Origin of the sequence: Lysobacter antibioticus (assembly GCF_000731095.1) — a bacterium.
Classification (GTDB): Bacteria; Pseudomonadota; Gammaproteobacteria; order Xanthomonadales; family Xanthomonadaceae; genus Lysobacter; species Lysobacter antibioticus_B.
Genome location: NZ_JMTZ01000032.1, coordinates 57,672 through 112,814, shown reverse-complemented (window position 1 = coordinate 112,814; position 55,143 = coordinate 57,672). Strand labels below are relative to the sequence as shown.

Sequence of the window (55,143 nt, the reverse complement as noted above, 5' to 3'; positions counted from 1 at the left end):
CTACGTCATGCCATCTCGCATGCCAATGACGGCGATGCCGTGACGCTGTCCGCCGCAAAGGACCATGCCGATTCTGGCGATGAAACGACCCTACGTCGTGCCATCTCGCATGCCAATGACGGCGATGCCAGCACCTTGCAGAGCGCTAACGCCTACACGGATGTCAAGTACGCCCAGGCCGTTGCAGTACCATTGGCTGCCGTAGATCGACTGCGAACGGATATGGACGTGCGCTTTCGTATGCAAGATCGACGCATCGATCAGATGGGGGCTATGACTGCGGCCATGGTTCACATGGCGGCTAGCGGCGCGGCCGGCCAGACACAGAACCGAATTGCCGTCGGTGTCGGCTTTCAAGGAGGGCAGGCGGCGACTTCTTTTGGATACCAGCGTGTCATCAATGCTAGGGCGACGATGTCAGTCGGGGTTGCGTTCAGCGCCTCCGAGAGGTCCGCTGGCGCCGGTTTCTCGCTGGGATGGTGAAGATAGCTGTCTGAGCAACGCACGACCTCTTATCCGCGGTCAGCAGGAGCCCTAGTCGTTCTGCGTCGATGAACTGGGTCGCGAGTGGTGCTGGCTCCTTCTAGATCAACAGCTTGCTGATCCCGCACCGATTCCTGGTGTCGGGGAGCTGTGGGACTCAAAAGTTAAAGACGCTCATCTAGAGATGGTCCCAATCCGGAACCCTGAGCGGGAAGTAGACATCATCGGCTGCCCTGAAGCCGAAGACGTCCAAAAGCCTACGGAAAAGTACTTCATTCGAAGGGGTTGTGCGTTCCGAGAGCCTAGGTATTACCCCCTATGTGGAAATGGATGCGAAGGCGCCGCGTAGAGGCAGCGCGAACTATCTCACGGGCAGATGTCCCTTAGTGTGGCCGGATGTTCCCTGCTGTGAAGAGGCTAATCAGAACTCAGCAGCCGAGGGTGCGCCAATTCCCCCACTTCGAAAGGTCTCTGCCGACTTCATCGGCAACAGCCCCCTTATTTCCGAGGGTTTTCGCGAGAGGCATTGGACCAAGGTCCGCGCGACACCGGCCTGCCTACGGTCGAATTCGGTCTCTCCTCTCCCTTTTTTTCTCCGCCCGCTGGTTTTTTAGCCCAATGGTCTGCCCTGCGCTTCCTTTGTTTTCAAAGGGCTTAGCGCTGGACCAAATAGAGCGGTTTGATGGCATAGATGACCTGCAGAATGGGCATCAAACCCGTGCGCCAAGCACGGCCACTCGATAGTCCTTCGCTAGCCGCTGCTAAGCGCAGGCGCGCGTGACCAAAACGTGAGGTCTGGTATCCACTCGCCCTCTCCCAGTACCGCTTCGACCAAGTGATGCACGGGATATCCGAGGTGCTCGGCCGCGGTTTGGCCAGAAACTACCCATCCGTCGCCGAGTAGCGATGCCGGCGTCACGTTGCGGGGCAATCCGGCCAGTCGATACCGGCCCATCCCTCTCCCCGGCTGCGCCACCTTGGTTCGGTCGGTATTGCGCCCGCCAGTCCGCAGTGGCCCTGCGTGTTGCCCGAGTGGCCTTCGGTCAGCCTTCGCTCCCGGTCAGTCCCGTCAGCAGAACGAGTTCACGGGCCCATCAGCTCTTGGTCCCGAATCCGTGTTCTTGAGCTAGCAAAATGAGCTCACGCTCATGACTGATACCCAACTTCTTGAACGCGCGACCGCGATGTGTCCAAACGGTCCCGATTTTGATGCCCAGGACCTCCGAAATCTTTCCGGGGCTGTAGCCGTGCACAATCAGCAGCGCTACATCGCGCTGAAGAGGACTCAGGCTGTCGAACGCCGAAGGCAGGGTGGTGAGCCTGTTCGTGAGGACGTCGTCGATATATCGCTCCCCCCTTGATACCGCCCGCACTCCGCGCACCAATGAAGCTCCATCGCTCGCCTTCGTCACGTATCCAAGGGCACCAGCCGCAAGTAGCTGGGCTGGTATAGACCCAGTATCAATTACGGAGACTACGAGCACTCGAATGGAAGGAGCCGCACGGATGATCTGTCGAACAACGGACAGGCCATCGCCACCTGGCAGGTGATAGTCACAAAGGACGACATCTGGGTTCGCGAGAAGTATCTCGCGTACTGCATCCGGCACAACCCAGGCTTCACCCACGACTTGGATATCAGGCTCGCTCTCTAGAACTGTTCGTAGTCCGATCCGAACAAGTTCATGATCGTCTACGATGAAAACGCGGATCATCGGCCCTCCTGGCAAAAGTATTTCCCGCGGGGGTGGGACTTAGCCGCATGAAGGGTAGAGTTATCAAGTCAATCATTCTGAATCTGCTGAACTGTCGTTCGTTTGTATTGCTGAGCATTACGCGCAGGCGCCAAAAGCACATTTGTATTGCCCACCAATACGCCATGTATTGGTGAGCAATACAAGAAAATCAGACTTTTTCTACATCTTCAGAAATTCGTGCCGAATAGACTTGTGAACTTCGCTTAGGCGAGGTATCAACACACGCCACGGAGGGCACTATGTACGTATGGACTTCACCAGTTGCAGAAGAAGCAGCACGGCCTCTTGAGGCTCGTTCAGTAAGCACATTTTCCGTCTACGACGGAGTGTTCGTCATCCGCGAGGGCGAGCTGACGATCGCTTATGTCGCCGAGACCACATTGCCCTCAGGTAAGCTGCTGAGTGAGAACCTTTCTGCTCGGACGCCGCAGTGCAGCCGCTGTTATGGCTCTGACTACTGCCAAGAAACGCCAGCAATTGTCCCGAGCCGATGTTGAGCTGGGTCGAGGACAGAACGGGGCCAAACCGAAACGTGCCGGGCGCGCACGCCCAAAGCCAAAGCTCAAGGCGATTGATCCCAAGCGCGAAGCTGCAATCGCAGCCGGGATCATGGCTTACGAAGTCGTCACCGGACGCGAGGACCGCATAGAAAGCATTCAGCGTCTTCGCGATGAGTTCGGCGTGGGCGGTTGGCGTGTCTGCAAGCTCCAAAGAGGGTGCCAAGTCCGCCGTATGTTCCTCGACACCGCCTTTGGCGGCGCAGCACCGGCGTACGCCCAAGCTCTCATTTTCAACGAAGGGCCGGGCGCACTAGGATCTTCAGTATCGCCGTAATCGTAGAAGCATCTCTGTGACCAAGGAGTGGGTAATGAAGCATCGCAGCAGAGTGAAGCGTCGCTCCGTCGGGGGGGCTGTGGGAACCGCCGTAATTGCACTGGGTCTAGTTGCAGGCCCAGCCAATGCGCAGCTCGTTGTTAACGATCCCGTCAACTACGGAGCGAAACTCCAGCAGATCGCAAAGGACGCAGCCGAGTTCGGAAAGAACGCGCAACGTTGGAAAGAGACAGCCACTCATTATCAGCAGCAAGTTATCAAACTGCAGCGACTCAACTTCGGACAGTTGAAGATGGAGGACTCGTTCCCACCGCGCGCGGCCGACTACGGCATGGAAGACATGTGCCCCGGCCCCAGCCGAGGCGTAAGGGATCAACTCACCAAGATGTTCCGTCAGGTAATGCCCCAAATGGATGGGAACGTTGTAGACGAGCAGCAGGCAATCTGCCAGCGCATGGTTTATGCCGAGAACGCGAAGTACAACGAGTCCGTAGCGATGTTGCGAACTCTGATGCAGCGCAGCCGCGAATTTGGTCAGATCGAGAATCAACGGGACAGCGTTAGTAGCAGCCAGGGAGCACTTGCCGCGAACGAGAACGAGGCGAGTCGCTTCGTCGCGAGGAATCAGCTCGAGCTCGACTACTGGCAGGCACGCATGAAGGCTTACGACGGCTACATCGCTGCACTCAAGTGGGACCACACTCGTCTAGCCAAACGCGCTCTGCGCGGCAAGAAGGGTGCGCTAGACGGCATCGTCCCGACCGATGTCATCAAGTCGGCATTGGGCAACTGAGCCATTTTTCTTCAAATTGACGGAAACTTTCGCAATGGATCTGTTGACCGCCCATTTTGACCTTCTGACATGGCTTTCTCCCTCCGTTCAAGGTGGTCTTGCCGATTACGCGCTCTTTCGCCTTATCAGCGGGTGGATCACGTCCAGAGTCGAGGATTTCGGTCTTGCCCTGATGGGTCGCTCGATGACATTCGTTGGCGGCATCGGCCTCAGCGTCGTGACACTTTGGCTCCTGTTTCAGGGCTACCGCATAGTTAGTGGCGCTCGGGAGTCGATGATGGGACTGGTAACTCAGGGCGTGAAGACTGCACTCATCTTCGGAATCGCAACGACCATGGCTGTCGGGAACATCGCTCTCTATTCATTCCTTACCGAGGATATGGACAGAACGATTCACCAGATCGTAACCGGAAAGGACGACGAGTCGACTTCGCATAGCATCGATAAGGCTCTTGCCATCGTGCAAGTAGCAATGACTGCAATAGACGGAATTCAGCTCCTTGAGCCAGATCCGGAGCTTCTAGAAGAGAAGCGAATTGCGAAGTCCTGGGCCATGGTCGGCTCGGCAGCACCGGCGATCGCAGCGGGCACTATGCTACTGCTCTTCAAGATCATCATCGCGCTATGGATCGGTCTAGGGCCAATTTTCATCTTTGCTCTCGCCTTTCCCCAGACCAAGGGAATGTTCACGAAGTGGTTACAGTATGGCTTGGGCACTCTGTTCTCCATGGCAGTTCTGAGTTTCGTAGCCAATCTTCTGCTAGACCTGACCGTCCGCATAGCCACTTTCATGTGGCTAACCAAGCTCGTAAATGTGCCAGGAATCAGCACCGAGGGCATCACTAATCAAGCGATGCAACAAGGGAGCGTCGGAATGATCATGACTATGCTGATCATCTCGACCCCGCCGATTGCCGCTCACTTCTTCCAGGGGCAGATCGGCAGCTTCCTAGCAAACCCGTCATTCGGCAGATCGGGAGCAGCCAGCTCGCCAGGTCAGCCTTCCGGACAGATACCACCCCCCAGAGCGATCGACGCCCCCCAAGCCCCACCTATGCGCGAAACTCAGGCGCCACATTCGACATACATGAACATGGCCCGGACGCCTGATAGCTCAACCATAACCAACGACAATAGAGTGAAGTCCGCCGACGAGGTGCGAAGGGAATGAACATGAAGATCTACATTTGCGCACTCATCCCCCTAATAACCTTCCCGTTCCTTGCGCGAGCCGAGGGCGGCTGCCCCCCGGGTCAGATGCCTAACAGCGTCTGGTCCCAGACGGGCTCTAATGAGTCGTTGGCGAGTTGCATACCTATTCCGGAGAACGGGTCGGACAAACCTCAGTGGGAAACTCGATGGGGTGCAATTGCCTCCGGCGGGGCGTTCGGGATCGTTACAGGGATGCGTAGCGAACGTGTCGCAAAGAAGGCAGCGATCGCCGAGTGCCAGAAGCGTGGAGGCACGAAATGCAAGGAAATGCTTGTTTTCCGTAACCAGTGCGCAGCAGTCGTTAGCTCCACATCGGAGTCATTCGCACAAGGGGCGCCTTACGAAGATCAGGCTATCGCAGCCGGCCAAAAGCGCTGTGTAGCGTCGAATACCGGATCATGCTGGGTCTACTTCAGCGGTTGTAGCCTGCCCGTCCGGATTCGTTAATGAACGATAGAAAGGACGCTACGTCAATGGGCACTGAACAATCTCTTGATAGTCGTGTAGGTCGAAGCGTGGCCATAGCCGCAACATGCTCGATGGCTGCGCTCCTAAGTTTTATCGGAACCATTTTCGTTCTATCGATCGGCTGGCTGCTCAAGTCAACTGATCTAACTAGCATAGGAATCTGGACTGCAATTTCCTCAATAGCAGTTCATTTTTGTGCTGCGCTGGCGCACTCCTGGAGCTTCCTCTTGTCAATATTCGCGCGCCACAGGCGCCGGGAGTCGCCAGGGACATCATTGTTTGATGATCGCTTCTTCGTTGGAGCGCTGATCGCCTGGGTGGCGTTTGGTATGGTCAAGACCGCAATCCCATCGATTCCGTATGTGTACGTGTCGTCCTCGATGTGGGGCTTTCTCGTGGGCATGGCAGCAGGCTTGTGCATTGCGATGCGCTTCCACAAGGAGTCGGTTGCACGGCTCAAGGCCATCGACGTCACCAACAAGTCACAATCCTCGCTCTCAGCCTGAAGGATCACCAGGTGAAACACAGTCATCTAGCTGTCGCGGCTCTAGCCTCCCTTTCTGCTTTGGCCGGCCTGATTGGTTGCTCTAACGCCGTTATGGACCCGAAGTACGAGCGCAACACGAATCCACGCCAGAAAGTAGTAGTCACAGCGAAGATTACTGGGTCGCCGGGGCCGTTCAAGGCCGCCTCTGTCAACGTCCGCTACAAGATTGGCCCGACCCAAGAATGCATGCCGGATGCCGAACCGTTCTCCGGTCACTTTCCAACGCCGGACAGCTTCGATATCACGCCATCGCTGAATAAGGTTTCTGAGACCGAATATCGGTTCGATATATACCTTGACGCTATGGCCAACAAGGACTACTTCGGGAAAGGGACCTGTGGTTGGGTGATCGACTACGCCGCCTTAACGCTGCGGCCTACAGGGTCGCCCGCTGAAGTTTCGCTCGCAGCCTTTATGAGCCACGCGGAAGTTGAGGCAGAGCTGCCTATGACGCTGTACTGGCAGCGCGCGCTGTACGGAACACTGCGGCGACAGTCTCAACCAGTTTCTGAGAGCGCGCTCAAGCAAGAAGAGTATGAAAAGTACCGAAGCCCTGATCTGTCGGACACGATCTCAGTGACACTGCAAGCCAAGGAGCTCGGCAATGACAATTAGCAGTCAGCACTATGCGGACTTATCTGAAGCCGCTTACAACCTCCCGCCGCCAGACAGAGACGGCAATCGCGTGATTAGTCTCAACGGGGTGAAATACCACGTATTGGAAGTTGCAGATAACCAGTCATCTGGCTATCAGGGCGTGATGTTTCAACGCGAAGACAGCAGGGAGATCGTTGTTGCTCATCGCGGCACCGAGTTCAAGACCGAGCTCATTGATGATGTCCTTCGAGCGGATGCTGGCATGGTGGCGCGGCGCGCCAATCAACAGGCCAAAGATGCTATCGAGTTCACTCAGCAGGCCAAAGCGATGGCTGAAGCGCAGGGCGCTCCTCTTACCGTGACCGGGCATTCGCTTGGTGGAACTTTGGCGCAGATCACTGCCGCAAAGCTCGGCCTCCAAGGCGAGACCTTTAACGCCTACGGCGCGGTCGGCCTGAACATGCGCATTCCTGAAGGTGGCCACCAAGTACTGAACCACGTCATGGCGGCGGACTTTGTGAGCTCTGGAAGCCACCATTTCGGCAATGTACGGGTCTATGCCAGCCGGCACGACGTCAACACGTTATCGGTTGCTGGATACGCCAACAACGAGGCTCGAATCACCGACCAGCGCAACCTGCCGGTCGCCCTTGCCTCTGGTGCGTTCTCGCACAGCCTGCACAACTTTCGCGACGAAGGGCCGGGAGGCATGAAGGATATATCAGTGCTACGCGACCCCGAAACCCGCATCAATGCTCATCGATTTGAAGCGATGATCGACAAGTTCAGAGAAGACATCTGGGCACTGCGGGAGGGCGCGTCGATTGGGGCGGCAGTACTTAGGGGACCGATGGGCATCGCCGACGAAATAGGGAGGCGGCTGCCTGAAAAGGCACCCGAGAGCCCGTTCAAAGATGCACATGGAGCGTTACCGGCATCGGATTCTCGCGCGCCAGATCCGCGCAATCCTGAGCATCCCAGCCATTCGATGCATATCGCCCTACACGTAGGCGTCAAGCAGGTCTACACCCAACAAGGACTCCCATTGGGCGACGAGGTCGAGCGTACGACGGCAGCGCTGCTGGTGAACTCAAGGCAAGCAGGACTAGAAGAAGTCAATCACGTGGTTCCTGGCCGGAGCACAGGTACCGGTACCGATGTATTCGCCGTTCAGGGTGAGCTACATGACCCGTCGCATAAGCGCGCTCAAGTGAATACAGAGCTAGCCGCACAGATTCCTGTGGAGGCGTCATTTCAGAAATTGGCTGCGGCCGAGCAGCAACAGGCCGCCAGTGAAGAGCAGAAGAGTCAAGACCAGACGCGGGGCTCAACCGCTCGCACCGTTTAGTACCCGGTAGCTTTCCACCAATTCTCCCTCAGCCGCACCGCTCCTCTGGGAGCGGTCAGGAGGGCTTTGTGTCCCAATTTCAAACACCTATGTACATGCCCTGCTCATTGCCGCTATGGCTAGGTCGACTATTAGGACGAGGCAACCGAGGTGCGGCTCACACCAAAGGAGTCTATGAGACCAAGTTCGAGGCTGCGCGTGCGCGCACCATCCTTTGGGGCCTGCAGCCACCACGCTTCGAACCTCTCCCGATGCGGTTTGCATCGGCCGAGGCCATTGCTACCACTCAACGCTTACTCGACTACGGTCTAGGAAGGCTACGGGAAGACGTCGTCGCGGCGCAGCGGTTCGGATTGACTGCCATGGTGCGAGGGATACTGGAAGCCCAGTTGCGCGTGCGCGTCGCCTACACCCTGGGCTACGTCTATCAGAACGGGCAGCGCCTCTGCCACACCCCCATTGAGGGATTGGAGCAAATGCTGCGCACCGGCATTGCGCCTGGTGCGCGGATCAGCCTGCACTCCTGGCTCACCCTGCCGAGCCACGAAATCGTCGATCCCACGTTTTGGGCGGTGTTTCCGGCGTTGAGTAGCCCAGGCGAGCGAGAAGCTCGGAGTCTCTTTATGCACCCCGACCAGATGTCCGATCGCACCTATCACCCCCAATGGGTCGGTGACGGCTTCGTTAGACGTATCGGAACACTCAAGGAGTACGAGGGATGGTGAAACCCAAGATCATCAACTTCGACGTGGTTTGCCGCGGGACATTGAACTGGTGCTTATCGATCGATGGCGACGACGAGCCTACGCCATTTGTGAGCCGCAGTACTTGCGCGGCGGCAGCACGGGTTCGGGCGCGGCGACATCATCAGGATTACGGCATCTCTACGCAGGTCCGATTGCCCACATTGGACGGGTCCATGGAGATTGAGATCCGCTATCTGACGCCACTCGAACTGGAGCAGTCCTGCCATCGTTCCTCATCAAGCCGCGAGCTCCGCCAGGCATGCGAGCACTACGGCGGCCGAGCGAGCTCATCATGAAAATGCACGAGTGCTTCTGTCCCGAAACATTCTGAACCTGTTGGCCGTCGAAATCCTTTCAATTTCCGCCGCAAGAGTTTGAAGCGGGTGCTCAGCGCCCAAGCACCCGTCACCATATCCAAGGGGCCGCGCTCACTTCAACCCCCTCCGCCGCACTGGACTTGTCACAGGAGTTGCCTATTGAGTCCCTAAAAGGGTATGACTGAAAGATCTAATGAACTTCCAAATCTATGAACTACCCGAAGTGTCGGTAGTTGGACGCAAGGAGAGCCAGAATGAAGAAGTGGATCGTGATTGTAGGAAGCATGCTGCTCGCAACCTCGTTGCAGGCACAAGCCCTAACCAAGCTGTGCTTCAGTTGCTCTGCCACAGAGATGAACCAAATGGCGTGGGATAGCGTTACGGAGATGGCAAGCGGTGGACCGCTCTACACCGTCGATCTCCGCAATGGGATCGTGCGCAAGTACGAGTATCGAAACAATGTGACGGGAGACTGGAACCCGGAGTTCGACCCATTTGAGCAGTGGGCTGAAGAAGTAGCTGTCGAGCCAAATATCTCTGCAGGAGTATCAGAGGTCGGCGGCTACATGCGCGCGGCTTCGACGGAAAACATCATTCTTCCGGATGGCACTCCCGGAATGCCGGGTGACGTTTTCGATGCGGTACAGCATTCTTCGTTCGATGACGACGTCGCGTACTTTATCGACACGACCTCTGCGCGCAGCTGGTTCAACCGCGCCTCGGACGCTCTTCAAATAATTCAAGGCACCTTCTTTAATCCTAACGCGATCAAAGTATACGTAAAGATCTCGTGGCAAGATGGCACGAATGCAATGTACGGATGGGACCCGATACAGAAAACATGGGTACGCATTCCGAACACAGCGCGCGATGGCCGCGGAAATCTAATACCAGAGTTGCCAGAGCAAGTCGCGGGCAAGAAGTACACCTTCCCGAACGCTGTTATGCCGGGAAGTGATGCGGCTGACGATTACCGCGACATGTGGGAACATATTAAGAACCTCGGAGTTCCGATGTTTGACGCCTCCGGAGGACTTGGCGGCTGCGGTTATAAGATGACCTGCACTCCCGATGGGTGCAACGTATATATTCAGGCTTGCTGAACCAACGAGGTGGCGCGGCACTGCCGCGCCACCTACAGGAATCTAATCCATGCATAAGGCAATATTGTCAGGCGCCCTCCTTCTTCTGGCTGCGTGTTCACGCGCAGACCAGGCACCGAATATGGCGTTGCCGCCTGCTGCGACTAACGAACCACCTCAAGCTAGGCTTAGCTCGAATGCGAGCACGCAGCCGGATAATGGTGGGCTGCCCCAGCGCGGCGCCAGGCTTCAACAGATGATTCCTGCGCTTAGGGAGAGGATCGCTAAAGGTGACGCGGTTGCATCTTGTCAGCTCGCCCGCGAGTTTGACTTTTGCGAGGGAGCTGAAGACAAGGCGGAGTACCTTAGCCGCATTGATACGCATCGTAAGACTCCGCCGTCGCCAGATAGGACTGATCCGGCCTCGACACTTACGGATCTTGCGAAAATACGTGCCGAGTATTGCGTTGGGGTTTCTACCATCTCACCCGCAGAGCGCATTGGGCTCTGGCGCCAGGCGGCGTTGAAGGGGCATGTTTCATCGATGCTTCAGTACGGCTCTGGCTTGGCGTTTGGCTACAACCAGACCCTCGCCACCGTGGACGAACTGCGCACTTACAAAAGCGAAGGACCCGAGCTTGTGGAACGGGTAGCTCAGAAGGGCGGATTTCAGGCTAACTTGATGCTCGCCCGAGCGTATGCACCGCATTTGACCGCGCCCGATAGAATGCCGCTGCTTCGGCAGGCCGTCGCAAAGAGCGCCTCAACATCCCTCGCGTACTACAAGATCGCGAAGGAACTTCGGTCTACGACAACTGAAACTGCTCCCACGGACCTTGCCCTCGAAACAGAGATGAAGCCGCTGCTTTGGTCGATGTCGCCTCAAGAATTGGCCGAATCAGAGCAGAAATTTCGTTTTCTGCGGGGCAAAATTGAGAGAGGCGATAGGGCTATCGTCGACATCGACGCGCTTAATAATGCCGACGTGAACCAGCCGGTTCCTGGGATGGAACTTTGCGGAAGTGGCGGGGTTCTTCGCTGATCGATGCGGCGTATGGCTTGGAGCTTCGATGAGTTACAGATTGCAGGGAGGCCATCATCATGGTTGAACTTTGATCCGAAATTGTTTCTATTCTTGCCGGAGCGGCGTCCTGGAAGAACACCGCGTCCATAGCTTCTAGCTGCGAACCTATGCCTCGATTATTGTCTGCACTAAGAACAGCATCGTCGGCGATCGATGAATATAGTTGTGAATTGGTCTACGAGCGAGCTCTAACCGACGGTGGCGAGATAGAGCTGTGAATGGATCGGGATTCACCCAATCAATGAAGTGCGCGTTCAAGAGCACGCCGGTCGCGGACTGCTAAAGTCCACGTCGCGATTCGTTTACCTCGCCATGCGTGCTACCGATGCTTCGGCGTAGCATCTGTCGCGACGCTCAGACAGCTGTAGAAGTTAGCTTTCGGCACGCAGCATAGGAGTCCTACATGGCCCACGTCCCACCGGCACCAAATGGATTTGAATGGAGGCAGTTCAGCGATGTTTTCGCTCTGAAGCCACTAGGCTGGCACGAGCGGAGCAAAGTCGTCACGACGACGGCGCCCCCAACGGACCTCCATGCGACCAGTCCCGAGACATTCTCCGAAACTGAGTTATTCGAGACGGGATTTACGCTCCAGGTCATTCGCAATGCCAACACGCTCTATGGTGTGAACGCGGAGGCCGTCGCAGCCGCACATCTCGTTTCCTTTCTGCAGGTGCGAGCAAAGGAAGACATATTGCTACTCAATGAGAAGGTGCAAGGCGAAATCGTCCGCACGATTGCACGCTATGTCGACCGCTCTCCTGGGCTCAGGCCAGTCATGGTCCACAAGTTCTTAGCTGCCAACAATTCGGCCGACTGTGTCCATATCTTCACCTTCGAGAGTCCGGTAGACACATGGGACGAGAACTGGGCCATGTACGGCGAGACGATCTTGGGCAACCTCTGCATGAGGCAAGACACGGCAGCGAACGAACCGATCTATTGAGCCGAGCATTTGGCGGCGAGTTTGCACGCTTCGCTTTTCATGACTTGGGTAGCTCGGATTCTCTGAGCCTGACTCGATAGATGGCGTCGAGACCAGCTTTTGGCCAACAGTCGCTATGGGTCCGTAAAGAACGCAACCCCGTCCAGGGAAAGCCAGCCGAGCACACCGGTCCCGGGCTGCGAAACCAACACGTCCCCATTCGCTTTTACGTCGACGCGTGCCGGGGTGCTCGAATCACTGACTGCCGTGAAGATTTGTTGTGCTGGCGGCCTGAACCCAACAGGTAGGACGAAGATTGCGGTTCCACCGGCACCGGCTTTCACCAGCCCGCGGAGCTGCACTCGCCCGCCATCACGCCGGTAGCCAGCGGCGGCGAAGACGTCCCCATAGTTCGCCCACGGCGCGTTGAGCGTCGGCGCCTGCCACACACCTTTGCGTAGATCGGCAATCGCGGCTGCGCTCGTGCTTCGGGTCTGCCCGCCTTGCACAACGGGCACGATCTCGGTTCCGGCCAGTGCGCTGGCGGCCGGCAATTGGGAGAGTTTCTGATTCGCCATGATTTACTCGATGAGCAGGTAGTCGCCCGCTTCAGTGACCAGCTCATCGCCGGTCTCCGTGCGTAGCAGTCCGTTCTTGAAGTCGAAGGTGTGGCTCGCCTTTTGCCAGCTGGCTAGGCCATCCCGTGTCGCACCGATTTCTGCACGCACGCGATACACCCCACGCAATGGCGATGTATAGGTCGCGCCGTTCAGAGCGGCCGGGCTATCGAGGGCCTGACCCGATATCGCTTCTAGCAGCCGCAGGACATAGGCCGTTCCGGCCTCCGGGCCGATCGACCCTTGGCCGTGGTCGACCAGTTGATCCATCTGCAGACGCCGATCACGGTGCGCCCAAGACACGACCAGGTCGCCCTCGACCGACGCCGGGTATCGCTGGCCATTGAGCTTCAGATCCCCCGGCGGGTAAGGCCGGGCCTGCCGCTGGATCAGCTTGATGCCATCGATCGGCGCCAGTGCCGGATCGAGAACCGCGCTGGATGTCCGCGTCAGCAGTTTCGCCTGCACGGTCTCGCCGACGCTGTAGTCGGTCGGATCGCTGGCCGCATAGTCGTCGTAGAACCAGATGCGTGCGCCGGCCGCGTGCGGCACAGGCACTGTGTCGGCGCACCCCCGCGCCAACGTGGCGGACTGCGCCTGTGGATCGATGGCGACGACACGGACGACCTCATCCTCGATCAGCGCGGCGGTACCGGCTGTGACCTGATCCAAGCCGCGACCCGACGCCAGTTGCACCGTCGCGGTGGTCGCCAGCATCGGATCAGCCAGCACGGCGGTCGGACACCAATTCCCAACACCGGCCTCTTGGAACTCGCCGTTGCCCACACGGGTGGTCAATAGGTAGTTCAATGCCAAACCGCTCGCCTGTTCGGCGACGGCCAGGACCGCACCGGCGTCGACCGGTACCGCCGCGAGCGCCGAGCCATTGAGCGTGGTGGCCAAATCCCGATAGCTGGCCTCCATCAACCGACGGTTCGGCGACGGCTGCGGATTCCGATCCGGCGGCATCCAGACCGGCGGCTGCGGTTCCACGTAGGTCGTCGCAGGCAGTCCGAACACATCCTGCACTGCAGACACGGTGATCGCGCCTTCGGCGAGTTTGCCGTCATCGTAGGTGCCGGCGCGGAGGACCAGGTTGTCCAGGCCTCGGAACGGATCGCGGATGCGGAACACGCTACCGGGCGCCAGCACACCGCCGCGGCGGTCGAAGCGCAGCTTCAAACGCTTCAGCCCGGAACACGCCACCGTCAGGTCACGCATGCCGACCCGGGCCGCGAGATCGGCCGTCGGTAGCCCCTTGTAGTCCGTAGTGCTGGAGGCGACGCCGCCGGTCGCTTGGATGCCGGCCAGGTCCTGCACGCGGACTTGCCGCTCTTCGTCGGTGGTCGGGTCGTACCAGCCGATGATCAGCTGATTGATCGCGCCGTCCTGCGCTGATCCTTCGTCTTCTTCGATCGCCAACAGGCCGGACTCGTAGTCGAACACCGGCAGGTCGTCGACCCGATAGTCGTCCCGCAGCAACTTCAGCGTCGACCGCCCGGTCGAACGATCGGTGTATTGCGCCGCCCCGATGTGGTCGATGACGACCTGCATGAACTCGCTGATCGAGGACTGGCGGCTCCAACGCAGGCACAGCCCGAACCCCTCGGCATGCAGGGTGTCGGCCGCCTGGCGATAGCTGGCTTCGTCTAGCACGCCGCGATCCAGGCCCCGTCCCCAGTCGCGGTTGGTCAGGCATTCGACCAGGATGTGCGCCGGATTCATGGCCCGGATCGCGCCGTTGGCTAGCCAAATGACCGCCTTCTCTGGATACCACGGCGCCCCATCCCAGCCGGCCAGGGCGCGACGCGTGCGCATCTTCCACGGCTTCGGGTACGGGTTGTTGGCCGTGATCTGGCCGTCGAAGTATTGGGTGGTGACGTTGCGGAACGCAGGTGTGGGAACGCCGTGCAACGCGCCCAGCGCCGGCAGCACCGCCTGGGCGGCCTCGCCCATCAGCACATCGAGCCAGCCCTTGATGCCGCCTTCGCCCTTGTCGCCACCGAACAGGTCGGGCTTGTTGATGAAGATCCGGCCGCTCTTAGTGATCGAGCCTTTCCAGGCCTCGCGGTCGCCGACCCGGATCTCCACCAACTCGTCCAGCGGTCCGCGGGACAACCCCATGTGCAGGCCGAACAGGTAGCGATGACCAACGGTCTGCTTCTTACTGCTGCCCATGCTCAGCCTCCGAGCGCGCGAATGCGACCAGGTTCAAGCCCAGCGCGTCGCCAGTGGCTTCGATAACTTCGGCCTCAATGCCATCGCGTACAAACGCGCTCCAGTCCAAACAGTAGCAGGCGAACCACTCGCGTGCGCCTTGTGCGCAAAAGCCCGGCCGGGCTCCGAAGGCAGGAACGCGGCGTAGATGATCCAGAGTGACTCTCATGGTGCCCCCACCTTGCGGAACACGCGTGGAGGAAGCTCGTTGCGGATCGAGGTTCGCCGGTAGAGAGTGGCATAGGGGATTTGCAACTCTCTTGCCCAATCAGCGATGGTCTGGGTTCGTCCTTCGTAAGTGATGGTCACGTTACGACGCTGGTTATTGCACTGTTGCTGTTGATTCGCCCACCGACAATTGCGCGGCTCATAGCCATGTTCGTTGTCAATTCGGTCCAGCGAATAGCCGAAGGGACAAGCCCCCATGTCACTCAAGAAGGCCTGGAAGCTCGACGCCCATCGATTGCATACCACAATTCCCCGGCCACCCCATAGGTGATATCCAGCAGTTTTTGTATTCGTACACCGCTCTTTCATCTTGCACCAGGCCCGAAATTCGCGCGTGTTCGTAGCGCCATGCTGTATGCGGCGTGCGCTCAACTGTTCGGCACGTAGACACCCGCAGGAGCGACTGCGCCCGCTCTTTAGATGGCCCGCCTGCACGTCCTTGATCGCTCCGCATTGACATTGCGCACGCACATAGTTGCCCGAGCGTTCGCGGACAATCAGCCAGCGCCCGTACCGATCACCCGGAGTCATTTGCCCTTGCCGCCCTTTTGCTTGATCGCCTGGGTGCGGTACTGGCCGACACCGAGCACCATCCAGTCGCTCGTCCAGATGTCACCGAAGACCACCGCCTGCGGCGTGCCCTCAATGCTTTGCGGGAACTGGAAGTCGCCGAATGCGGCCGGCTTGGGCTGCGGCGGTTTCGGCCGTGCGGCCGCCGAAACGAAATAGCTCACGACCCAGATCGCGAGTTGCACCCAGATGTTCATGCGTGAATCCGAAGTTCAGAAAAGAAGCGTGCCGTCGAGTCGCGATTTCCCAGGCAGACCGGTGGACCACCGGAACTCGAGGTATTGATGAATTTGTTGCGGCAGATCGCCATGGCTCGGCCGCGGGGTGGCAACTCCGTATCGGTTGTGGATTACTGACCATCTCGCATCCTGCTGCTCTTATGCTTGATCGCTTTCGTGCGGTACTGACCGTGCCCAAGCGCCATCCTGTCGCTAATTCACACATCACCGACAGTCATTCCCAGAGGCGCCTTCCATGCCTTGCGGGAACGAGAATGGCAGAACCCCGCCGGATTGACCTGCGGGGTTTCGGCCATGCCGCCGCCCACGTGGATTCGAAGATCAGAAGATTGGCGTGCCGTCGAACGGCGACTTGCCGGGCAATCCGGGCGCGCCGCCGTAGTTCGGGGCGTTGTTGAACTTGGTGTCGCAAATCGCGATCGACCGGCCGCAGCCGGGATAGGCCCAAACCGCCTGGCCGCTGCGTAGACCGTCACCGGCCCCGAGCAAGGTCAGTCGCTCGCCTTGCTGCGATCGGATACCGCGCCGCTCCAGACCCGCCTCGCCGAGGTCCCAAGCCAGGAAGCCGCCCGCGAACCAGCCGTCCGGGTATTGGCCAAACTCACCGGCGGTGACCAAGTTGCCGGCGACGCTGGTCAACACGGCAGCGACCCGATGCATCTCTGGATTCACGCGACAATTGCGGTCATACAGCGTGTACGGGCAGCCGCGTGTCCAAGCCAGGCGTAACCCCGGCTGCCCGAGCGCGGCATCGAGCGATTGGCACCGGACTTCGGTGCTTTCCAGCGAAGGGCGATTGATACCCGCCACCCGGCCCATCCAGACGACGCGTGCATCGCTGTCGCCTTCGTGGACGTCCCGGACGATGACGGCGACTTCGGTTGACGGCGGCAAACCGCGGTACAGGCGGGCCACCTCGAAATCGCCGGGTGCCGTGATCGTGAGCACGTCGCTGGCGGTGTGCCCGGATTGGCGGATGCCGTCGTCGCGAACGGCCACCGCCCGGTAGCTCTGGCTATCGAGCAGGAAGTCGCGGTCGCCACCGGTGTAGCGCCAGCGCCGGGCTCCACGCACGAACTCGTACAGCCGCCGCGGGTTGCCCGCGGCAGTCGACCGTTCCAATTGCTCAAAGGTCATGCCGGTGCGGAGCCGCTGTCGTCGCTATCGGGGTCGCGCACAGCGCGAAGAAAAAGAGAAGCGTCGGCGGCGCCGTCGCTGTCGGTGTGGTGCTCGATTTCGGCGTCGTCGCTGTCGCCGCGGGAGAGGACCAGAAAGCTGATGCGGCGAACGCCGTGCGGACGAACGTCCATCCCGAGCGCCTCGTCGATCGTCAACCGCTCGATGTCGTCGTCGAGCGCCGACGCGGCCGTGATCCGGCGATGGAAGGCTTGGCCGCCTTTCAGTTCGATCCGCAGATCGCGACGCCCCGGACGCAGCCCGGCGAACCGGCTCAGCCCGACGTTGGCGACGTCGAGCGCCGTGGCGGTGCCGGCGACGTTTGCAACGAGGGTCAGGTCGTCGGCGTGTGTCGGCCGCCAGACCGCGTGTTGGCGGCCACGCAAGGTGTAGAGCCAGGATCGGACGTGGGTGCGCTCGGCCCGGCCGTGCATGCGCCAGCGATGGCTCTGCACGACCGCGGCCCAGTCCGCTGGGTCCAGGGCGAAGGGGCGCCCGAACTCGTTGTCCAGGGTCAGCAAGACGCGTTGCCATCCCGCCGATAGCGTTTCGGACTCGTCCGGCCGGTCGACCAGGACCGGATGGCCGCGGTAGGTCGGCTCATCCTTGATGGCCGGCCACTCGCATGCTTCGACGATGTCGAAGCGGGCGCTGACCGACGCGGTCTGATCGCTGAGGCGGGTCACCTTCGGCGGCTCGGCCAGTCGGGCCGTACGCACCGGATAGAGCCGAGTGCCGCGCGGCCAGGCCCGGGTCGTCGGATGACGCAGCGTGATCGACGCGGGGTCAATGCTCTCGACCTCGGCGACTTCAACCTCGAAGGCGGTTCGTCCCCGCAACTGCACCAGACCGCCGACGAGAAAATCCCGATGACTCGGCTCGCACTCGATTACCCGGGCGCCAAGCGCGTGGTCGCCCGACAACCACTGGACATCGGGCCAGATCGGCAGGGCCCAGGTCCGGCCGCCCCAGCCGAACACAGCCAAGTCCAGCAGGACCCGCTCGCGGCCGTCCACGATCATCGTGGCCTCGAACGAGCGCCGCGGCGTGGAGCGCAGCCCCCGGCGCTGCTCGACCTGCGTCGGGCTGGTCAGGATGTCGGTCTTCCACGCCAGACGTTCCAGCACGCCGCGCGACCAGTCCGGGGTGAATGCCCAGGGCACGATGCGTTGGCCGGTGATGACCACCGGTATCCGCTCGAAGCCAGCGAACTGGAACGCCAAGGTGGCCGCGATGACCGGCGGGCCGTCGGTGCCGACCGCGACCTGCCACACCAGTTCCGACAGCGGCGCAAACGACAGCGGCGTTGCGCCGGGCGCCGTCAGCACAATGTCCTCGCCGCCGGTCAGCGACGCGTCGACCAGCATCAAGGCGCGGGCGCGGAACGCATTCCAGACCCGAATGGCTCGTTGCTGGACGCTGCTGACGTTGCCCAGGTTGAGCGTTTGCGGAACAACGTGGATACGGTCGTAGAAGTCATCGCCAAACATCGGCTGCCATCCGCCGGCTCGCCGATCAGCGACGGCGGGCGGCACGCCGTAGTCGACACCACCGACATCCGCCATGGTGGCGAGCGCCATCGACGGGGACCCGTCCCAGACCTTCGGCTGTTCGGCATAGTCCGGCCGGCCACTGAATGTCAGGGGCCACAGGCCGTGCCAAAGCATGAGGGGTTACTCGTTGATGCGGTAGGCGTAGCCGTAGATGCCACTGGTGGGGGTCCCGACGGGTCCGTTCTTGCGGTGCACTGGAAATACCTTCCAGCGGTCGGTGCCCAGCGATACCTCCTCACCAGACGCGTAGCTGTCGAGGCGGATGAAGCGCAGATCCGGCGGATGACCGATACCGGAGAACAGGCCGGCGCCTCTCGGGACCGCGCACCAAAGCGGGTAGCCCGGCGCGCGCCCGGTCAGCATGCTGTGCCCGGTCCGCTGCGGCAGCCCCAGAGGGGAGGTTGCAGATCGCCACCCGCACACTAGGCGCCGCGAGTCGTTGTTGTCGGTCGGAACCGCATGCCAGCGTGGGGCGATGCCGTCGTAATCGGCTCGGACCCGGGTGCTCGGCGAAACGTAGTTGGCGAAGGTGTCGTCGAAGGCGACGCTGTGCTGGCCGGCGTTGGGGCTGTCGATATACGCGTTGTGGTAGTACCACTGGCTGCCGTAGACATACTGGCCGGTGTTCACGATGCCCTGCGTGACCAGACGTCCGGTGCCGAAATGCTTAAAGGTGCCGGCCTGCGTTTCCACGGCCACATGCAGATAGGGCGAGGTGCCATTGCCGCCGAAAAAGTACACCGCGCTGTAGGGGCCCTGCACGAAGTTGGTCCAGACCGGCAGGCTGGCGTCGTTCTGAACATCCGGACTGGCGTTGACGACGTAGCCGGAATGCCCAAAGCCGAGGAAGAACGGCGACGGATTGTTGCTATCGCCACCGATGGTTTGCGACATAAACGTCGCATGCAAGCTGCCGGCGTGCAGGCTCAGGGCCTTGCCGGAGGCGGCCGTGCGATCCCGAAATCCGTCGACCGCCCAGCCTGCCGTCGGAGCGAATAACCGCAGCTTGTCGAGCAACTCGTTCGGATCGTTCGCGGAGCTGGTGAGGTAAGCCATCAGTCCATCCGCACGGCGAAGTAATTGTCGGGAGAAGTCCGAAAGGTGTTCTGGAGCACCATCCATTTCGCGCGGTCGCGATCGATCAAGGACTCCGAAGGTGTGTTGAACCCGGTGGTCCAGGCACAGCCATCGAACTCGCCCCAGTGGTGACGAACGTTGAGGTGTTGCAGGATCAGAGGCAGCAGTGGCGCGGACCCATCGAGGTTCTCCCGCAGCCAGGCCCGAGCGCCGTCTGCCGACATCGCGCTGGGATAGACCTTCCCCTGCGTTTCGTTATCGCCGTTGTCGTTGCTGACCTGGTGTCGATTGGCGTGGGCCCGCCAGACGTTGTCGGGGTAGTACGCCATCAGGCCGTACCGGCCCGGGTCGAAGAAGACACGGAAGTTCGCGTCGGTGGCGTCCGGCGTCCCGGCTTCGTTGCTGCCGCAGGCGCCCACCAACATCGGGAACTCGTGCACGGATGGCGGCTCGTACGGCAGTCCGAATCCGAGGTAGGCGGACATATAGACCGTACCGATCTTGGCCACGATGACCACCCGCTGACCGTTGATCGCCAGCCAATAGCCGAACGGGCCGTTGCGCAGCGGCAGGTTGCGCAGTCCGCTGTTGTTGACCTGCGAGCGCACCCCCAGCAGCGGATTGTGGAAGCGGAAGCCGTACCAGTTGAGGTTGTAGGCGGCACGCGCAGGGTCTTCGTAGAGTTCGGCGCCGATGAAGATTGCCTTGCGGCCGTCCAGACCGGGAGCGCGGACGATCCACTGCGCGCGATCCTCGAGCTCGAAGTCGGCATTGAGATCGGCCTGGAACGACAGTTCGCTGCAATCCAGGACCGTGCCGCCATTCGCGGCAGTGAACAGGACGCGCCAATGCCGGGCCGCGGTCGAATTGCCCGTCACCACGAAGGTCTGGCGCGCCCGGTTCGAGACCCAGCGCACGCTGGTCCAACCCTGCACTTTCGTCCAGGTCGCACCGTCGACCGAGCTTTGCAGCTCGAACGTCGAGACACCGCGATTGACCGCGTCGGCGACACCCACGGTGATCGCCCGTACGCTCGCTGGGCCGATCATTTCGATACCGGCGGTTGCCGGAAGATTGGCGACCGGGCACGAGCCGAAGGTGTCGACCGTACCGTCGAAGAGGTTGCCCAGGTTGCTGAAGCTGCCGGTGCGGAAGGCGGGATTGCGCACGCCGATGCGGCGCAGCAGCGTCCAGGGCTGTGACGTGTTCAAGGTGAAGCGGTCACCTGCAACGAACGCGATGGAGCCTGCGTTGATCCGGAACCGAAGGCGTTCGTTCTCGAACGATTGACCTACCGTTGCGATCCCAGAATCGCCCGCTACCGATCCGGTCACCTGAAACCGATCTGCATCGAGCGCAGTCATCGTGAAGGCTTCCGCGATCGCCGCAATCCCGCCACGGTAGCCACCGCTCGAACCATCCGCTCCCGTCAGAACGCCATTACCCGCACCAGCGTAGAGAAGACCCCATGCATGACCTTCACCGCATAAAGCCGATTCGAGCTGGTTGAGGAAGTCGAAGTAATCGGTCGCGATTCCGGTTCGAAGTGTCATCTGCTCACGCAAAGAAAAATGCGACCGGCCAGAGAGCCGATCGCATCAGGAAAGTTGGCTGCACGCCGAGAGCGCGCTGTAAGCCGCGCAAAAAAGAAGCCGCGATCTAGCGCGGCGACAAGGCTATACACGGCTCCGAGGTAATGGGCAGGTGGGCTTGCCAAGGGTGGGCTAGCCACCCGCAGACGGACACGCCGAGGGCCTCTGGCGAGAGTGTCCGTCTTCGCGATCAGTTTTATCGTTGCGACCAATGTGCTTTCAAGTCGGCGCAACAGCGCTTGCTGAATGTATTCAACGAAGCGAAGCGCACAAATAAAAACGCGGCCGGCGTACGCTCCAGTCGCGTGGGGGTGACCTCTTGGGAGCCTCACGCCATGCCCTCAAAGCTAACAGTGGCGTGAGAAGATGAAAATACGTGTCGCATGACACAGAGTGGCCAGCTAAAAACCGAACAAACCCACCGGCCGTGACGGCATTAAAGAAAATGCGACCGGAAACGTACACCGGCCGCATTAGGAAGAAAACGAGAGTGGCCGCCAGACCACAGCCACTCCCGCTGGACGGGCCTCGCCAAAGCAAGAACGGAGACCACTTGCTTTGTCCGCCCGACCTTATATTGCACCTTATGAGCTAGAAATCCAGATGCTCCCTGCCTAAAGGCATCTTTACTTACGATCAGCGGTGCTATTTAAGAATCGCCAACTACAGTGTCTGGTCGGTGAGATTCAGTGAGCAATCAAAAAAAACGCGACCGTCGGGGGCGGTCGCGCCAACACCGCGTCATAGGGGAATGAATGACGATGTGCTGATCCTATCGTAGGAAGAAGTGCGCCTCGGAACTGAGGTGCACGGCTCGATGAGAGGATTCTGCATGACGTTATAAGTTCACACCCCTCAAATGTGAAAAGGAGAGGTAAGTTCCCGTGATGAATTCGTATCTTTCCGCGCGTCCCAAGAAATAGAATGCGGAATTGGTGCGAAGTGCGCACGAACCAATCTCTATTAATTTATGGAGATACGGGGAACGCCTCGACGTCAGGCGTTGGCTCTTCGTCATCCTGAAAAGGAAAGGAGCCCTGCGGCAGGGTCAAACACTCAAATCCTGGCGAACAGTCGGGGCATTGGCGCGAATGGTGGACAGGATCACCTGGCGACCTGCTTGTGTGCTCATAACGTTCACGATCTCACGCGGATCGAGGTAGAGCACGTTGGTGATCTGCGCCCCCCTGCGTTCGCTGTCCGTCGAGCGCCCAGGTCGTTCAGTCATTGGACCCCGTGCTGCTGCCGGCGCACCGGGCGCGGGACTGACAAACCCGCCGGTGGCGTTCCCGCGTAACCCGTCGAGCGCGGTCATGCCCAGTCGGTTGAATCGTTCCAAGAAAGAGCGCGCACCGGGCTGGCGAACCACTTCGCGGCGATGAACGAACTCGCCGCGATGGACGACACCGGCCGGTGCGTATTTCGGCCCGATGCCGGTGAAGCCGCCGCTTGAAAATCCCGCTACCGATTTGGTCGCTTTGGCCGCCAGCATCGTGGTCGCGGCGGTCTGCATCGCGACTGCAGCTTTCATCACCACGGCGCCCGCGGCGCCGAGAGCCACTGACGCGCCGGTGATCGGCACGGCATAGGCCGCGCCCGCTGCAGCGGCCTGCACCGGATCGGGCTGCACCAGATCGGGAGCGCCCTTGCCGCCCGCCAGCTTCCCGACGACCGACATCAGCTTCGCAGTCGCGAACGCCGCTAGCTGCTGCGCCGCCAACTGCGCCAACGACCTCGCCATGTCTTGCACTAGGCCGGTCAGGGCCTGGCGCAGCGTTATCGCACCGGTCGCCAAGCCTTCGAGCGCGGTGCTGAGGCCCGACTCGAAGCCATTGGTCAGGGTGACGACCAGTTCGTTCGATTGGACTTTGAGCGCAGCGACCTGCGTGGTCAGGTCCTTGACTCGTTCAATCGATTCTGGTGCCCCCGCCTTGGCCGCCAACTGATCCATCTTCGGGAGGAGCTGTTCCACCTCGGCCGCGGTTCGGGCATGCAGGTCGATCAACTCCCGACGCGCGCCGATCTCGGTCAGAAGGCCGGCTTGCTGACGGGCCTGGATGGACTGCTCCTGCCGGGATTGCTCCCCGAATACACGATCCACCTGACCTTGAAGTTCGTCGAGTTCGGCCTTGGCGATGTCGGTGTCGATGCGCAACTGGACCTTGAGCGCATCGGCGGTGCGGCTCTTCGCCTGAAGATCAGCGAGGGCTTGCTTGTACTCCAGATCCAGCTCTTTCCTGCGCGCCGCCACGCCGTCACCGCGGTCGCGCATCAGCGCGATGTCCACCTCTTGGACCGTGCGATCCAGAGCATCATCGTCCTTCTTCTCGGTCGCGTCGGCCCGATCCTGTTTCTTCTTGTCAGCGGCCAGCTTGCGCTCGTCCGCCTTGCGCTGTCGCTCTACCTCACGCGCCGCCTTCGTCTGCGCACGGCCGGCATCGGTCGCAGCCTTGGCCGCATCGCGCTCGTGTACCTGAAGGTCGATCGCCTTACGCATCGCCTCCGTCAGCTGCGTCGTGTCCTTGACACCGGTGGCTTTGACCGCTTGATACTCCAACGCGGCGCGCAGCCCCTTCTCGCGCTCGATCCGCTCGACCTTCAGCCTCTCGTTCTGGTCGTTTAGAGCTTTCGTGAAGTCCGTCGCGTCCTTGGTGACCTGGACCCGGGTTCGCCCGCCGGTCGCCTGCGCCTTGCGCAGATCAGCCAGCGAGCCTTTAACTTGACCGAGCGCTTTGTCGGTGGTGGCGAGCTGCGTCTGGACCCGCTTGATCTCGGCGTCGACGTCACCGCCCCACAGCCACTGCATGCCGCTTTGACCCGGGCTGTCGTGGATACCACCATAGAACGGGCCGACAGGTTGTTTTAGTACTTGGAGGCTTTCTAGTTCCTTCTGCAATTGCTGCCGCTGATCGATCAGGCGCTTGCCCAGGTCCACCCCGGTGTCGAGGTCTTGCTGATCGCGAAAGCGCTGCGCAGCCTTGATCGTGCTTTCGAACTCAACCTTGGCCGCGCTGGCGTTCGCACTGGCGGTGGCAAAGGCACTCGCGAGCAGAGTGGCGCCGGTGATTGCCAAGCCGAGCGGGCCGCCCATCAAGGTCAGCGCCGAAGTCAGACCGCGAATTGCTAATGCTTTGGCGCCTACGGCCGCCGTCGCCGCCTGCGTCGCCGCTGCCGTCCGGGTTTGGGTGGCGGCCAAACCGGCTTCAGCACTGGCCACACGCGTTGCACCCGCGCCGGCTTGGCTCAGCGCGCGGGCGCGCGCCAGCTCGGCTTGTGCTGCCGCTTCTGCCGCCCTCGCCTGCGCCAGTTCTTCCTGCGCCAGTTGCTGCGTCTTGCGCAGGGCAGCGACTTTCGCTGCGCCGGCCGTAGCCAGCGTCGCGATCAGCCGGCCCAAGCCGGCCACGACCACCACGCCGACCACGGCCGCCAGCGTGTCGAAGTTTTGCGACAAGCCTTGGAGCGATCCAGCTAGCGCGACCGAGACACCGCCGGCCCGGTCCTGTTGGCCAATGAAGCGGGTGAAGGCGTTGTCGAGCTGGACCAAACTGCGCTCGATCGTCATCGGCAGTTGCGAGAACTCGGCGGCGATCTTCTTCGCCTGTTCGCCGGAGAATGCCAGCCGAAGCTGCTGACTGGTGAGCTTGCCGGCTTCGGCCAGCGCTTTCAGTTCGCCGACCGTCACGCCCATGCTGTCCGCCAGCGCCTTCATCAGGCGCGGGCCAGCATCGTTGATCGAGTTGAATTCGTCGCCACTGAGCCGGCCGGCGGCGAAGGCCTGGCTCAGCTGGACGATGACCGACGAAGTTTCGGCCGCAGTGGCGCCCGAGACGGCCAGTGCTTTGTTGATTGTCTCGGTCAGCCCGAGGACTTCACGCTGCGAGCCACCTTGGTCCTTCAGCGAACTGCTGAGCCGACCGAACAGCGTGGCGGTGGAGTCCAGCGCGGTCGAGGTGCGCTGGGAGATCGCGAAGACCGCGTCTTCGGCCAGATTGAACGCGGCCTGCGAGGTCGTCGCGAGCTTGATCTTGGCCGAGAGATTGGCGTATCCATCGGCCGCGCGGACCAAGCCGCCGATAGCGTCTCCCGCGCTCTGCAGACCGACAAACGCCAGAAGCTGCGTTCTGGCTTGATCGAGCTGGCGACCGATGGCCGCTAGGTTGTGACGGGTTTGGTCGAAGCTCTTACCCGCGCGCCGCCCCGTGTTCTCGGCGTCGTTGCCAAATGAGCGGGCGCGCACGCCCGCTTGCTCCAGTGCCTGTTCGAGTTGTGCGGCGTTGGCCTTGATCAGCAGCGTGATCGTGGTGTCGCGATTCGCCATGAATCAGTGCGGTGCATCGGCCGTCGCTGGGTTTGAACCCCAACCGCACAGCCTCCGGCCCGTCTCGTTATGGGACAAGATCTGGCGTGCGGTCAGATCCGTCAGCTGATCCTGTCGGGACACCCGAATCGGACGCGTCCAAGCGCAGCCCGTCGTCGCTTCCGTCACGGGACCATTCGTCGTACAAGCGGTCAGCAGCGGAATCAGGCACAGCGTCCGCCACCGGCGCCAAAACGCCGGTCGGAAGTTGCAGGACATCGGTGTCTACCTCAGTGCGGGTTTCGTAGTCGGTACGCTCGCGTTCAGCAATGCGTACCCGTCGTTCGCTGTCGGCAATGCGCTCGCTGGCGGTTACGCTCGCACGCTGCGCGCCCTTCCAACGCCCCAAGCCGAACGCCGCTAGTACTGCGGCGATTGCGGTCAGCAGGGTGGTTGCCCAAACTTTCAGTGCGATCATGCGATCTGGCCTCCCGCCTTTTGGTACACGGCGAGCAAACTCTCCAGCGGCACCTCACGCTGCCCATAGCCTGCCTCGGGCAACGAGGCCCAGATCTTGCGCGACTTGCGCACCGCCGAGCTGATCCAGCCCTTCTTGATGTCGGCGAGCGCACCGGTCTCGCGCAGCAGTTCGATCGCCGCTCGATCCTGCGATGAAGGGCCAAAGTCGGGAAGCTTTAAGCTGTTTTGCAGGTTGTTCCAGGTCCGCCACAGAAACTGGTAGCGGCCGGCAGCGGTCGAATGGATGCGGTACTTCGGCAGCCACACCAGCTTGCGCGGATGCTTGGCGTAGCTGGTGAAGCGGCCGCCGCCGACCACCACGTCATAGCCTCCATGCTCGCTGAAGCGCTCGACGCCTTCGGCGTGGGCGATCATGTCGAGGAACGCGACGACATTGATGCCGCCGGCCGCTTCAACCGAGAGGTGCGCCATCGGGACCTCGTTGCTGGAACAGGCGACCGATCAGGCCGGTGATGAGAAGGAAGGCGGTCACGCTGGCCGTCACCCACAGCGGCACATGTGCACGCAGGTCATCGGGCAACGAAAGCCAGGTCGCCTGGACGGCCAACGCCAGCGACATCGCCTGCACGCTCAGGAAGCGCCAGGCGCAGCGCCAGTTATCGATTAGTTTCATGGGGTCTCTCGAAGGTGTTTCAGAAAGCGGGCCACATCGCGCCCGCCGTTAAAGCCGGCATTGGTGTCTTCGATGCGGTCGGCACGCGCGCTTCGCTCCCGCTCGGTGGCGGCGCGATAGAACAGGGACAGCTGTCTCGCAGTGGCGCGCTCGATCCACGGCCAGTCATGGCCGTGATCGATCAGGGTGGCGAGGACGCTGGGCCAGTCGCTTCCGGCGCCGCGCGTCGCAGTTCCAGCGCCGCGATCACGCGCTGCAGAAAAAAATCGGCGTTGACCGCCCAGAACGTCAACAGTAGCAAGTCGCCTTGCGCGGCGTTGAGCGAATGCACGAACTCGACGGGTTGATCACTGATCTGTGCCAGCAACGCGATGGTGGCGTCCGGATGCTGGGCGCAGACCCGATGCAGACAACCCAGATCGATGTTGCCGTCGTCGGTTTGCTCGACCAGGTCGGCAACGAGCGCGGCAATCTCGCTATGCAGCCGCAGGCTCTCGTAGAACCCCAGCTCGCGAACAGTCACGGTGCGCTCGCCGAGCGGCAGCATCCGGTTGGGCTGGAGCACGGTCAAGTCGTCGGCCGGCGGCATTTCGGGACGTTTGATCTTGCACGCCATTACGCCCGCACCATTTCGATCCGACCGAACCCGCCCAGTACCGGGTCGAGCGCGCGGGTCTCATCGAACAGGGCTGCGCCCGACAATTGCAGGCTGCCCCACTCCTCGGAGATCAAGTCGAGCTGCTCGATGGGATTGAATGCGACGCGGTAGAGAGTCACCTTCGCCCGGCGGCCATTGACCGTGTTGATGCCATCCAGGAACAGCATCCGCTCCGGCGGCGGGGTGTTGAACAGGGCGATATTGACCGTCTCGCCGTGATGATAGGTCGCCTTGAACGGCTGCGTGTGGCCCTCGACCTTACGCAGGCCGATCAGCCCTGAAGACGCCGACTCGGTCCACCAGTTCGCCGGTGGAACCGTGACCGGGGGCGTGGCGCTGTCGGTCAACGACAGCTCGCTGATCCAGCCGCGGTCGAGCGCGATCACGTCGTTGGCCTTCAGGCCGGGGGGCAGTAGCTCGTTGCTAATCGCGCCCGCCGGCAAGGTCGCAGGAATGGAGTACAGGCCCTCGGCAAGGTTTTCCGGGGTGGCCTCGTCCAGGGTCAGGTTGACGTTGGCGGTCTTGCTTTGGACGAGGCGGCCGTACAGCATTCGGTTGCCGCTGAAGGACTCGGTCTTGTCCGAGTTCTGGACCTCCAGCGCGAGCTGCAACTGGGGGGCGTTGCCGACCCACCGCAGCGGGCCGGGCTTGCCGTTGGTGTGGCGTTGGGCAAGGTAGACCTTGCCCTGAAAGGAAAACAGGTCCTGCGCGGCCATCGGTCGCGTTGCTCCTATATAGGGGTGTCGGGGCGGCCGGACGGCCGCCGGTTCAGCGCCGCAGCGAGCGCAGCAGCAGCCGGTCGATCTCGGCGGTGATCACGTCCAAGCCGGCTTGGCCCGTGCGCTCGGGCCGGTCGCCTTTGCGCAGCATCTGGGCCAGCGACGGCCCGTACAGGCGACGGATCGGAGTGCGCGGCACGCGCTTCGGGCCCAAGATCGGGGTGCGTTCGAAGGCGATCTCGGCGCCGCCGTGGCGGCGATGGAAGCCAGAACGCTTGAAGCTGCGCCGGCCGCGGACCGCGGTGTAGTCCAGACCGCGGTCATCGGCGCTGCGTTTGGAGGCGAAGTTCCGCAGGCCGACGCCGCGGGCAACGCCGACCAGCTCAATGCCTGCGGCAGTCGTCCTTACGCTGAGACCGGCCCGGATGCGCTGGGCCGATAGGGCGTACTCGATCTGGATATCGCGACGGGCGATCACCGGCCAACGACGGCGCAGCGTGCCGAAGGCACGCCGTTGGGCCAGGGTGACCTTGGCCGGGATGCCGCTGATCCGCTTGGCGGCGTCGAGCACACCGTCCGCATCGATCGATAGGTCCATCAGCGGCGGTAGCGAATCGTCAGAGCGACCTGGACGGCGACCACCGGCAGCCCTTCCGGCCGATCGAGGAACACGATGTCCTCGACCTGCACCGGCAGGGCGTTCGGCAGCGGAATCCAATCCTCCAAGGCGTCTTCAATGTCCGCCGCGATCGCATGACATTGGGCGTGTGCATCGATCAGCGAAGCTGGGATCGAGGCCTCGGCGAGGGCTTGCAGGAGGCGGTGACGACCGTGCGGCTTGTTGCTATCCCGCTGGATGCCCAGCGACGCCAGGGTCAGCCCCGCCACCGATTCGTCCGCATGTTGGGCTGGCTCCAGCGCGACCGCCGAGCCGATGTTGGTTCGGTAGTCGCGGTCGGTTCGGATTTCGGTCAACCGGTCGGCAACACGTTGCAGCAATGCCCAACTGGGGCCGGGACTAGCCATGCAAGACGGCCTCGTTCACCAGGCCGTCGTCCTTCACCAGCGCCTCGACGGGCTGGGTTCGCCCGTCGAGGGTGACCTCGTCGCCGCGTCGGAACGTCCACTCGCGATTGCGGGCGATGACGTGACGGGCGCGGCCGACCACCTGCTGGAACTCGCCCAAACGCTCGACGCCGTCGCGCACGACAAGGAGGGTTCGTTCCGAGGGGTTAGGACGGCGCTGAACCTGCGCGACGACGGCGAGCGTGTCGAAGACTACGTCGTCCATCGTGGAGAACGCGTTCACGGGCTTACGCCTTCAGCTTGGGAAGCAGCGCCGGGCGATGGCACATCGGCAGCGGATTGGACTGGGTATGCAGGTCCGTGCCGCGGTCGAACTTTCGTGGGGCCTGCTTACTGTAAAGAAGCTGGCCGAGCGTATTGACGCTCTCGTTGAAATCTGCGGGCGAAACGTAGGTTGCAAATGTGTCTAAAGTACCCAAAGGGAACGCATGGCCCTCGCCCTCGGAGATAAATCGCCGCGAATTCCCTTCCGCATCGCTGGCTTCACCGGTGTACTCTTCGAATCGAACTCCGGCAAAACGGAAATCCGACCTCATATCATCACGAAGAGCCGCGCCTTCTTGCCACAAATGATAGGCCTCCTTGACCTTATCGTGCCCCGATAGCGCATCGAAGAATTCTGGTGAGACTAGAACATGAATGCCGCTCATGCGCTCGCCCTTGAGCGCTTTACTCATATAGCGCTTGAGATCAATGCACTTCTGACGTACGTCGGTATCTTTGTTAGACAACTGGAAATCAAAGATCTTGGGCGCAATGCCGAAGATACTGAATAGATTCGCCAGTTCGCTGCCATCGGCGTCAAGAATCACGCCTTTAAGGGCGCCCATGCGTAAATGTTCCAACGTAATGGCATGTTTGTTACGCATGGCCTGCAGATGATCAGCCATGACGCCAGCGACCGTTTCCAGCTCGGACTCAGTGCTGAAGGACCGCACACCGACCACTTCCTCTGGCAGAACGACGTCATCATGTGGGATATGGGGCACATTAAATGCACGGAGCGAGCGCTTTCCACGTTTACCCACCGTACCCGGCGATCCGATCGGCTGCGTGGGCAGCAGCGACAGCACACCATTGCGCTCCTCGACCGTGACCTGCCGTGTACGCACCGGCTTGATCGGGAACAGGTTCAGTTCGTCCAAACGGCCGTATTGATTGGGCAGGATGTTGATTGCGGTGGTCAGCGCGCTCATCGAGAAGGCGGGGTTGTGGAACGGGTTGTTCATCGACATGGATCAGACTCCGCGGCGCACGAGGACGCCGATGGCGCGCAGCTGCGCAGTGGCGGCGGCGCGTTGTTCAGGGGTGGTTCGGATCGGCCAGACCAGGGCGTGATCGGCGACCGTCGCGTGCCGGGCAACGATCAAGCCATCCGGACTCGGGTCGGTGGTGGTGGTGGTGATCGGCACGATGGCGACACCGGCGGCGATCTCTCGCCCGTCCGTTGCCGTCGGATCGAGCGCGGCAATCTCGCCGGTCGCGGTCAGGCGCCCGACGACGTGACCGAGCTTCAGCACTTGATCGGCGGCGACGGTGACTTGGTCGCGCGAGTACAGGTTGTCGGCCTCGAACTTGAGCAGATCGCCCAAGTTCTGACCCTCGTGGACCGGCGGGTAGGTGGTCAGTCGCATCTCAGCGCTCCTTCCGCGCGAGCGCAGCGCGCGCCTTGACGGCTTGGATCAGCGGGTTGTCGTCGAGCGACGCAGCGGTGGTCGACGTCGGCGCGTTCGGCGACAGGCGGCTGGTGATTTCAGCGGAGTCGGCCTTGGCAGCGAGCAAACGCTGACGGGCGACAGCAGGCGTCACGCCTTCGGCCAGCAGCGCCGCGGTCATCTGCGGCTGGCCCGCCAGTTCGCACAGCTCGGCAATCGCCAGGGCATCGTTGCGGGCTTGCACGCGCGCAGCGTCAAGATCAACGACGGCCGGCGCCGTCGTTTCGGGGGTGGACATCGTGGGGGTCTCCAAGGGGAAGGGACGCGTTGTGGCGTCGAGTTCGGTGTGCATCTGCTGCACGGCATCGCTCAGCGTGCCGAGGCGATCGGCCAGGCCGACGTTGATGGCGTCCCGGCCGAAGTACAGCGCGGCCTCGGTCTTGCGTACGGCCTCCGCGCTGAGACCGCGTTGGTCGGCGACGGTCAGGACGAACAGTTCGTGGAGGCGGTTGACCTCGGTCTGGATCGAATTGCGGGCTTCATCGGTCAGCGGGCCATGCGGCGTTCCGTCGTTCTTGCGCGCACCCGCGTGGATGGGAGTGAACTTCAATCCCGCGTTCGTATCCGATTGCGACTGATCAACGTGCAAGGCGATCACGCCGATCGAACCGACACCGGCGGTACGCGTCAGGAACACGCGATCGGCCGCACTCGCGATCGCGTAGGCGGCCGAGAACGCAGCATCGTTGGCCACCGCCCAGATCGGCTTTCGCGTTCGTGCTGCGTGGATCTGGTCGGCAAGGTCGAAGACGCCCGCGGCTTCGCCGCCCGGGCTGTCGATGTCGAGGACGATGCCGCGCACCGAGTCGTCGGACAGCGCCGCATCGAGACGGCGGCCAATCGACTGATAGCTGGTCAGCCCGGACAGCGCGTCCAAGCCAGCAGTTCGCTGCACCAGCGTGCCGTGGACCGGCAAGACGAAGATGCCGTTCTGGGTCGGCAAGGAAGGTGGGGACGCCGGACCGGGCGGCGCCATCTGCGGCGGCGGCAGCGTTTGCAGCTCGAACTTGGGCGCCAGCACGCCCAGGATGACCTCCAATTTGGCGCGTTGAATGAGCAGCGGCGTGTTGAACACGCGCGCCGCCAGGTGGGGCAGTCCAGTCATGGCGTTGGTTTCGATTCGGCCGGCGTGTCGGCCGGCGGTGGGGCGTGCCTGACGCCGTTGCGGGCGACGACACGGGGATCGGTGTCGAAGACCAGGCCGAGCGCGTCGGCCCGTTCGGCGTCGGCGGCGATCTCGCGGTCGATGGCCTCGGCGTCGTAACCGGAGCTGGCAATCGCCTCGGAGCGCGACAGCAGTCCGGCGCGGATCGCCAGGATCATCGCGTTGAACTCCTTCTCCGGATCGACCCAGCTCCAGCCCTGCGGCACCCATTTGCAGGCTCGGTACTGGCGCTTGCGGCGGCGGTAGCCAGGCAGTTCGATCGCCCCAGACAACACCGCCGCATCGACGAACGCGTTCCAGACAGGCCGGCACAGCTGATAGACCAGCACCGCGTGCTGGACCATCTCGCAACGGCGCCGAAATTCGAGTAGGCCGGCCCGGATCGACGAGTAGTTCACTCCCGACAGGTCGCCGGTGAGTTGCTCGTAAGTAATGCCGATCGCGGCGGCGACGGCGCGGAACTGGGCGCGTAGGAAGGGGTCGTAGCTCGACCCCACATCCGCCGGCTGCGAAAAGGTGACGTTCTCCCCTGCCTCCAGAATCTGCAACGTGCCCGGTTCCAGGCCAAGGGGCGCATTGCCCGATTCGTCTGGCGGCCCGTCGCCGGGCAAGGGGTCTTCCGGACCGTCGCGGGTGATGAAGCCGGCGAACATCGCCGCGGTCTTCTTACGAACCAGCTCGGCGTCGTCGTACTGGTCCAGCTCATTGAGCTTGACCAGCGCGCGTGCCAACCAGGGCTCGCCGCGGATCTGGCCCGGCCGCAGCGGCCGGAAGATATGCAGGATCTCCGACGCCGGCACCCGGAACGTTTCCATCCCGCCGTGCCGCGACATCGGCGCCATCGCCCCGTCCCGCGGGTGCGACAAATACAGGTGGTACGCCACTCGTCGACCGAGCCGGTCGAACTCGATGCCGGCGCGGATCAGGTTGCCGTTCGGTTCCTCCCGGTTGAGCGACATCGGCAGGTGCTCAGGTTCGAGCAACTGCAACTGCAAGGGCACCGACAGGCCGTCCTCAGGGCGGCGCGGGCGCAGCCGGACCAGGCACTCGCCGCCCTCCAGCAGCGCGCGGCAGGCCAGGGCCTGCAAACCGTACAGATCCGTCAAGCCGGCGGCATCGGCCTCGTCGCACCAATCCCGCCACAGGGCTTGCAACGCTTCGCGCTGGGTCTGATCAGCCAGGAGGGACTGCGGCTTGATCCCGGTGCCGACCGCGTTCGCGACGAACGCCTCGATCGCGGCATTGGCCCAGGCGTTGCGGCGGACCAGGTCGCGCGACCGAACGCGCAAGGCGTCGCCGGTCGCCAGCAACGCGGCGACGGCACCTGGGTTACCGGGTTGCCATGCGGTCGAGCGGCGGCCGTAGCCCGATGCTTCGTGCACGGGCGAGCCTCCGAACATCGTCGTTCGGAGACGGGACCACCAACTCATCAGAATCCTTTGTTCGTGGTCACCCGCAAACGACGCACGCGACGTGGCTGCCCTTCGGTGCCGGCGAGCGCGGCTTCGATCTCGCGGATCGCGGCCAGCAGTTCATCGACGCTGCGGTACTCGACCAGGCGGTCACCGAAGCTGACGCGGCGTTCGCCGCGCGCGAGCGCGGACCGCAACGCCTGCAACTGTTCGTGGGTGTAGGGAAGATCGCTCATTGCATGAAACGGCTCGAAATCACCCGCCGCTCTCTGCGCGCGGGTGCGGAAGCAGAAAGGCCACCCGGTGGGGCGGCCTGTGTGGAATGGGGCAACGACGGAGACAGCGTTGGCGGCGGTCCGTTGGGTCTGATGTCCAAAGTCCGTTCCAACTCGCGCCAGTGACGTTCCTCGAAGCGATCGACGCCGGCCTGCATCGCCGCGGCACGTGCCATGACGTAGCAGTCCAAAGCCTCGTTTCGATCCCGTCGCTTCTCCCAAGTCCGAACGGGATAGCCGTGGCGGTCCCGACGGCTGATTAGGTGCTCCGCGGTGAGCTGCTGGAGGAACTCCCCGTCGATCTTCGGCAAGTGGACGTAGCCGGCGGGAAACGCCGGTTGTCCGTCCGGACCGATCTCGATCGACAGGCGCAGGGCGTTGTAAAACTCCAGTTTGGCGATGCCGCCCGCGACGGCGAACAGCTTCAAACCCCGGCGCAACCGCTTGCCGGGCACGCTGACGTCGACGGCAGTGGGCGTGCCGATCAACGCCGCGCCGCTGCTAACGCCCTTCATCGGCAACAGCCTTGGATCGCCGACACCACGCGCGAAGGCGTAGGCCTCCTGCGTCGCGAAGCCGGTGTCCAGGCCCAACCGGGTCAACGGCAGCTGCACACCGCTGGCGTGGGTCCAGTGCTCCGACAAAATTCCGGCCAGCTCATTCCAGACCGCGGCGCGGGCGGTATCGCCCATCAGCACCCGGTGCTCGATCAGCCAAGTCTCGCGCCCCCGGCCAAAAGCCCAGACGGACACCTCGATCCGGTCTTTCTGGATGTCGGCGCCGCCGGTCAGGAGTAAGCCACCGGCCGGCACGCTGCCGATCCGGTAGTCCTCCCGGCGCTCCAGTAGGCGCTCCCAATCGGGCGCCTCGCCTTCCTCTTCCCAGGTCTCGCCCAGTTCGGTGTTCTTGAACGCCTTCAGCGCGGTCGCCGATCCCTGCGCCGACTCCCACGCCGCGGCGATATCGGCCCAGCTGCGCCAGCCCACCGGCGAATACAGCGACGACAGGTGGTAACCCGCCGTCTTGCCTTTGTTCTTCGGCGCCGTCGCGATCCAGCGGCCGGCCGCCAGCATCGCAGTCTTGTGATGCTCCCCGATCGGCTGCTCGCAGGACTCGCAGATGTAGCGTACCGAACGCGGGTCGCCCCAGGTCCAGCGCAGTTGCTCGAACCGCAGCCATTGCTCATGGGCGCAGTGCGGGCACGGAACGAAGTACCGCCGCTGGTCGGAGGCCAGGTACTCGCGTTCGATGGTGCTGGCGCCGGCAATCGTCGGCGTCGAGACCAACAGGATCTTGCGGCGGGTGAAGGTGCGGGTGCGGGCCTCGGCCAGAGCCACCGCATCGCCTTCACCCTCCACGTCGCGCGGATAGCCGTCCACTTCATCCAGAAACAGGTAGCGCACCGGCATGGAGCGCAGGCCGACCGCGCTGTTCGCGCCGGTCAGGACCAGGACCCCGCCGCGGAACTCCTTGGCAAGGATCGTATTGCCGGCGTCCCGCGCGCGCGAGGGCGCAATGCGTTCGCGCAGCGACGGCGACTCCTCGATCAACGGGTCGATGCGCTGTTTCGAGTTGCGCTTGGCCATCTCGACCGTGGGCGCCACGGCCATCATCGGCCCTGGTGCGCAGGCGATGACGTAACCGATCCAGTTGTTGCCGCACTCGGTGCCGCCGACCTGCGCGCCCTTCATCAAGACGACGCGTTCCGTCGCCGAGGCCGGCGACAGGTCGTTCATGATGTCGCGCAGATACGGCGTACGCGCGGTGCGCCAGCGGCCCGGTTCTGACGATGAGGTGCTCGACAGCACCCGGTCCCGGTCAGCCCAATCGGAGACGTCGAGGAACGGATCGGGTGTCAGGCCATCGCGCCACGCCTTCTCAACGTGGTCGAAGCCGTCGTACAAGGATCAATCCAGTCGAGCGTTGAAATCCGCGAGTTCGGTCAGGTGCTGCCGCACCTCGCGCTCCAGCGCGACGTGCATCGTGTGCGGGTCAACGCCCAGTTCGGCCGCGAGCATCGAGCTGATTCGCGCCGGCCAGTTCAGCCAAGCGTCGCGCTCGGCCCGTGCCAAGGCGAACACCTGCGCCATTGCCTGCGACCGGTCGATCAACTCGCCCTTGAGCTGGGCGATGCGCAGCTTGTGGTGCTGGGCCTTGAGCACCTCGTTGGCGGTGCGGGCCTGTGCGTAGGTATTGCCGCCGCCCTTGGCCGTGACCGGCGCTACGCCGGCCAAATCGTCTACGTCGACGCCGGAGGCCGCGCGCGCCCGCGCCGGTCTCGCTGGCGCTGCCAGGGGCGGGTCCGGCGCGCGGGTGCTGGCGGCCCACTCGGCGTCGGCGCGCACGGGATTGATGGTGCCATCCACCTCGGCGGTGATCCGGCCGGCGGCAATGGCCTTGCGCACGGCGGTATCCGACACGCCCCGATAGCGGCCGTAGGCGCGAATGGAAATTCCCACGATAGAAGCAGTCGATTCCGGTCATCGCCAGCCCCGGCGCGGAAGTTAGTGGAGACGAAGCGCGCAAACCCCAGCGCCCGAGGGGCGCTGGGGTTTGCAGTGGAGACGAAGCGCGCAAACCCCAGCGCCCGAGGGGCGCTGGGGTTTGCGCGCTCCGCGTTAGGGGACCACCGCCGCCGTGTTGACCTCGTCCAAAATTGCGAACCAATCGGGCTCGCTCGGCAATTCGATACGCGCTTGCTCGCACAGCATCCTCACGACCGCCCAGCAGCTGGACGCGATTGTTCGCGCCGCCAATTGGTCGTCCAGCTCCAGTTGCAGGGTGTCGTCCCAGCGCAGCAGCTCATGCAGGAAGACCTCGAATCGCTCCAACTGCTTTGCCGTACTGCGAAAGTCCCGGTGCTCGCTCATCGTCGCATTCCTTATCGCGCCGCGTTGTTGCGGCGACGACATGAACGCTTCATTCCGAGTAGAAGACAAGCGAATTCCGGTGATTCTGGCAAGATCAGTTTCGCGGGGCACAGACCGCGCCCGAGATCGCACTTTCCAAGTGACGCAGGGCCAGCCTCAACTTTGGCTGGTAATCATCATGGATGACATCCCAGACCTGCATCAATCGGACCTCGCGCACTACCCGATTGAGTTGATGCGCGGGCAGCGCCGAGAACTCCGGCTCCAAGCCGTCGAAGTACCGAACTATGCCGTTGAGCAACCAGCGTAGCGTCATTTCGTACTCGTTGATCTCGCTGGGCACCAAGCGCTTCCCGGACCAACCCTTCGCTTGATCTATCCGGCACTCCAGCGGAGCCAGCTCATCCCGACAGTAGTCCACCCATTGCACCATCTCTGCCGGGTCGAGTCGTTCAGTCCGAAGGAAGGTAGTCCGTTTGGCGAGGTCCTCGGCAAGCGCGTTGCACTTGGTGAGGGGAAAGCGATCGTCGTTGCCCTCATCGTCGGGTAACGGAGTACCCGAAAGCAGTATCCGTTCGAGGCAGTCACCAAGACTACGAAGCTGCGCATGTGCAATCCAGATCTTGTCCACCTATTCATCCTCGTTGGCCGCGTCGGTGCGGTGTCGTGATGAACGCTTCCTTCTCCGCAGAAGCCAATAGCATTAAGGCGAATTTGTACCTGCAGATAGGCCACGGACAGCTTCGTATTCGCCGTCGGCGACTATTCCGGAAACTGGTCTAGTGCTTGCTCCAAACCGCTAAGCGCAAGGCTGATTCCGTGTTGATAGTCGGAATCTCCGGGCCGCCATACGTCCAATCGGCCAACCATCGTGAGCGCCTGTTCAACCCACTGGCGTGGCGTCAGCGCCGGCCGGCACTGTAGGTAATCATCGATCTGGCGAGCCACGTTCGAGAGCGCGCTGGCGATGACCTCGTTGCGTCGCTTGGGTCGACGTTTGATTGGATTGAACCCGCTTCTTACCCGCCGCTCCCAGTCCCGAAGTTCATTGTCGGCAGCGGCCACGCGCGAGCCAAACTCGACGCGTTCGATGCGTCGCGCACGGCCGAGGCGCGTACAGGGTTTAAGAAAGTGTGCCAGTGCAGTGCATGCCTCAACCCCGCAACCACCATACGGCCACACCGGCTCCAGGTCCGTCGGCGCTTGTTCTACCAACCATCGAATGCGACCGGGCAGCGAATCCAGTGTAAAGAACACTCGCTCTACGTCTTCCATTCCCTTGCCCTTGCGTTCACCGCCAAGCGCGGCAACGGCATGAACGCTTCCTTTCAAGGAGAAGCAAAGCGCTCTCCGTCCCAGTTCGCGTGTCGGCCACGCACGAACAAAATGACTCGTCCGTTTCGGTTTCGTATCGCCAGAAGAGGGTACACCCCAGCGCCCGGCGGGCGCTGGGGTCTGCACTCTCGCAGGACGCTAGTCCGCGCAATCGTTAATCGACTGGATCATATCGTCGAGATTGGCGCGAAGGCCAAAGTGGATGCCTTGCCCCTCGAAGATCATCGCCAGCACTTTCAAAGTCGTATTGGCGAAAGCCTTGGCCGCTGCCAGCTCGTCCTCGTCCAGCGACGGCCCGGTACCGAAGACCATCGCCCCGATCTTTTCCAGGCAGGCCTCCTGAAGCTGCTGCGTGGTCCGGAATAGATGCGAGTGCGGCAGTTGAATGTTCATTTCGTTCCTTCGTTGCGCCGCTCCGTTGCGGCGACGACATGAACGCTTCCTTCCGCACCGAAGCCAAGCACTGACCGCGAGAAGAACGAGCGTTCTCTAGTCCTATTTAAGTATCGGACAGCGTTCGACCGGAAGCTGTACGAGAAGGTGTCTGACAGCTGTACGCGTTGAAGAACGCTTGTTCTTAGTTGCGCTATTCGCTTGGCTTCGGTGCGGAAGGAAGCGTTCATGTCCCCACACCAACGACAGCCACGGAGGCCAACGATGCACGACGAAGTCGAACACCTCAAAGACTACTTGCGGGGAATGAGGAGGGGCAACCGCAAAGGATTGGCGCAGTTGACCGCCCTCAGCGACTGGACTGACATCGCCCAGCGGGAGCTCGAACGCAGGGCCGCCTACATCCTCCAGATGTTTCCCGATGAAGTCCTGCTGGGACTGACGAGCGGTGAGATCGACATGCGACAGGCCATTGGCGATGTCCTCGCCGAATGACACCAGCGCGCACCCGGCCTCGGCCGGGTGCGCCATCCCCGAGCACGACTTCTGGTTCCTCAAGGCCATCCACTCGGCCGTGTTGGTCGCAGCTACCAGCGGAATGCTCGACCTCAATCAGCTCGCTCGCACCGAACTGATCCGGCGCGGACTCGACCCCGCAGGGGATTGGGTCGGCCGCAACCGCGCGCGGGAACTGCACACCCACCACACTACTAAGGAGCACACACCATGACCCAGATCGAATTGACCCCGAGCCAGCGTGCCGTCCTCGACCTCGCTGTCGAGACCGACGGACGCGTCGAAAACTTCCCCAAGAATCTCGGCGGTGGAGCACGCGCGGGGGTGATGCGCGGCCTGCTGCTCAACGGCCTCATCGTCGCCGATGGTGCGGGCCATGCCCTCACCGAGGCCGGCTACGAGGCGGTTGGCCGGTTGCCGCCGCAAGCGGACAACGATGCAGGCGTAGACATCAACGCTGATTCTGGGGCCGACACCGAGGCCAAAGTCGAAATCGAATGCCGCACGGAGGCCGAGGTCGAGTCTGCCGACGAGCCGGCAGCGACCCCCGACGATGAGTCCGCCCAAACGAACACAGAGACCGCCGATTCCGAAGGAGCATCTGCCAACGACACCCGCTCCGCAGTCCTCGCCCCGCAGAAGAAGCGAGAGCAGAGCCGGGTCGACCAAGTCGTCGCGCTACTTTTGCGCCCGCAGGGCGTAACCATCAAGGAGGTGATGGAGGCGACGAGCTGGCAGCAGCACTCGGTGCGAGGCTTCTTTGCCGGAGCTCTGAAGAAGAAGGGCTACGAGCTGATCAGCGACAAGAACGGCAAGGAAGAGCGCGTCTACCGGATCAAGACCGAAACGCGGGCCGAAGCCGAGAACGATCGCACGGGCCGCAGCGACGAGGCCGAGTGACCTGATTGGCGGCCGGAGGCCGTCTCCGGCCGCCGCCACTTTTCGGAGACCTAAGCCATGAAGAAGAATTCCAAGAGGGCCATACAGGCCCTCGCAGAGCGTGAATCTACTATTCGCGACATTTCCGTCGGCCAGGTGCTGACGCTCCGGATCTGCACGCCGCCGCCCACCATCCTCCACTGGCCCTTCATGCTTTCAGATGAGGACTTCTATTGGTATGATGATGTTGTGGTTGGCGAGGTGATCCAATACACGCGCTCGGAGCAGTACGAGGAGTTCTTTCGCCGCTTGCCCGAACAAGTACACGTTCCGCCCGGTTACGTCGGAATGGAAGCAGAGGGACGCAAACGCTTTATCGCGGTGACAACGCCGGAACGTCCGACGCTCTTCCTATATCCATCCGAAGATGGGACGGCGGCGCTACTGGGCGCGTGGTTCTTTGGCATGGACCATAAGCGACGAATGGCCGCATTGACCAACTTGGATCATCTCCTTCGTTCCATTCGGGACAAGCCACTTGATGTTCCGTTGGTATGAAGCGTTCATGGGCTCCCCAAGACGGAGACAAACGATGCACTTACACGACATCAAAGGGCCGGACCCAGTCCTCGTTTCACTACCCGAACGCGTTCTCGTTGTGGTCGAGGACGCCCTGTCCAATGATGAGTCGTCCACCGACGCTGAGATGGCGCAGTATCTGCTGGACATCGGTCTGACCGACGTCCAAGCCCGACATGCGGTGAGCTACCGCGACGTATACCGCCTCAGTTTGTGGATCGACTGCTACACGCCGATTCGTAGCGCCGTCCGAGTTCGTTGCAACCGGACCACGGGCGAGTACGAGATCACGTGACTCCTGCACCGCCGCGCTCAGCGCGGCGGTTCTCTTGTCCCCGGCGCAGCGCGCCGGCTAGCACGTATCCCGTGCTTATTGTTGAGAACAGTCGTTCTCGTCTGACACCTTAACGGCTTCGGGTTTTCCCTCGAAATGGCGATGTTCCGCTTGGCTTCCCGCCAGAAGGAAGCGTTCATGTCGGCACGCCCACCACGGAAGACCGACATGACCACGACGACCATTACGCCTCGCAACCAAATGGTCCGGTTTGCGCGCAAGGCCGAGAGCCTGTCTTGGGTCCAGCGCGAGCTGCGTGTCCTCAACGTCCGCCCCGAAATCGCGCTGGTCGTCGCGACCAAAGACCTAACCGCCGAACAGTACGACGCCTTCGCAAAGCAACTGCTACGTGCCCGCGATTGGCTGGCCGACTTCGACGGCATTTGCCACGAGGTGGTGGAAGTTCGGTGCCCGGGCCGCCCGATGCTCTACGTGAAGTCGAAGGGAACCAACTACGCCCACACAGTCGGGCTGGCCGTCGAGTAAGCGGGGTCCTTGTCCGACACCTTAACGGCTTCGACCATCGGTGATAGGTGCGGCTATTTCCCTTGGCTTCTGCCGGGGAGGAAGCGTTCATGACGCCACCCAACCACGGAGCACGTCGTGACGATCGCTATCTGCAGGCCCTATCTCGCCAATGTTCGATTCTCGCGCAAGCCCGCCAACCTGCGCGGCATGCTGCGCGAGCACAGCGGCTACCACATCGAAGAAGAGCGGGTCTGCGTCGTTGCCGTCAAAACCCTGACTGCCGCCGAGTACGACGCGTTTGTTTGCGATATGAGTCGGGCGCAGGACTGGATCGCCAGCTTCAACGGACGAAGTGAGCAATGCATCGCGGTACACGCGCCCGCCCGCCTGACCCTCTACATCCGGGCCGAAGGCTACGACTATCCGCGCTACGTCGGACTAGCCGACGCGGACTGAGGCGGGCGGGCCCTGGCGTCGCGCGCGGAGGCGGCGTCAGTGGCGCAGGGCGCGGAGGATTTCGGCGGCAACCTGCGGGACGATCGCATTGCCGGCGGCGCGCAGCTTAGGAATTCGGGCGGATATCCCATCAGCCAGAAGACGAATTCCGGATTCAGGTACCCGGCGACCGGCGAGGGTTTGACTTGTCTGCCAAGCATCCCATTCTCCGGTGCGCTGCCAACGCTCGACGCGTCCTTGTGATCCCGCGTCGTCGGCGTGGCCCAGACCGCCTGCGCCGGTAACGGTTGGGTCGACCCACTTCCGAACTGCTGGTTCGGGCCGCCCTTCTCGCCGTCGCTCGCGCGCGGCGTGCTCCAGACCGCCTTCACTACTCCCGGCAAGCCATTGCGTCGCTCGGCCGCAAAGTCGCCGCGCTTCTCCGGATCGTTCGCCGTGGCCGTCGGCCAGACCCGCCTCGCCAGATTCGGCAGGTCGATGGTCCGCTTCTGTCCGCTCGGCGTTCTGCCAGTCGCCGTCGTGCCCGGCGGTACACCGCGCCCGCCGCTCGGTTGCAGCGGCGTCGGCCAAACGCTTTCCGACGATCCAGACGCGGTCGCGTCGGTGCGGGGCGTTGACGGCACCAGCTGGAACAACAACCGCCCGGCTGGCGTAGCCTTCGGCTTCCAGGTCAGAGAGAACTCCGTCGAGGCCCAGCGGGATGAGGCCAGCAACATTTTCACCCACGAATAGAGCGGGTCGCGCCGATGCAATAAGGCGGCGCAGCTCCGGCCAGAGGTGGCGGTCATCCGCTTGCGCGCGCTGGCGCCCTGCGACGCTGAACGGCTGGCATGGGAAGCCGCCGGTCCAGATCGGCTCGTCGTCCGGCCAGCCCGCGAGCCGGCAGGCGTAGGCGAACCCACCGATGCCGGCGAAGAAGTGGCATTGGCCGTATCCGCGCAGGTCGTCCGCGCAAACAGATCGGATGTCTCGGTCATCGACGTCGCCGGGGGGAATCAGGTCGGCCGCAATCAGATTGCGGAGCCAACCGCACAGGTAGGGATCATTTTCGTTGTAATACGCCGGCCGCGTCATTCGGAGCCGGGCTTCGCTGCGGACTCGGCATCGCGCGCGGCGTCCTCGAACGCGACGCCATCCAATTGCCTGGTGGCTGCCTGGCCCGTATGGTCCTGCCAGCGCCGGACGATCACGTCCGCATACTTCGGGTCCAGCTCGATTAGGCGCGCGCGGCGGCCGGTCTTCTCGCAGGCGATCATCGTCGTGCCCGAGCCGCCAAACGGATCGAGGATCAGGTCGCGGGTCTTGCTGCTGTTGCGGATGGCGCGCTCGACCAGCGCCACAGGCTTCATGGTCGGATGCAGGTCGTTCTTGCTGGTGCGGTCGATGAACCAGACGTCGCCCTGGTCGCGCGCGCCGCACCAGAACCGGTCGTTGCCGTCTCGCCAGCCGTAGAGGATAGGCTCGTACTGCCGCTGGTAGTCGGCATGGCCCATCGTGAACTTGTTCTTGGCCCAGATGATGAAGGTGGACCAGCGACCGCCGGCCGCGCGGAAGGCGTCTTGCAGACGGTCCAGTTCTGACGACGACATGGCCATGTAGACCGCGCCCTTGGTCGCCGTCAGGATCTGCTGGCAGGCGGCCTGGAGGAAGGCGCCGAAGTCGGAACCGAGGTTGTCGTTCAAGATCGGACGATGCTTACCGCGAAGCTTGTCCTTCGGGTTGTTGGCGTAGTCGACGTTGTAGGGCGGATCGGTGAACGTCATGTCCACCAGTTCGTCGCCGAGCAAGGTGGTGTAGTCGGCGCTGCTGGTGGCGTCTCCACACAACACCTTGTGGCCGCCGCAGATCCAGACGTCACCGGGGCGCGAAATCGGATGCTCCGTTGGCTCCGGTACTGCATCGTCGTCGGTCAGTCCGGCCTGGTCATCGATCAAAAGATCGTCCAGCTCGTCGTCGGTGAAGCCCAGCAGGTCCAGATCGAACTCTGCATCGCGAAGCTCGGCCAGTTCCAGCTTCAGCAGCTCCTCGTCCCAGCCGGCATTCTCGGCCAGGCGGTTGTCGGCGATGACGTAGGCGCGCTTCTGCGCCGGGGTCAGGTGGGCCAGCTCGATCACCGGCACCTGAGCGAGTCCGAGCTGGCGCGCGGCAAGCAAACGACCGTGGCCGGCGATGATGCCGCTGGCGCCATCAACCAGAATCGGATTGGTCCAGCCGAACTCCACGATGCTGGCCGCGATCTGCGCGACCTGTGCATCGGAGTGCGTTCTTGCGTTCCGTGCAAACGGAATAAGCGCCTCGATCGGGCGCTGTTCGATCTGAAGGCTCAAAGGATGTCCAAGTGCGAACGGGGTTGCAGGGACTGCAAACCCGAATCAAAAGGTTGACGCTAGCGGGGTTTTGCGGTTTGGCCCCCCGCGCGATTTATGCCAGGGGAAGGACCCGCGATTTTTGGCCACACATCGCGCCGTGTCCGCGCCTGTGGGCCGTATAGCAGGACGGATAGCTATCGGGCGACTACTTCGCGCGCCGCGCGTGGGGCCTCTGCGGTCGCGACGTCGGGCCGAGGACTTCAGCGTCGCTTCGTGTCTCATTACTCGCGATAATTTCTACGCGAAGTGACACGTTTTCCATGTGATCTCGACAACTTCGTTGTCTACATCTTTTGTTAGGCTGCGCGCGTCGATTTGTGCTGCACAGGGAAAGTAATGCCGAAGTTGATCGTCCGCAGGGTTTCGTTCCACCACAGCACTACAGGTTCATTCCGGGAAGACGTATTGACCGCGGTACGTACCTTGCCAGGCGTTACATCCGCTTCGCCGCTCCTAGAGAGCGACGACGCGATGAGAATCGAATTCTCCTGGCAGGAGCCGCACTACGACATGATCGAGAAACATCTTAATCATCACGGTTTCACTTCAACCGACTAAAGCGCGCCAACGAAGTGCCGTGGTGCCGACGCACCGCGATCAGCATGCCGACTAGGCTAGGGTAAAACTGGGGGTTTTGGGACACCCCTGATCTTCGCATTGGCCCCCAATCACCCCCATTCGCCCCCAACGGCACAAAGTCATCTCGCTTCTACTTGCGACTGCACCATCTGCGGCCCGGCGAATCGGGGTAACGGCCCGTTGAGATGCGCCACGACCAGCACCAAGGCATGCTGCCAGCGGCGCCACGCGGTCTTGCGAATCAATCCGGTCCGAGCGCACACCTCGCGCCAAGGAACATACTGCGCTCGTAGCCAGATCAATCGGCGCTGTTCCTCGTCCAGCCACCTCAGCCACCGTACGGTCTCGCCAAATCGGTCGATCGCGCCAGGCGACGCGGCAAAGCGCAGGACAATCCGCTCGTCCGCATATCCCTCCCACGACTGCCTCTGAATGTCGGGCCAGTACGACGCGTAGCCCTGCACCTTCGCCGCCGGAAGACGCCGGGCCGTGATAGCGGCCTCCTGAAACTGATCGGCCACTTTCTGCACCGTCCACTCAGCCACGGTCCTTCTCCCGCTTGCCGTACAGGCGCTCGGCGATCTGGCTCAGCAGTTGGCGCTCTACCCAATCCAGACGCGTGTCTTCGGCCGAGACCACCAACAGGCCTTGCTCCCGCCATCCCTGACGCTTGAGTCGGTCCAGGTCCGGCGTGTCGGGAACGAAGCGCGCCAGCGGCGAGCGATAGCGAAACTCGGGCGTGGTCATGCCTTTGTCTCCTGCGCGATCGCCCAATGCAGCAGCGCCAGAGCGTCAGCCTCGTTGTCGTCCTCGGGCTGATGGCCCCAACGCTTCGCCGCCTCGATCATCGCCGCCTTGTCGGCATTGCCCTTACCCGTGGCGAACTTTTTGATCGTGCCGACCGGCACTCCCTGATACGGAACGCCGTGTCGCTCGCACCACGCCGTGAGCTGGGCCAGGAAACCACCGTAGACGTGCGCTGCATCAACACCCCGGTGCCGGCGCACCTCCTCGAAGTAGAGCTCCGCAGGCGGACCGGCAAAGCGCCACAGCTCATCGAGCCAGCGGACGAAGCGCAGGTAGCGCATGCCCCCGCCTTCGAAGCGCCCAACCTTGAACTGCTCGGTACCGCTCATCGCCTCGCCGGAGAAGCGCAGGGCCCAACCCAAGGTCGTTCCCAGGTCGAGCGCCAGCAGTGTCGGCGCGGTGTCCACGACGGTCCGGGTGGCGGATATGGCAGAGCTGCCGGTTAACACGCGCGTGTGCGCGCGCACGCACACATAAGGGGGAACCGGCATCTCTGCCGCTTCCGCCACCCCTGCATCCAAGTGCTTGATTTCATTCATGGCCGTTGCCTCCGAACTGTAAGAAGGATTTGGGCTTAAGACTCAGGCCGATGAAGTAGCGCGCGCCCTTCCCCCCTTTGTGCTTCTGAAACTGTCGCGTGATCAGGAGATCCGAGAAGCGTTTGATGGAACCCACGAACTCGCCGCTGCCTTCGGCCCAGTCTCGCCAGTCGGCGAACAAGTCCGCGACGAGCGCCTTGGACTGCGCATGCAGGTAGCAGCGCTCTTCGATCCAGTGCCCGAGCGCGTCCTCGCCTTCGAAATACTCTTCGGTGGCATCGACCACACATTGCGGCGGACACAAGCCGACTTGCTGCCATTGCAGGCAGCCCTCCACGGCCCAGGCCATGATCCCGTCGCGTTCGGCCAGGAGCTTCTCAGTGAGACGGCCGTCGCGCCGCTCAGGCGGAATGGTGACGGTGAATGGCACCAGATGCAGCCGTCGCTTCATGGCCTCGTCCACGTTGCGGATCGCGGGCTTGTGGTTTCCCGCGATCACCAACTTGAACTGCGGGATGTACTCGAAGAAGTCCTGACGCATGAAGCGCGCGGTGATTTTGTCACCGCCCGTGATGGCCTTCAGTTTCGCCTCGTTCCAGCGCCGCCCCTGCTCGGTCTCGCTGGCGGCAACGAAACGCGCACCGCGCAACCCAGCCAGATCGGTGGGGTGACGCTCACCCCGGCTTTCCATGAACGTTTCCATCGGCGCGTTCGTGGCGTAGTCGCCCAGAATCGTGGCGAGGGCGTTCACGAACACGGACTTGCCATTGGCGCCGGTGCCGTAGAGGAAGAACAGCGCATGCTCGCGGGTGACGCCGGTCAGGCAGTAGCCGACGACGCGCTGCAGGTAGGCCGCGAGTTCGACATCACCTCCGGTCACATCGACCAGGAAACGGCGCCAAGTCGGGTAGTCCCCCTGCGGGCTGGCCGTGGCCAACTTGGTCATGTGCTCGCCGCGAGCATGGCGACGCAATTCCCCATCGCGCAGATCCACGATGCCGAGCGGCGTGTTCAATGCCCACAGATCGCGGTCCCAATCCTCGGCAAAGGATGCATGTCGCGGATCGCTTCGGGCCAGGCGCTCGACACCTGCCACTGTCGATGCCGAGGCCAGCTTGGACCGCTGCGACGGCCGCTCGGCAAATTCCTGCGCAGCTCGACAGACGCCACGAACCAGGTGTTGCAGAACGAGCGTTCGATCCGGATTCCATCGGGTGCCGGTCCAGCTCAACCATTGACCCCAGGCCGCGCAGTAGCGCCAGTCGTCGGAGTATCTGCGGGTGAAGGCCAGGCCGAGACCATCGTCGCCGCTCCAATCGAGCCCGGTGAAATCGATCGGTGGCGGCGCGTCGTCGGTGCCGGGCAGCAAGAAGGTGCGTTCGCCGGCACGCAGGAAGCCCTCGATGTCGAAGCCGTCCTCAGCTGCGTCGGCGGCGTCCCAGCCCAGCGGCTTGTCTTCGGGGAGGTGCAGAACCGCGCACGAGTCGGCACCGGCCTTGAGTGCGGCCTGGGACGCCTGCATCGCATACTCCCAGCCGGGCTTGTCTTTGTCCGGCCAGATCAGCACGTGCTTCCCGCACAGCGGCGACCAGTCGGTCTTTTCGATAGGTGCATTCGCGCCGTTCATCGAGGTCGTGGCGCAGGCATCACGTGCGATCAACGCGTCGGCCGACTTTTCGCCCTCGACCAAAACGACTTCCGCTGACGCCGCAAGACCGGGTTGGTTGTAGAGCGGTCGCGGTGTCGGTGCCTGGTGCTTGCGCCTCTTCGCATCCCAGGGGCGATACTGCTTGCCCTCCGGGGGGTCGTAGCGGTAGACGCAGGCGATCAGTTCGCCATCCACACTCAGGTAGTCCCAGCGCGCCGTGTGCGGACCAAGATCATCGACCGCCGGCTCCGACCGACGCCGCTTCTCCATCGGGGCTGCCGGTGCCACCGAGATGTGACCCACCAGCTCGGAAGCGCGCTTGAGCACGGCCACAAAGTCTTGTCGCGCGTCCAGGCCGAAGTGCGCAGCCAACAGGTCGAAGATGTCGCCGCCGTCGCCGGTCGCGTGATCATTCCAAAGCCCGGCCTTGTCGCCCGTTAGAGCGACCTCCAGGCTGACGCCGGCAGCGCCATGAATGTCGCCGATTGTGAACTTGCCGCGGCGAGCTTTGCCTTTCGGATACAGGTCAATCAGTACGGTTTCGAGGTGACGCAGCAGATCGCTGCGCGTGTTCTCGCGTTCCCGCATAGGGGACGCCGGTTTCGGTGCGCCACCGGCTTCGTTGAAATTGTTCCAATCGTTCAATGGGGCAGGCTCCAGCAACGGTCCTGCCAGGGGCAGTACCGACAGGTTTGATCGGTGGGAGTGGTGCTGATGCGGGGGAGGAGTTCCGCGGAATCGCAGGCGCGCAGGATGTGGACGGCATGGTCCGATGCGCGCTGTGCCAGGCCGCGGTCATAGACGACCCGCTCGGCATAGATCGCCATGTCGTCGGCGCAGATCGCAGTGAAGAGCGCGGGATGCTCATGGAGACCGAGATACGCCTGGTAGAGCGCCACCTGGGTCGCGTAGACCGGGCGGCTCGCCGCGAGCCGCTTCTTCTGAAGCTCGCGAAAGGTCTTGGCACCGACCGCCTTGTTTTCCCAGAGCATCCGATAACCGAAGTGGCCGGGACCGGCGACGATCACGCCATCGGCGTGGCCGCGCATCCGACCATCGGCAGCGGTGAACCCAAACTGCTCGCCATCCTCGTTACGAGAACGCAGATCGAAGCCGGCTAGGCGCAACCAGTCCGCCATCCAGTCTTCGACCCGATGACCCCGGGCGAACACGCGCAGCACGCGACCGGGAAAGTGCCGACCTGCATCTTTCGGTGTGTTGAAGTATTGGAACTGCAGGCGACGGGCGCAGTCTTCACCGAGGCTGGACGCTCCGAGATAGGCACGAAGCGGCAGCAAAGCCGCCTCGCGCTCCATTGCTCTGTCGACCAGAGTTCCGACATGCTTGGACAGGTCGTGCGTGTTGAAATCAAGCATAAGTTCGACGTCGAAAGTGGCAAATTCCAAAAAGAAAATGGCAATGCCAAAACTCAGAATGGAATCGTGTCGTTCTCAAATCCGTCGAGCGGCGGCGCCACCTTGTAGCCGACCGGATTGGACTGTGCCCGTACCGACGCTTCATAGGCTTGGGTGATGGCTTCAATGGCCTCGGTGGCTTGCGCCTGGTTGTAGTGACCAAGCGGCATGTCGAAGCCGATCCGGCCGGCGACGGATGCAAGCGCCCTCAGGCACGCGCGCTGGGCTTCGGGGGAGAGTGGGTGGGTCACAGGCAATAGCTCCTCCAGCGACGCGGAATCGCTCCGGCGTCGCGTGTCGTAGAGTTGGTGGAAGGCGTTCTGGCAAGTGGTCGAACAGAACGCCCATCGGTAGGGCGCGCGCCGCGGATCACCGATCCTGCGGCGCAGGTCCAAGTGGCCGAAGCCGCGTGCAGGTTTTCCACACGCCCAACAGCACGTCATCGACCCAGTCGGGACCGCTCAACCATTTGGTCTCGGTAGTCCATTAGCGCCTTCGCGTGCTCCTGAAATTGCTGAGCCGACCGCAATAGATATTGGATCTGCAGTTCGAGTTCGGTACGGCCGAGTTTCCGCAGGTCCGTATAGATCCCGTCGCGATTTGGGTATCGATCTTGCAACCGGGTACGCGTCATGGCCCGTCGCGCCTCACTGAGCCCATGCCGGGCGACCGGCGGCCGGCGCGGATACCGCCGCAGTCTGCGCAGCCTCAACTAGGTGCGACGGCACGTGTGCCGGCGGCGCGGCATGCCTGCTCGTCGGCGCGACCACCGCCCCCATGACCTCCTTGTAGTTAGGATGGTCGGGCATGATCGGGATCTTGATCACGGCCTTGTCCTCACCGTAGCCGTCCTTCTCCCAGTCCACCTTGCCGGCGAAGACCAGACCATCGAGATCGCCGAAGCTTTCGATGCAACGACCCGCCTGCGCGGCAGCGCTGATATCGTCGGGATGCAGACCGAACGCCGAGTTCAACGCGCCTTTGATGAAGCTGCGACCCATCTGGCCCCACGTTGGACCCTTGGCGCTGTACAAGCCGATCAGCGACCACAGCTTGCGGCGTGCGTACTTGCCTTCGATCACGACGAACTCGCCATTGAGGTACACCGAGCCGCTGTCCCCACGCGTGGCCCATCCGTGCAGCCAACCCTGGTTGGGATCGTTGTAGCCGCCGGGCTTGATGGTCATGCGTACCTTGACCAGCGTGCCCTTCGGGATAAGAGAGAACGAAGGACTCTCGGCGTCGTTGAAGTTGTTCCAGACCGACATGGGGTCTCCTGCGAATTAGTGGATGGAGGTCGAGTTGGGCGCCGCGGCCTCGGGGGCGCCGAGCTTGCGCATGAGCTGGCCCAAGTCCGGAGGCTCGACCAGTTCGAGGCGACCGGACCGGTCTTTCGCGGGGAAGCCCCAGGGGTTGGCGGTGTGACAGATGAACGCCCGATACGAAGGACCGTCCGTCGGCGTCAGCTCGGCCAGGGTGATCACCTCGTCGACGATGCCGGGCAGTTCCAGGCCCGTCTTCGAGCCATCGATCTGCAACTCGTAGACCTTCTTGTTGAAGTCGTCGATGCGCTCGTCGAGGATGCCGACGAACCAAATGTGCTTTCCGCGGGTGTGCTGGATATGGGTGAGCCAGCCCACCATCTCCTGCCCCATCAGTCCGTAAGCGCCCCGCGTGTCCGGCTTGCCGGTCTTTTCGGAGAACGCCTGCGGCTGCCCCTTGCACCACTGCAAGCAGAGCCGACCGGCTACCGTGATCGAGTCAATAAACAGAGTGCGGTACTTCACCAACTGCCCGGGATCACCGTAGCGACTGCAGGCTTGCGCGTAGTGGGACTCGCTGAACGACTGGCCGTCGCGGAGCGCGGGATTGGGGCCACCGAGCAGCACGGCGATGTCCCGGCAGTCTTCCCAGGTCCGCGGGCGCAGGCTGTCGCCAGGCCAGTCCTTCACCGCCAGATCGCCGGCCTCGATGTCGACGAACAACGTCGTGGCGGGGTCGAGGGTCCATAGCTGGTAGGTCTTGCCCAGACCCCAGCGGCCGATCAATACCCCTTTGACGCCGCGATTCTCAGCCAAACGCTGGTCGGCCGTGATGATGGGCAGCATTACTGCCCCCAACCTGAAATTGTGATTTTGGTCACGATTCATCCTCCATCACGGACAGACGGTAGATCTGCTTGCCAGCCTTCAGCGTTCGGGCCGGATCAAACGACGACCGCATGGCTGCCGACCAAGCGCCATAACGGGTCTCGCTGATGCGGTAAGTGGTCTCCACGAACTCAGCCGGGTCCTCGCCCGCGGCGCGGATGCGCTCAACGATCCGACCGAGGCGGGCCTGGTCCCACTCGACCTTCTTCGGCAACTCGACGCTGATGCGAACCACGCCATCGGTCAGGCGGACGGTACCGGTGTCCTTCCCGGCGGCCAGCCGAGCCGATGCGGCCTGGCGGCCGTAGCGAAGATCAACGGCCCGATCGACCAAGTCGGCATTGGCCTTGGCGGTAGCCAGCGCATCCGAGGCTTGCTTGGTCAGTTCGAGCAACTGCTCTGGCGTGAACTCGGCCAGCTCGGAGGCCGGGCGGCCGACGCAACGTTCGAGCAACGTCACAGCCGCACCTGTGCCACGCGCTCGGTGGTGGACGAACGCATCGAAGCGGACTCGAACTGCTCGACGTCTTCGCGGCGATACCGCACGTGGCCTGCCATCTTGAAGAATCGCGGTCCGATGCCTTCGCAACGCCAGCGCTCCAAGGTCTTCGCCGGCACGCTCCAATGTGCCGACAACTCCTCGGGAGAGAGATTGGTACTGCTCACGATAGTGCTCCTTGTCTTCGGCGTGACGTGCCGCGCAAGAAGCGTCGGATATGCCCAGTGAGGAATGAAAGGGGGGAACGAAGGAGGAATCGGTGAGAAATGCATGAGCAATCGAAGGTTGATTGCTCATGCTGCCGCTCACCTCGCGGACTGGTCGAAGCCCGACGGCCGCAGTGAGGAATCGAAGTCGATTCCTAACTCCTTCGAGCAAAAGTTCCCCTCAATCCAAACGAAGCATGAACCGAATCGATTGGATCGCTAGTCTCGTGTCAACGGACGCGCAAGTGATATTGCGCACAGCTTCGGCGAAAGGCTAGGCTCTGGTTCAGCAACACAGCACCAACTAGAAGTGGCTTTCCACCAGGGGCCCAGACTTATGCACAACGGACTGTTTCAAACTGCCAAGGCGGCGAAGTTCTCGACGGACGCAGCTCGGCCTTCTCAACCTCACTCCGCTCCCGTACTACGGGGCAACCTCGACCTTGTCGCTCTACGCGATCGACATTGCGATGGACAGGTACTTCGCCTCATTCCGAATCTAACGATTCGCTGATCCGCTAAGTCGCCTTACCCGCTACACCTATATCCAGGCCCCCTCGGCCTGACGGGCAACTATTGCCCACGATTTCTTGAAGGACACATCGTGCTCTACCGATACCTGAGCTGGTTCGAGTCCGAACCGGTTGATGCCCTGTTGCCTTACGACGGCGATGCGATGAGCGATTTCGTTACGCTTGGTGCGCTGACGAAAGTCCGGCGCACCCGCAAGATCCATTGCCGGCAGTGCGGCCACGAGTTCGCACTCCAACTGCATTCTTTCCAAGAGATAGACGTCAGATGCGTCGTCTGTGCAGCGCAAGTCGAAATGACTTCGGAATACATGTCGACGCAGGTCAAGCTCGACTGGCTGCCGAATGCTCTGGCACGCCGCCTCGCAGGACCCGATGCCGTGCCGGAGATGCTGGTTGAGAACAGGCTTTGGCGAGTCGCGAGCGCTAGCACCGTAGCGGGAAACATCCCGATCTACTTGCTACGCGCCGGCTGGTACGTCGATTTCCCGCCTATCCTCTCGCGGCTTCAGCAGGAATCGAGTGGCCGACAGATCCTCTTGTCCTCGTCGCCCTTGATCAATGGGCAGCTTGACGATGCCAATCGCGTCATCCTTGCTATCGATGATGTTGCGCGCGTAGAGACCGAAGGACTTTGGCTCGATGTTAGACGGATGGGGCATGAGGTAACCGCGCCCTATCCGATCTGGTTCGACCTGGACCCGTCTGGTGACCGGCTAACGATTGGCGATGCCGTTCTGGTGCTCCGACGCAACCAAAAGGAATTCATGCGTCTGCTCGCAGCGGCGCATGAAGCCGGCCATACCGCCGTCAATTGGAAGAATCTACTGCGCCAATCGAAGTACGACGCCCATTACACGGCGTTGACTCAAGCGCTCCCGCCCGAAGTCTTTCGCTTCATCGATACCGCGAAGGGTGAGGTCTGGATCAGAAAGCAAGCCTTGCCACTCTCGCGCGCGGGCCCGGCCCTCACTTCCAAGGCAAGTTAATGATCAGCATCGAAGACGACTATAAGCAGGCCTCAGCCCGTGCTCGGCTGGATGCGGTGGCGAACTTAATCGCACTCGCCCTGGTTCGCTTGCGATCAGGCAGCGATGCTTCCAATGACAAAACCCGTGGACTTGCAAACACCTCCGAACCGAGGGTGTATGACCGCACCTTCAAACCACCCCGGAGAGACACTTGAAACGTTCCACCAGCCCGCCTAGCAAGGTGTGCCAAAGAATCGCTGCGCTCCAAGATCTCAAATGGAACGAGCTAAAAGCGCTGTGGAAAGATTTGTTCGGGCGAGAGCCTAGCATCAACAATCGACGGTACGTCGAGCGTCGCTTGACTCACCGGCTACAAGAGTTGGCAGCCCAGGAGCACCACGCCGACCTGCTTCAATCCAATGATCGGCGGATTCGACACCTCCTGCAAACCGGAACTATCCAGCCTAACAAGGGCAAGGCCCTACGTAGCGGCGCGGTGCTGACTCGAAGCTATCGAGGCGTGCTGCACTCCGTTCGCGCACTGGATGACGGTCGCTTCGAGTATGGCGGAAGGCAGTACCGCAGCCTCTCGGTGATCGCCCGCGAGATTACCGGCACACGCTGGTCCGGCCCGGCGTTCTTTGGACTACACCAGCCTAATCAAAAGAAGGAACTTCCCAAATGACCATGTCCGCTCGTCAAACATCGATTGCGATCTATACGCGATCCAACGTGCCAGATGCGGCAGCCCACCTTAAGCAGTACGCGGCGGCCCATGCTGCCGCGAAAGAGAAGTTCGGCGCGACATCAACGGTAACGTACTCCGATGATGGCTACGAGGGCACGACCCTCCACCGCCCTGGGCTAAAAGCGATGCTCCGGGATGTGGACGCGGGAAATATCCGAGCCATCGTCGTCACCTCTAGCGACCGCCTGTCCGGATCGTATGTCGACTACCTGCGGTTGCAGCTGCGCTTTGAACTTGCTGGCATTGCAGTCCATGAGGTCCGTCGGGCAACCCTGACGGCAGCCGATGCACTCGCCGAAGTAGCGACCACACTGGCTGCTGCTATCGCAGCCGCTGGAAGCCCCCAATGCACTGACCCGGTGCCTACGCCACCTGCCCAGACTTGAGACCCCGCCATGTTTGACACACAGGAAGCTCTACGCGTCGCCGTCTACTGCCATACGCTGGAGCCCGATCCGGACGACATCGCCTTCCAGAAAGCCGTTGTGACCCGGGCGATGAATCTATGTTGCGACCGCGCGCCCCAGATCAGCTACTACGTAGACGATGGCATCTGCCCGAATACCCAGTCCCGCCCCGGATTCCAGCGCCTGCTTCAAGACGTGGCCGCTCGGCGCATCGATTGCCTTGCGGTTCTCGACTGGAGTCATTTGGCTAGCGGTGAAAGAGACACCGCACTGCTCCGTCGATTCTTCGCGCAGCATGGAGCGCACATCATCGAGTGCCAGCTTCCGCCCGCAGTCCTTGTGAGAATTGCCGCATGAGCGACCCACTCAAGCGCCTGCGTTGCGCAGTCTATACCCGTGTATCGACCGAGGAAGGCCTCGGACAGGCCTATACCTCCATCGATGCCCAGCGAGACTCCGGCGAAGCGTACATCGCCAGCCGGCGCTCCGAGGGCTGGATTCCG

General features: G+C 62.2%; 65 protein-coding genes (1 of these 65 cut by a window edge). 25 read left to right on the top strand and 40 right to left on the bottom strand.

What is annotated here, in order from left to right:
• On the top strand, positions 1–483 hold a 483-nt coding region (locus tag EX88_RS26005), incomplete at its 5' end, for a YadA C-terminal domain-containing protein (RefSeq protein ID WP_200875828.1).
• 1,094 nt (positions 484–1,577) lie between these two features.
• Here EX88_RS26005 and EX88_RS25280 read toward each other — a convergent pair.
• The gene (locus EX88_RS25280; RefSeq protein WP_031372218.1) at positions 1,578–2,198 is read right to left on the bottom strand and encodes a response regulator; all 621 of its coding nucleotides are present in this window, start codon (positions 2,196–2,198) and stop codon (positions 1,578–1,580) included.
• 486 nt (positions 2,199–2,684) lie between these two features.
• Between EX88_RS25280 and EX88_RS26000 the strand changes: the two genes are divergently transcribed.
• From EX88_RS26000 to EX88_RS0111885, 12 genes are all read left to right on the top strand, one after another.
• Positions 2,685–3,074 carry a hypothetical protein gene (locus tag EX88_RS26000; protein WP_152566240.1) on the top strand — a complete coding sequence of 130 codons (390 nt, stop codon included), beginning with the start codon at positions 2,685–2,687 and terminating at the stop codon, positions 3,072–3,074.
• Positions 3,075–3,108: 34 nt separating this feature from the next.
• Positions 3,109–3,867 (top strand): hypothetical protein, encoded by a 759-nt coding sequence (locus tag EX88_RS0111930; RefSeq protein ID WP_031372217.1) that lies wholly within the window; start codon positions 3,109–3,111, stop codon positions 3,865–3,867.
• A 34-nt stretch (positions 3,868–3,901) separates the two neighbouring features.
• Entirely contained in the window at positions 3,902–5,038 is a 1,137-nt protein-coding gene (locus EX88_RS0111925) for a type IV secretion system protein (protein WP_051885031.1), read from the top strand.
• Positions 5,035–5,526, top strand: coding sequence for a DUF4189 domain-containing protein (locus tag EX88_RS27480; protein WP_081930895.1), 492 nt, complete (start codon positions 5,035–5,037; stop codon positions 5,524–5,526). Before EX88_RS0111925 ends, EX88_RS27480 begins: the two co-directional genes overlap by 4 nt.
• A 26-nt stretch (positions 5,527–5,552) precedes the next feature.
• Entirely contained in the window at positions 5,553–6,053 is a 501-nt protein-coding gene (locus EX88_RS25995) for a hypothetical protein (protein ID WP_152566239.1), read from the top strand.
• Positions 6,054–6,064: 11 nt separating this feature from the next.
• Positions 6,065–6,709 (top strand): hypothetical protein, encoded by a 645-nt coding sequence (locus tag EX88_RS0111915; protein WP_152566238.1) that lies wholly within the window; start codon positions 6,065–6,067, stop codon positions 6,707–6,709.
• On the top strand, positions 6,699–8,039 hold the full coding sequence (locus EX88_RS24550) for an XVIPCD domain-containing protein (protein WP_152566237.1): 1,341 nt from the start codon (positions 6,699–6,701) through the stop codon (positions 8,037–8,039). Before EX88_RS0111915 ends, EX88_RS24550 begins: the two co-directional genes overlap by 11 nt.
• Before the next feature lie 251 nt (positions 8,040–8,290).
• Entirely contained in the window at positions 8,291–8,764 is a 474-nt protein-coding gene (locus EX88_RS0111905) for a hypothetical protein (protein ID WP_031372212.1), read from the top strand.
• Positions 8,758–9,081, top strand: a complete 324-nt coding sequence (locus tag EX88_RS25990; RefSeq protein WP_152566236.1) for a hypothetical protein — start codon at positions 8,758–8,760, stop codon at positions 9,079–9,081. The genes EX88_RS0111905 and EX88_RS25990 overlap by 7 nt, the downstream gene beginning before the upstream one ends.
• A 275-nt stretch (positions 9,082–9,356) precedes the next feature.
• The gene (locus EX88_RS0111900) at positions 9,357–10,205 is read left to right on the top strand and encodes a hypothetical protein (protein WP_152566235.1); all 849 of its coding nucleotides are present in this window, start codon (positions 9,357–9,359) and stop codon (positions 10,203–10,205) included.
• A 235-nt stretch (positions 10,206–10,440) separates the two neighbouring features.
• Positions 10,441–11,226: a hypothetical protein gene (locus EX88_RS25985; RefSeq protein ID WP_152566234.1), complete on the top strand. Its 786-nt coding sequence runs from the start codon at positions 10,441–10,443 to the stop codon at positions 11,224–11,226.
• A 445-nt stretch (positions 11,227–11,671) separates the two neighbouring features.
• Positions 11,672–12,214: a hypothetical protein gene (locus EX88_RS0111885; protein WP_031372209.1), complete on the top strand. Its 543-nt coding sequence runs from the start codon at positions 11,672–11,674 to the stop codon at positions 12,212–12,214.
• Between the two features lie 113 nt (positions 12,215–12,327).
• Here the strand turns inward: EX88_RS0111885 and EX88_RS0111880 are convergent, their stop codons facing one another.
• From EX88_RS0111880 to EX88_RS0111745, 27 genes are all read right to left on the bottom strand, one after another.
• Complete coding sequence (locus tag EX88_RS0111880) at positions 12,328–12,771, bottom strand: hypothetical protein (RefSeq protein ID WP_031372208.1); 444 nt, start codon at positions 12,769–12,771, stop codon at positions 12,328–12,330.
• A gap of 3 nt (positions 12,772–12,774) precedes the next feature.
• Positions 12,775–14,988, bottom strand: a complete 2,214-nt coding sequence (locus EX88_RS0111875; protein WP_081930894.1) for a phage tail protein — start codon at positions 14,986–14,988, stop codon at positions 12,775–12,777.
• Between the two features lie 794 nt (positions 14,989–15,782).
• Positions 15,783–16,022 carry a hypothetical protein gene (locus EX88_RS0111860; RefSeq protein WP_031372204.1) on the bottom strand — a complete coding sequence of 80 codons (240 nt, stop codon included), beginning with the start codon at positions 16,020–16,022 and terminating at the stop codon, positions 15,783–15,785.
• Between the two features lie 363 nt (positions 16,023–16,385).
• Positions 16,386–17,201: a phage BR0599 family protein gene (locus EX88_RS0111855; protein ID WP_031372203.1), complete on the bottom strand. Its 816-nt coding sequence runs from the start codon at positions 17,199–17,201 to the stop codon at positions 16,386–16,388.
• Positions 17,198–18,907: a hypothetical protein gene (locus tag EX88_RS0111850; protein WP_051885027.1), complete on the bottom strand. Its 1,710-nt coding sequence runs from the start codon at positions 18,905–18,907 to the stop codon at positions 17,198–17,200. Before EX88_RS0111850 ends, EX88_RS0111855 begins: the two co-directional genes overlap by 4 nt.
• Positions 18,908–18,913: 6 nt before the next feature.
• Positions 18,914–19,849, bottom strand: coding sequence for a hypothetical protein (locus EX88_RS0111845; protein WP_031372201.1), 936 nt, complete (start codon positions 19,847–19,849; stop codon positions 18,914–18,916).
• The gene (locus EX88_RS0111840; protein ID WP_152566233.1) at positions 19,849–21,435 is read right to left on the bottom strand and encodes a hypothetical protein; all 1,587 of its coding nucleotides are present in this window, start codon (positions 21,433–21,435) and stop codon (positions 19,849–19,851) included. The genes EX88_RS0111845 and EX88_RS0111840 overlap by 1 nt, the downstream gene beginning before the upstream one ends.
• A 1,075-nt stretch (positions 21,436–22,510) precedes the next feature.
• Positions 22,511–25,780 carry a tape measure protein gene (locus EX88_RS0111835; RefSeq protein WP_031372199.1) on the bottom strand — a complete coding sequence of 1,090 codons (3,270 nt, stop codon included), beginning with the start codon at positions 25,778–25,780 and terminating at the stop codon, positions 22,511–22,513.
• Between the two features lie 67 nt (positions 25,781–25,847).
• Positions 25,848–26,237 (bottom strand): hypothetical protein, encoded by a 390-nt coding sequence (locus EX88_RS26530; protein ID WP_051885026.1) that lies wholly within the window; start codon positions 26,235–26,237, stop codon positions 25,848–25,850.
• Positions 26,234–26,710 (bottom strand): glycoside hydrolase family 24 protein, encoded by a 477-nt coding sequence (locus EX88_RS0111825; protein WP_031372197.1) that lies wholly within the window; start codon positions 26,708–26,710, stop codon positions 26,234–26,236. Before EX88_RS0111825 ends, EX88_RS26530 begins: the two co-directional genes overlap by 4 nt.
• On the bottom strand, positions 26,691–26,912 hold the full coding sequence (locus EX88_RS0111820; protein WP_031372196.1) for a hypothetical protein: 222 nt from the start codon (positions 26,910–26,912) through the stop codon (positions 26,691–26,693). The genes EX88_RS0111825 and EX88_RS0111820 overlap by 20 nt, the downstream gene beginning before the upstream one ends.
• A gap of 181 nt (positions 26,913–27,093) precedes the next feature.
• Complete coding sequence (locus EX88_RS0111815; RefSeq protein WP_031372195.1) at positions 27,094–27,528, bottom strand: DUF6631 family protein; 435 nt, start codon at positions 27,526–27,528, stop codon at positions 27,094–27,096.
• The gene (locus tag EX88_RS0111810; protein WP_031372194.1) at positions 27,528–28,286 is read right to left on the bottom strand and encodes a hypothetical protein; all 759 of its coding nucleotides are present in this window, start codon (positions 28,284–28,286) and stop codon (positions 27,528–27,530) included. Before EX88_RS0111810 ends, EX88_RS0111815 begins: the two co-directional genes overlap by 1 nt.
• A gap of 52 nt (positions 28,287–28,338) precedes the next feature.
• The gene (locus tag EX88_RS0111805; RefSeq protein ID WP_031372193.1) at positions 28,339–28,887 is read right to left on the bottom strand and encodes a hypothetical protein; all 549 of its coding nucleotides are present in this window, start codon (positions 28,885–28,887) and stop codon (positions 28,339–28,341) included.
• Positions 28,887–29,315: a hypothetical protein gene (locus tag EX88_RS0111800; protein ID WP_152566232.1), complete on the bottom strand. Its 429-nt coding sequence runs from the start codon at positions 29,313–29,315 to the stop codon at positions 28,887–28,889. Before EX88_RS0111800 ends, EX88_RS0111805 begins: the two co-directional genes overlap by 1 nt.
• The gene (locus EX88_RS0111795) at positions 29,308–29,598 is read right to left on the bottom strand and encodes a hypothetical protein (protein WP_031372191.1); all 291 of its coding nucleotides are present in this window, start codon (positions 29,596–29,598) and stop codon (positions 29,308–29,310) included. The genes EX88_RS0111800 and EX88_RS0111795 overlap by 8 nt, the downstream gene beginning before the upstream one ends.
• Positions 29,599–29,602: 4 nt before the next feature.
• Positions 29,603–30,610, bottom strand: coding sequence for a major capsid protein (locus EX88_RS0111790; RefSeq protein ID WP_235186249.1), 1,008 nt, complete (start codon positions 30,608–30,610; stop codon positions 29,603–29,605).
• Positions 30,611–30,613: 3 nt separating this feature from the next.
• Positions 30,614–31,009, bottom strand: a complete 396-nt coding sequence (locus EX88_RS0111785) for a head decoration protein (RefSeq protein WP_031372189.1) — start codon at positions 31,007–31,009, stop codon at positions 30,614–30,616.
• A 1-nt stretch (position 31,010) separates the two neighbouring features.
• A complete protein-coding gene (locus tag EX88_RS0111780) occupies positions 31,011–32,195 on the bottom strand; it encodes a S49 family peptidase (protein WP_031372188.1) in 1,185 nt (394 codons plus the stop codon).
• Positions 32,192–33,637, bottom strand: a complete 1,446-nt coding sequence (locus EX88_RS0111775) for a phage portal protein (protein WP_235186248.1) — start codon at positions 33,635–33,637, stop codon at positions 32,192–32,194. Before EX88_RS0111775 ends, EX88_RS0111780 begins: the two co-directional genes overlap by 4 nt.
• Positions 33,638–33,684: 47 nt before the next feature.
• The gene (locus EX88_RS0111770) at positions 33,685–33,903 is read right to left on the bottom strand and encodes a phage head-tail joining protein (RefSeq protein ID WP_031372186.1); all 219 of its coding nucleotides are present in this window, start codon (positions 33,901–33,903) and stop codon (positions 33,685–33,687) included.
• The gene (locus EX88_RS0111765; RefSeq protein ID WP_031372185.1) at positions 33,900–35,846 is read right to left on the bottom strand and encodes a phage terminase large subunit family protein; all 1,947 of its coding nucleotides are present in this window, start codon (positions 35,844–35,846) and stop codon (positions 33,900–33,902) included. The genes EX88_RS0111770 and EX88_RS0111765 overlap by 4 nt, the downstream gene beginning before the upstream one ends.
• Before the next feature lie 3 nt (positions 35,847–35,849).
• Complete coding sequence (locus tag EX88_RS25975) at positions 35,850–36,347, bottom strand: elements of external origin (RefSeq protein WP_235186247.1); 498 nt, start codon at positions 36,345–36,347, stop codon at positions 35,850–35,852.
• A gap of 213 nt (positions 36,348–36,560) precedes the next feature.
• Complete coding sequence (locus tag EX88_RS0111755; RefSeq protein WP_031372183.1) at positions 36,561–36,854, bottom strand: hypothetical protein; 294 nt, start codon at positions 36,852–36,854, stop codon at positions 36,561–36,563.
• Between the two features lie 52 nt (positions 36,855–36,906).
• Positions 36,907–37,443 carry a hypothetical protein gene (locus tag EX88_RS25970; RefSeq protein WP_152566231.1) on the bottom strand — a complete coding sequence of 179 codons (537 nt, stop codon included), beginning with the start codon at positions 37,441–37,443 and terminating at the stop codon, positions 36,907–36,909.
• A 131-nt stretch (positions 37,444–37,574) separates the two neighbouring features.
• A complete protein-coding gene (locus tag EX88_RS25965; protein ID WP_152566230.1) occupies positions 37,575–38,144 on the bottom strand; it encodes a hypothetical protein in 570 nt (189 codons plus the stop codon).
• Positions 38,145–38,285: 141 nt separating this feature from the next.
• On the bottom strand, positions 38,286–38,540 hold the full coding sequence (locus EX88_RS0111745; RefSeq protein WP_031372181.1) for a hypothetical protein: 255 nt from the start codon (positions 38,538–38,540) through the stop codon (positions 38,286–38,288).
• Positions 38,541–38,804: 264 nt separating this feature from the next.
• Between EX88_RS0111745 and EX88_RS0111740 the strand changes: the two genes are divergently transcribed.
• From EX88_RS0111740 to EX88_RS0111710, 7 genes are all read left to right on the top strand, one after another.
• Entirely contained in the window at positions 38,805–39,035 is a 231-nt protein-coding gene (locus EX88_RS0111740; protein ID WP_031372180.1) for a hypothetical protein, read from the top strand.
• A complete protein-coding gene (locus EX88_RS0111735) occupies positions 39,019–39,270 on the top strand; it encodes a hypothetical protein (protein WP_031372179.1) in 252 nt (83 codons plus the stop codon). Before EX88_RS0111740 ends, EX88_RS0111735 begins: the two co-directional genes overlap by 17 nt.
• Positions 39,267–39,956 (top strand): DUF3489 domain-containing protein, encoded by a 690-nt coding sequence (locus tag EX88_RS23735; protein WP_036148671.1) that lies wholly within the window; start codon positions 39,267–39,269, stop codon positions 39,954–39,956. Before EX88_RS0111735 ends, EX88_RS23735 begins: the two co-directional genes overlap by 4 nt.
• Before the next feature lie 57 nt (positions 39,957–40,013).
• Positions 40,014–40,493 (top strand): hypothetical protein, encoded by a 480-nt coding sequence (locus EX88_RS0111725; RefSeq protein ID WP_031372177.1) that lies wholly within the window; start codon positions 40,014–40,016, stop codon positions 40,491–40,493.
• A 34-nt stretch (positions 40,494–40,527) separates the two neighbouring features.
• The gene (locus tag EX88_RS0111720) at positions 40,528–40,809 is read left to right on the top strand and encodes a hypothetical protein (RefSeq protein WP_031372176.1); all 282 of its coding nucleotides are present in this window, start codon (positions 40,528–40,530) and stop codon (positions 40,807–40,809) included.
• Between the two features lie 207 nt (positions 40,810–41,016).
• Complete coding sequence (locus tag EX88_RS24535) at positions 41,017–41,334, top strand: hypothetical protein (RefSeq protein WP_152566229.1); 318 nt, start codon at positions 41,017–41,019, stop codon at positions 41,332–41,334.
• Positions 41,335–41,451: 117 nt separating this feature from the next.
• Positions 41,452–41,772, top strand: a complete 321-nt coding sequence (locus tag EX88_RS0111710; protein ID WP_152566228.1) for a hypothetical protein — start codon at positions 41,452–41,454, stop codon at positions 41,770–41,772.
• Between the two features lie 36 nt (positions 41,773–41,808).
• On the opposite strand, the gene EX88_RS25265 is transcribed toward EX88_RS0111710, so the two are convergent.
• The 12 genes from EX88_RS25265 to EX88_RS0111645 all read right to left on the bottom strand — a co-directional run bounded on the left by EX88_RS25265 (position 41,809) and on the right by EX88_RS0111645 (position 51,945).
• Positions 41,809–42,846, bottom strand: coding sequence for a DNA cytosine methyltransferase (locus EX88_RS25265; RefSeq protein ID WP_036148669.1), 1,038 nt, complete (start codon positions 42,844–42,846; stop codon positions 41,809–41,811).
• Positions 42,843–44,099, bottom strand: a complete 1,257-nt coding sequence (locus EX88_RS0111700) for a site-specific DNA-methyltransferase (RefSeq protein WP_031372172.1) — start codon at positions 44,097–44,099, stop codon at positions 42,843–42,845. The genes EX88_RS25265 and EX88_RS0111700 overlap by 4 nt, the downstream gene beginning before the upstream one ends.
• Positions 44,100–44,839: 740 nt before the next feature.
• A complete protein-coding gene (locus EX88_RS0111690) occupies positions 44,840–45,265 on the bottom strand; it encodes a DUF6362 family protein (RefSeq protein WP_051885023.1) in 426 nt (141 codons plus the stop codon).
• Entirely contained in the window at positions 45,258–45,467 is a 210-nt protein-coding gene (locus EX88_RS0111685; protein WP_031372169.1) for a hypothetical protein, read from the bottom strand. The genes EX88_RS0111690 and EX88_RS0111685 overlap by 8 nt, the downstream gene beginning before the upstream one ends.
• A complete protein-coding gene (locus EX88_RS0111680; RefSeq protein WP_235186246.1) occupies positions 45,464–46,066 on the bottom strand; it encodes a crossover junction endodeoxyribonuclease RuvC in 603 nt (200 codons plus the stop codon). The genes EX88_RS0111685 and EX88_RS0111680 overlap by 4 nt, the downstream gene beginning before the upstream one ends.
• Positions 46,059–48,359 carry a phage/plasmid primase, P4 family gene (locus tag EX88_RS0111675; RefSeq protein WP_051885022.1) on the bottom strand — a complete coding sequence of 767 codons (2,301 nt, stop codon included), beginning with the start codon at positions 48,357–48,359 and terminating at the stop codon, positions 46,059–46,061. The genes EX88_RS0111680 and EX88_RS0111675 overlap by 8 nt, the downstream gene beginning before the upstream one ends.
• Positions 48,356–49,090, bottom strand: coding sequence for a PD-(D/E)XK nuclease family protein (locus tag EX88_RS0111670; protein ID WP_031372166.1), 735 nt, complete (start codon positions 49,088–49,090; stop codon positions 48,356–48,358). Before EX88_RS0111670 ends, EX88_RS0111675 begins: the two co-directional genes overlap by 4 nt.
• Before the next feature lie 53 nt (positions 49,091–49,143).
• On the bottom strand, positions 49,144–49,524 hold the full coding sequence (locus EX88_RS0111665; RefSeq protein ID WP_051885021.1) for a DUF6511 domain-containing protein: 381 nt from the start codon (positions 49,522–49,524) through the stop codon (positions 49,144–49,146).
• A gap of 252 nt (positions 49,525–49,776) precedes the next feature.
• Positions 49,777–50,397, bottom strand: coding sequence for a hypothetical protein (locus EX88_RS0111660; RefSeq protein ID WP_031372164.1), 621 nt, complete (start codon positions 50,395–50,397; stop codon positions 49,777–49,779).
• Between the two features lie 15 nt (positions 50,398–50,412).
• The gene (locus tag EX88_RS0111655; RefSeq protein ID WP_235186245.1) at positions 50,413–51,237 is read right to left on the bottom strand and encodes an ATP-binding protein; all 825 of its coding nucleotides are present in this window, start codon (positions 51,235–51,237) and stop codon (positions 50,413–50,415) included.
• 31 nt (positions 51,238–51,268) lie between these two features.
• Positions 51,269–51,739, bottom strand: a complete 471-nt coding sequence (locus EX88_RS0111650; RefSeq protein ID WP_051885017.1) for a hypothetical protein — start codon at positions 51,737–51,739, stop codon at positions 51,269–51,271.
• Complete coding sequence (locus EX88_RS0111645) at positions 51,736–51,945, bottom strand: helix-turn-helix domain-containing protein (protein ID WP_031372161.1); 210 nt, start codon at positions 51,943–51,945, stop codon at positions 51,736–51,738. The genes EX88_RS0111650 and EX88_RS0111645 overlap by 4 nt, the downstream gene beginning before the upstream one ends.
• Before the next feature lie 643 nt (positions 51,946–52,588).
• Between EX88_RS0111645 and EX88_RS0111640 the strand changes: the two genes are divergently transcribed.
• The 5 genes from EX88_RS0111640 to EX88_RS0111630 all read left to right on the top strand — a co-directional run.
• Entirely contained in the window at positions 52,589–53,503 is a 915-nt protein-coding gene (locus EX88_RS0111640) for a hypothetical protein (protein ID WP_031372160.1), read from the top strand.
• A 193-nt stretch (positions 53,504–53,696) separates the two neighbouring features.
• A complete protein-coding gene (locus EX88_RS25260) occupies positions 53,697–54,170 on the top strand; it encodes a DUF2924 domain-containing protein (RefSeq protein WP_081930888.1) in 474 nt (157 codons plus the stop codon).
• Complete coding sequence (locus tag EX88_RS25255; RefSeq protein ID WP_081930886.1) at positions 54,167–54,619, top strand: recombinase family protein; 453 nt, start codon at positions 54,167–54,169, stop codon at positions 54,617–54,619. Before EX88_RS25260 ends, EX88_RS25255 begins: the two co-directional genes overlap by 4 nt.
• A gap of 9 nt (positions 54,620–54,628) precedes the next feature.
• A complete protein-coding gene (locus EX88_RS0111635; RefSeq protein WP_031372159.1) occupies positions 54,629–54,997 on the top strand; it encodes a recombinase family protein in 369 nt (122 codons plus the stop codon).
• Positions 54,994–55,143 carry the start of a recombinase family protein gene (locus EX88_RS0111630; RefSeq protein WP_031372158.1) on the top strand. The gene runs 1,182 nt beyond the window's last position, so only the first 150 of its 1,332 coding nucleotides appear in the window; it begins with the start codon at positions 54,994–54,996; the stop codon falls past the right edge of the window. The genes EX88_RS0111635 and EX88_RS0111630 overlap by 4 nt, the downstream gene beginning before the upstream one ends.

What these genes read in the sequence shown, in the direction of transcription:
- EX88_RS27480 (WP_081930895.1), top strand. Translation starts at nt 5,035, where the DNA reads ATGAACATGAAGATCTACATTTGCGCACTCATCCCCCTAATAACCTTC.
- EX88_RS0111720 (WP_031372176.1), top strand. Translation starts at nt 40,528, where the DNA reads ATGCACTTACACGACATCAAAGGGCCGGACCCAGTCCTCGTTTCACTA.
- EX88_RS0111835 (WP_031372199.1), bottom strand. Translation starts at nt 25,780, where the DNA reads ATGGCGAATCGCGACACCACGATCACGCTGCTGATCAAGGCCAACGCC.
- EX88_RS0111875 (WP_081930894.1), bottom strand. Translation starts at nt 14,988, where the DNA reads ATGGGCAGCAGTAAGAAGCAGACCGTTGGTCATCGCTACCTGTTCGGC.
- EX88_RS24550 (WP_152566237.1), top strand. Translation starts at nt 6,699, where the DNA reads ATGACAATTAGCAGTCAGCACTATGCGGACTTATCTGAAGCCGCTTAC.
- EX88_RS0111885 (WP_031372209.1), top strand. Translation starts at nt 11,672, where the DNA reads ATGGCCCACGTCCCACCGGCACCAAATGGATTTGAATGGAGGCAGTTC.
- EX88_RS0111900 (WP_152566235.1), top strand. Translation starts at nt 9,357, where the DNA reads ATGAAGAAGTGGATCGTGATTGTAGGAAGCATGCTGCTCGCAACCTCG.
- EX88_RS24535 (WP_152566229.1), top strand. Translation starts at nt 41,017, where the DNA reads ATGACCACGACGACCATTACGCCTCGCAACCAAATGGTCCGGTTTGCG.
- EX88_RS0111845 (WP_031372201.1), bottom strand. Translation starts at nt 19,849, where the DNA reads ATGGCTTACCTCACCAGCTCCGCGAACGATCCGAACGAGTTGCTCGAC.
- EX88_RS26530 (WP_051885026.1), bottom strand. Translation starts at nt 26,237, where the DNA reads ATGATCGCACTGAAAGTTTGGGCAACCACCCTGCTGACCGCAATCGCC.
- EX88_RS0111930 (WP_031372217.1), top strand. Translation starts at nt 3,109, where the DNA reads ATGAAGCATCGCAGCAGAGTGAAGCGTCGCTCCGTCGGGGGGGCTGTG.
- EX88_RS25985 (WP_152566234.1), top strand. Translation starts at nt 10,441, where the DNA reads ATGATTCCTGCGCTTAGGGAGAGGATCGCTAAAGGTGACGCGGTTGCA.
- EX88_RS0111745 (WP_031372181.1), bottom strand. Translation starts at nt 38,540, where the DNA reads ATGAACATTCAACTGCCGCACTCGCATCTATTCCGGACCACGCAGCAG.
- EX88_RS0111785 (WP_031372189.1), bottom strand. Translation starts at nt 31,009, where the DNA reads ATGCGACTGACCACCTACCCGCCGGTCCACGAGGGTCAGAACTTGGGC.
- EX88_RS0111860 (WP_031372204.1), bottom strand. Translation starts at nt 16,022, where the DNA reads ATGAACATCTGGGTGCAACTCGCGATCTGGGTCGTGAGCTATTTCGTT.
- EX88_RS0111850 (WP_051885027.1), bottom strand. Translation starts at nt 18,907, where the DNA reads ATGCTTTGGCACGGCCTGTGGCCCCTGACATTCAGTGGCCGGCCGGAC.
- EX88_RS0111810 (WP_031372194.1), bottom strand. Translation starts at nt 28,286, where the DNA reads ATGGCCGCGCAGGACCTGTTTTCCTTTCAGGGCAAGGTCTACCTTGCC.
- EX88_RS0111820 (WP_031372196.1), bottom strand. Translation starts at nt 26,912, where the DNA reads ATGAAACTAATCGATAACTGGCGCTGCGCCTGGCGCTTCCTGAGCGTG.
- EX88_RS0111685 (WP_031372169.1), bottom strand. Translation starts at nt 45,467, where the DNA reads ATGACCACGCCCGAGTTTCGCTATCGCTCGCCGCTGGCGCGCTTCGTT.
- EX88_RS25995 (WP_152566239.1), top strand. Translation starts at nt 5,553, where the DNA reads ATGGGCACTGAACAATCTCTTGATAGTCGTGTAGGTCGAAGCGTGGCC.
- EX88_RS0111880 (WP_031372208.1), bottom strand. Translation starts at nt 12,771, where the DNA reads ATGGCGAATCAGAAACTCTCCCAATTGCCGGCCGCCAGCGCACTGGCC.
- EX88_RS0111790 (WP_235186249.1), bottom strand. Translation starts at nt 30,610, where the DNA reads ATGTCGATGAACAACCCGTTCCACAACCCCGCCTTCTCGATGAGCGCG.
- EX88_RS0111725 (WP_031372177.1), top strand. Translation starts at nt 40,014, where the DNA reads ATGAAGAAGAATTCCAAGAGGGCCATACAGGCCCTCGCAGAGCGTGAA.
- EX88_RS0111635 (WP_031372159.1), top strand. Translation starts at nt 54,629, where the DNA reads ATGTTTGACACACAGGAAGCTCTACGCGTCGCCGTCTACTGCCATACG.
- EX88_RS0111825 (WP_031372197.1), bottom strand. Translation starts at nt 26,710, where the DNA reads ATGGCGCACCTCTCGGTTGAAGCGGCCGGCGGCATCAATGTCGTCGCG.
- EX88_RS0111780 (WP_031372188.1), bottom strand. Translation starts at nt 32,195, where the DNA reads ATGACTGGACTGCCCCACCTGGCGGCGCGCGTGTTCAACACGCCGCTG.
- EX88_RS23735 (WP_036148671.1), top strand. Translation starts at nt 39,267, where the DNA reads ATGACCCAGATCGAATTGACCCCGAGCCAGCGTGCCGTCCTCGACCTC.
- EX88_RS0111805 (WP_031372193.1), bottom strand. Translation starts at nt 28,887, where the DNA reads ATGGACCTATCGATCGATGCGGACGGTGTGCTCGACGCCGCCAAGCGG.
- EX88_RS0111925 (WP_051885031.1), top strand. Translation starts at nt 3,902, where the DNA reads ATGGATCTGTTGACCGCCCATTTTGACCTTCTGACATGGCTTTCTCCC.
- EX88_RS0111670 (WP_031372166.1), bottom strand. Translation starts at nt 49,090, where the DNA reads ATGCTTGATTTCAACACGCACGACCTGTCCAAGCATGTCGGAACTCTG.
- EX88_RS25280 (WP_031372218.1), bottom strand. Translation starts at nt 2,198, where the DNA reads ATGATCCGCGTTTTCATCGTAGACGATCATGAACTTGTTCGGATCGGA.
- EX88_RS25255 (WP_081930886.1), top strand. Translation starts at nt 54,167, where the DNA reads ATGACCATGTCCGCTCGTCAAACATCGATTGCGATCTATACGCGATCC.
- EX88_RS25990 (WP_152566236.1), top strand. Translation starts at nt 8,758, where the DNA reads ATGGTGAAACCCAAGATCATCAACTTCGACGTGGTTTGCCGCGGGACA.
- EX88_RS0111740 (WP_031372180.1), top strand. Translation starts at nt 38,805, where the DNA reads ATGCACGACGAAGTCGAACACCTCAAAGACTACTTGCGGGGAATGAGG.
- EX88_RS0111905 (WP_031372212.1), top strand. Translation starts at nt 8,291, where the DNA reads ATGCGGTTTGCATCGGCCGAGGCCATTGCTACCACTCAACGCTTACTC.
- EX88_RS0111735 (WP_031372179.1), top strand. Translation starts at nt 39,019, where the DNA reads ATGTCCTCGCCGAATGACACCAGCGCGCACCCGGCCTCGGCCGGGTGC.
- EX88_RS0111660 (WP_031372164.1), bottom strand. Translation starts at nt 50,397, where the DNA reads ATGTCGGTCTGGAACAACTTCAACGACGCCGAGAGTCCTTCGTTCTCT.
- EX88_RS0111815 (WP_031372195.1), bottom strand. Translation starts at nt 27,528, where the DNA reads ATGGCGTGCAAGATCAAACGTCCCGAAATGCCGCCGGCCGACGACTTG.
- EX88_RS0111680 (WP_235186246.1), bottom strand. Translation starts at nt 46,066, where the DNA reads ATGAATGAAATCAAGCACTTGGATGCAGGGGTGGCGGAAGCGGCAGAG.
- EX88_RS25265 (WP_036148669.1), bottom strand. Translation starts at nt 42,846, where the DNA reads ATGACGCGGCCGGCGTATTACAACGAAAATGATCCCTACCTGTGCGGT.
- EX88_RS0111800 (WP_152566232.1), bottom strand. Translation starts at nt 29,315, where the DNA reads ATGGCTAGTCCCGGCCCCAGTTGGGCATTGCTGCAACGTGTTGCCGAC.
- EX88_RS0111855 (WP_031372203.1), bottom strand. Translation starts at nt 17,201, where the DNA reads ATGACCTTTGAGCAATTGGAACGGTCGACTGCCGCGGGCAACCCGCGG.
- EX88_RS0111770 (WP_031372186.1), bottom strand. Translation starts at nt 33,903, where the DNA reads ATGAGCGATCTTCCCTACACCCACGAACAGTTGCAGGCGTTGCGGTCC.
- EX88_RS0111655 (WP_235186245.1), bottom strand. Translation starts at nt 51,237, where the DNA reads ATGCTGCCCATCATCACGGCCGACCAGCGTTTGGCTGAGAATCGCGGC.
- EX88_RS0111755 (WP_031372183.1), bottom strand. Translation starts at nt 36,854, where the DNA reads ATGTCGTCGCCGCAACAACGCGGCGCGATAAGGAATGCGACGATGAGC.
- EX88_RS26000 (WP_152566240.1), top strand. Translation starts at nt 2,685, where the DNA reads ATGGCTCTGACTACTGCCAAGAAACGCCAGCAATTGTCCCGAGCCGAT.